The following is a 57,671-nucleotide window of genomic DNA, read 5'->3' as shown; positions in this document are numbered from 1 at the left end:
TACAACCGACGGCATACAGGCAAAATTTGAGTCCAGCAGGACGAGCTGTGAAGCCTGTGCGGCGGCATCACTTCCGGAGGCCATGGCAACACTGCAGTCTGCATCTTTCAGCGCGAGTACGTCATTGACGCCATCCCCCGTCATAGCGACGGTTTTCCCCTGGCTTTTCAAGGCCTTGACAAACTGCCGCTTCTGGTTTGGCGTGACTCTTCCGAACACCGTATACTTCTGCATAGCCTGACTGACATCGTCTTCCGTCAGCAGTGTCTGTGCATCTACGTATTGATCCGCGTTCTGTATGCCGGCCTGCATTGCCACTTTGGATACTGTGACCGGGTTGTCGCCGGAGATAACTTTGATATCGACGCCCTGTGCGGCAAAATATTCAAAGGTAGACTTGGCTTCCTTACGGATCGGATTGGACAGGAGCACCAGGCACAGAGGGGTCACAGGGGAAGTGAGTTCTTTCCCGTCGGCAGTTCCGTGATAGCGGGCGAAAATCAGTACCCGGTATCCTTCACTGCTGTGTGACTCGATCTCTTCCCGGTATTCATCGTACTGTGAACGCAGGATGAATTCCGGTGCGCCGATGACATAGGAATCACTTCCGAATACTGCGCTGCTGTATTTGTACGCGGAAGAAAAGGATGTTGTGGACGCCGCTATTTTTCCGGTGACATCGCGGAAACGCTCCTTCATTGCGGCCATGGTGATATTGTCTTTTGACATCGCATACACGAAGTCACCGAGCATCAGTTCGAGAGGGCCGTCTTCATGTTCCCTGTATCCATCCAGCGGGATCACGTCGTTGACTTCCATGGTGTTTTCGGTGATTGTCCCTGTCTTATCGACACAGAGCACATTGACACGGGCGAGCGTCTCGATACACTTCATGTCGTGGACAAGTACTTTTTTCCCGGCCAGCCGCATGACGCTCACGACCAGGGCAATGCTGGCAAGGAGATATAATCCCTCCGGTATCATACCGATGACGGCGGCTACCATGGAGGTGATGCTGGACTGCAGAGAGGCTTTCGCAAACAGCAGCTGCTGAACGACCAGCACGGCGCCGATCGGTATGATAATGATACCGACAGTAAGTACGAGGTTATTCAGGGAACGGATCATCTCAGACTGTTCTCCTTCCTTCGCCGCTTTCGCTTCGGTCGTCAGCTTGGATACGTATGAATCCGCACCGACTTTTTCAAGCCTGGCAAGGCATCTGCCGGATACGACGAAGCTTCCGGAGAGGAGGGAATCGTCTTTTTTCTTGGTGATCTCGTCCGATTCACCGGTTATCAGAGACTCATTAACCTGTACCTCACCGCTCATGACACGTGCATCCGCGGGTATCTGATTGCCGGCCGAGAACAGGACAATGTCATCTAATACGAGGCCGTCAGCCGGTATGGTCTGTTCTTCTCCGCCGCGGATGACGGCGGCCTTGGGTGCGTTCAGCACCGTCAGTTTATCCAGAACATTTTTCGAACGGATTTCCTGAATGATGCCGATTAAGGTGTTTGCGATGATCACAGGAAGAAACGTCAGGTCGCGGAAAGAGCCGACCAGAATTAAAAGTACTGCGATGACAGCGAACACGAGGTTGAAATACGTCAGCAGGTTGCCCAGTATGATTTCTTTTACACTTTTAGAAGGAGGATCAACCGGTGTGTTGACACACCCCTGACGGATGTGTTCTTCCACCTGTTCCAGGGTCAGGCCGGTATGAATATCCGGAGAAAACCGGGTGATCGTCCGACTGACTTCTTCGATCAGAGGTTCCTCCTTCGCTTTTTTCACTAATTTTTTCATAAAGCTCCTATCTGTCCATGAATCTGTCTTATCATTTGTTCCCCTCAGCGGACTTTATCCCGGAGATGTCCGGTTCGATCAGCAGTGAATAGTTCGTAGGATAGATGACGAATCCGGGTTTCGCGCCTTTCGGCTTTTTCAGATTTTTCCGCTGAGTATAATCGATTTCCACTTTCGGAGCGCTGCGGCCTTTCGAATAATAGGCTGCGAGGCGCCCCGCTTCCTCGAAGGTGGTATCCGGAAGTTCGCTGCCGTCCCCTTTTATGATCACGTGCGATCCCGGCTGGCCTTTTGCGTGGAACCACCAGTCATTTCCGTTTGCAAACTTAAAAGTCAATTCATCGTTTTGAAAATTATTCTTACCAACGTAAATATGATATCCGTCACTTGAAACATAGTGATACGGTTTCGTGGTTATCCTGACCTTTTTCCCGCCGTCATGTTTTCGTTTGATATATCCGAATTCCACCAGTTCCTCTTTGATCTGAACGAGATCTTCCTCTGCACGGGCGATGTCGAGCGCAACTGAAATAGATTCCAGATGTTCGATCTCCGATCTCGTCTCGGCGAGAAGCGAATCGAGCGCATCCGAAGTCCGCTTCAGCTTGTTATACCGCTCAAAGTATTTCTTTGCATTTTCAGATGGCTCCAGCTGCGGATCCAGTGGGACGGTAATCATTTCATTGGTATAGTAGTTCATTGCTTCAAATGACTTTGCCTTTGGTTCCAGATTGTATCCGTAAGCGTTGATCAGTTCACCGTACACACGGTATTTTTCCTTCTTTTCCGTGTCTTTCAGCTGTTTTTGCTGCAGCTGATATTTTTTTACGCTGCGCTCCAGTGAGGTTTGCACGATCCGCCTGAGTTCAGACGACTTCTGCCGGATACGGGTCACGATATTTCGCGCTGCATAGTAAGCTTCCAGCATTGCACTGACCGATTCATATGTAACGGACTGGAAATTCTGATACAGCGAAAGCGTAAGACTGGAGAATTCCACCGGTTCTTTATCTTTATAAATAATATTCGGTGTAAATGCAGCGCCGCTTACATCCTCCATCATTCGAAGAAATGTATGATACAGGTGTGTCTTTTCGAGTCCGTCCAGTGAATCTGTGGATGCGCCGCCGTCTATGGAAGCCCGGCTGCATAACTCCTCACCGATGAGCGGGCTGATCCCGGTAAGAGAACTGTACAGCGCCTTCCCGACCGGTAACGGTCTTGTCAGCACGTGATTCATAAATTCATCCTGAGTTACGCAAAAAGGATTATATTTTTCGCGTGTCTCCGGAATAAAATAATCCCGTCCGGGAAGAACTTCGCGGACAGAACTCATGTGTGCGGAAACGTGTTTAATACTGTCAATGATACAAAAGTCTTCATTGCAGAAAATGATGTTGCTGTGCTTTCCCATAATTTCTATGATCAGATATTTCCTGCAGAGGTCTCCCAGTTCATTCAGATGTTCAAGCTTAATCTGAATAATACGTTCCAGACCCGGCTGGGTAATGCCAAGGATCCTGGCACTGCCGATATGCTTGCGAAGGAGCATACAGAAGTTCGGAGCGGTCAGAGGGCTCGGCTTTTTATTTTTTGTGAGATAGATCAGCGGCAGGGAAGCGTTTGCAGAAATAAACAGATGATGCTGTTCTTTATTGTTTTTAACTGTGATCAGAAGCTCATCATTTTCAGGCTGTGCGATCTTATTGATTTTTCCTCCGGTGATGGTCTGATTCAGTTCCGATGTGATGTTTGCTATTGTAATACCGTCAAATGCCATATTCTTCTCCTTTTATGAATTTATTATAGCAGAAAAAAATGATTTGACTAGGGTTTTGTAATGAATTATAATAAATTTGTATGTTTAAGTGCGAGGCACTTTTCATGCAATCATTGAAAGAAATGAGAAGAGTATTAACATGATGAAAAGTATGACAGGGTTTGGGCGTTCTGAGGTGCAGGACGAACAATACAGGTTTACGGTTGAGATGAAATCGGTTAACCATCGGTATCTGGATTTTAATTTTAAGATACCGAAGAAGTTAAGCTTGTTTGAATCCGCCGTCCGCAGCGTATTAAAGGAATATATGCAGCGCGGAAAAGTGGATGTTTTTATCACGTATGAAAACTATACTCAGAGCCGGATCTCTTTGAAATACAACAGAGATATCGCCAGACAGTATCTGGATTACCTGCAGGAGATGGAACGTGATTTTTCAATCGAAAATGATATCACGGTTTCCGGTCTGTCGCGTTATCCGGAGGTTTTTACCATGGAAGAACAGCCGGCTGATGAGGAAGAACTCTGGGGAATTCTGGAACAGGCACTCAGAAATGCCGCAAAAGCATTCTCCTCTTCCAGGGAAAAAGAGGGAGCAGATCTTAAGAACGACCTGCTTGAGAAACTGGAAGGAATGCAGGAGAAGGTTGCCGCAATCGAGGTCCGTTCCCCGGAAATCATGAAGGAATACCGCGAAAAGCTGGAAAAGAAACTCGGTGAGCTGCTGGAAGACAATCAGATCGAGGAGTCCAGAATTGCCGCGGAAGTTATACTGTTTGCAGACAAGATCTGTACAGACGAGGAAACCGTCAGACTGAAGAGTCACATTGACAACATGAGACACGTATTGTCGGACGGAGACGGCATCGGAAGAAAGCTGGATTTTATCGCACAGGAGATGAACCGGGAAGCCAATACGATCCTGTCCAAAGCAAATGATCTGGAGACTTCCAATATCGCGATAGACCTTAAGACAGAGATTGAAAAGGTGCGGGAACAGATTCAGAACATTGAATAAGTGAGGAATCATTTTGACTAGACTGATTAATATCGGATTTGGCAACGTCATCAACGCAGAGAAAATAGTCGCTGTTGTGAGCCCGGATGCGGCTCCCGTCAAACGCATGGTACAGCACGCCAAAGAGAACGGCAATATTATCGATGCAACCCAGGGACGGCGTACGAAAGCTGTAGTGATCACGGAAGAAAATTTTGTGGTCCTCTCTGCCTTGCAGGCGGAGACGATCAGCAAGCGTGTGAATACGGGACGCACAGCGGACGAAAAAGGGGATAGCTATGAACCATAAGGGAATTTTAGTGGTGGTGTCCGGATTTTCCGGCTCAGGAAAAGGAACTTTGATGAACCGTCTGATGGAAAAATACGATAATTATGCACTCTCAGTGTCGGCGACAACAAGATCTCCGAGAGCGGGAGAATGTGACGGAAGGGAATATTTTTTTAAAACGCAGGAAGAGTTTAAAGAAATGATTCAGGAGGATGCATTTATTGAATATGCCCGTTACGTAGATAATTATTATGGTACTCCAAAGAAATATGTCCAGGAGCAGCTTGATTCCGGGAGAGACGTGATCCTGGAGATTGAGATGCAGGGGGCACTGAAAGTCAAGGAAAAGATGCCGGAGACACTGCTGATCTTTGTGACGCCGCCCAGCGTACAGGAGCTGAAAAGGAGACTGCAGGGACGGGGAACGGAGTCCGGCGAGATCATCGATGCGCGCATGGCACAGGCGAAAGAGGAAGTAAAGTTTATGGAATTTTACGACCACGTACTGGTCAATGAGACAAATCAGGAGGAATCCTGTGTCGATGAGATGCATCAGGTGATTCAATGCGCACATACGAAAACTTCTCAGAACAGAGAATTTATCGAACATATCAGGGAACAATTGAAAGAGGTATAGTGAAAGGAGACTGAAAATTATGATCCATCCATCATATTCGGAATTAATGCAGGTGATCAACAAGGATATCGACGCTGATGAGGCACCGCTGGTAAACAGCCGTTATTCGATCGTCCTGGCTACCAGTAAACGGGCAAGACAGATCATCAGCGGTGCAGAACCGTTTGTCAGAGCTGGAGGCAAGAAACCGCTGTCGATTGCAGTGGAAGAGATGTATGACGGGAAAGTGAAGATTCTTCCGGAGGATTTCGAAGCAGAAGAGGGCGACGGAACAGAAGAATTTTAAGAACCGTAAGAGCAAGCTGTTACGCAGTCGCTGACTGTTGTAGCAGCTTTCTTCAAAAGATACAAAATTCTAAAAGGAGCAAAATCATGCAAATTTTATTTATCTCGCTTGGCTGTGATAAAAACCTTGTAGATTCCGAGGAGATGCTGGGGTTATTGGAGAACAGGGGATATACCGTCACAGACGATGAGACGGCTGCAGACATCATTGTTGTAAATACCTGCTGTTTCATTCACGATGCCAGGGAAGAGAGCATCCAGACGATACTGGATATGGCGAAGTACCGTACGGAAGGAAGGGCAAAGGCGCTGGTTGTGACGGGATGCCTTGCACAGCGCTATCAGGAAGAAATTCGGCAGGAGATCCCGGAAGTGGATGCCGTACTCGGAACCGCCAGCTATGATGAGATAGCGGATGCTCTGGATGAAGTGCTACGGGGGAATGCCTATACATCGTTTCAGGATATCGACCGTCTTCCTGATGTGGATGCGGGGCGTCTCATCACAACAGGCGGCGCATATGAATATCTGAAAATAGCGGAGGGTTGTGAAAAACACTGTACTTACTGTATCATACCCAGGATACGCGGAGGCTACCGGAGCGTGCCGATGGAGAAACTTCTCACACAGGCGCGGTATCTGGCGGAGGCCGGGGTTAAGGAACTGATCGTGATTGCCCAGGAGACAACGCTCTACGGCAAAGATCTTTACGGAGAAAAGTCGCTGCACCGGCTGCTGCGGGAGCTCTGCCGCATTGACGGCCTGGTTTGGATCCGTCTCATGTACTGCTACCCGGAAGAGATCTATCCTGAGCTGATCCGGACGATCAGGGAGGAACCGAAGATCTGCCATTATATGGATATTCCGATTCAGCACTGCAGCGACCAGATACTGAAACGGATGGGACGCAGAACTTCAAAGCAGGATCTGGAAAAAATTATCACAGAAATCCGGGAACAGATACCCGACATGGTGCTTCGGACCACACTGATCACCGGCTTTCCGGGAGAGACAAAGGAAGATCATGAGGAATTGAAACAGTTTGTTGCCGATATGGCATTCGACCGCCTTGGTGTCTTTACTTACTCTCCGGAAGAAGATACACCAGCCGCCTCCATGGCAGATCAGATTGCGGAGGAGGTCAAGGAGGAACGTCAGGCGGAATTGATGGAACTGCAGCAGGATGTGTCACTGGAGCTCGGTGAAGAGCGGGTCGGACAGAAACTGTTCGTGTTTATCGAAGGGAAAGTGGCGGATGAGGATGCGTATGTGGGCAGGACATATGCCGACGCACCGGGGATCGACGGATACATATTCGTCAATACACAGACGCCGCTGATGACGGGGGATTTTGTACAGGTGACCGTGACCGGGTCGCTTGAATATGATTTGATTGGAGAAATAGCCGATGAATACACCGAATAAGCTGACATTGCTTCGTGTTATTATGATACCGTTTTTTGTTGTTTTTATGCTGGTGCCGATAGCGGGACCACATACCAAATGGATTTCCCTGGCGCTCTTTATTGTCGCCAGCCTGACTGATGCACTCGATGGCTATCTGGCAAGAAGAGACAACCTGGTTACAAATTTCGGGAAGTTTATGGATCCGCTCGCTGACAAGCTTTTAGTCTGCTCGGCATTAATTTGTTTGATCGAGCTGGATAAAATACCGTCCTGGGTGGTTATCATTATTATAGCAAGAGAATTTATCATCAGCGGTTTTCGTCTGATCGCATCGGACAACGGCATCGTCATTGCGGCCAGCTACTGGGGAAAAGCAAAGACGATCTCTCAGATGGTGATGATCATTCTTTTGATCGCTGATCTGGGAAGCGTATTCGGCACACTGGAACAGATTTTTATCTATCTGTCTCTGGCTCTGACCGTTGTTTCCCTGATCGATTATCTGTTGAAAAATAGAAGCGTATTAACCATGCAGAGCTGATTTAGGAGGGATACAAATGGTTGCAGAACTGGTTACAGTCGGAACAGAAATACTGCTCGGCAATATTGTAAATACCAACGCCGCATATTTATCGGAAATGTGCGCAAAACTTGGACTTACGGTTTACTATGAAACATCGGTCGGCGATAATCCCGAGCGCATGCTGCAGACAATACAAACAGCGGTTGAACGTTCAGACATCGTGATTCTGTCAGGGGGTCTCGGACCGACGAAGGATGATATCACAAAGGATATTGCGGCGCGCGTCATGGGAAAAGAACTCGTTGAGGATCCTCATACGAGAGATCGGATCCAGCAATATTTCGATAATCTGAGCATTAAACGGCCGGAAGTGAAGATCACAGAGAACAACTGGTGCCAGGCGATGATCCCAAAAGGCGCTGTTGTGCTGGACAACGAAAACGGAACGGCTCCTGGACTTATCATAGAAGAGGGAGAAAAGACCGTAATCCTGCTGCCGGGACCGCCGAATGAGCTGAAGCCGATGTTTGAGCGCCAGGTTTATCCTTATCTGCAGGAGAAGCAGCCGGAAGTCATCGTATCACAGATGGTGAAAATCTGCGGGATCGGCGAGAGTATGGTGGAGACCATGATCGAGGACCTGATCGACGGACAGAGCAATCCAACCATTGCTCCTTATGCTAAAACAGGTGAAGTCCACCTGAGGATCACAGCAAAAGCAAAGTCAAACGGAGAGGCAAAAAAACTGATCAAACCTGTGCTGCGTGAACTGAAACTGCGGTTCGGCAAGAATATCTATGCAACGGAAGAGAAGAAGTCGCTGGAGGAGGCCGTCGTAGATTTGCTGAGAGACAAGAACATGACCCTTACCTGCGCGGAGTCCTGTACCGGCGGTGCACTGTCTGCGCGCATTGTCAACGTATCCGGTGCTTCTGATGTGTTTAAGCAGGGATTTGTCACGTATTCCAATAAAGCGAAGCGCAAATACCTCATGGTTAAGAAGTCAACGCTGAAAATGTACGGGGCAGTCAGTGAGAAGACGGCAAAGGAAATGGCAAAAGGCGGATGCTTTACAACAGGTTCCGACGTATGCGTAGGGATTACCGGAATTGCAGGGCCTGGCGGCGGAACTTCAGATAAACCGGTGGGACTGGTCTATATCGGCTGCTGTGTAGACGGACATATAACTGTCAGAGAGTATCATTTTAATGGAAACCGATCGAAAATCAGGGAACAGGCAGTTGTCTATGCGCTGACTTTGCTCCGCGACTGTATCCTGCAAAGTTATTCATAAACAGCACCATAAGAAAAAAGGGACGAAAGTCCCTATTTTTTTATGGTTTTCAGCAGTGTCAGCATTTTTTCAATCTGTGCGGCTTCTTTTTTTGATTTACCGCTTTTCAGAACCTCCACGATCATATCCATCTCTTCCGGAGAAAATGTCATACCGCTCTTTTTGGACTGCTGCATGGCCATCATTAAAAAGGGCATCATATCCTGTTTGCTTTTTCCTTCACCCTGAGAGGCCAGGGACTGAAGCATCTGTAGTTTTGCCATATCCATTGATGCGAGATTCGGGTGTTTCATCCAATCCTGATCCATATCCTATTCCTCCTCCTCCATATTCTGAAGCATCATAAACATCTGGGCAGTCTGAAACGCATTAAGCATACCATCAATGGAATCGTGCAGAGATCCGCTGGTGTACTGCTGAATATCACGCAGCATCTCTTCCGGAGAAACTGTAGTCTCTTCGGATGACATGATCGACATATCCATGTGAGGCTGATTAAACATCGACATTGTTTTTCTCAATTCCATAAATTTTGTCAAAAGAGAGAGTGTTTTTCTGCCATTTGGGGACACATAGGGAATGGCGGCTTTCATCATCTGAAGACTGTCGTCGTTGACCATCTGGTCGAGTGTTGTCATTTGCGGGGTGCTTTTTTCTTTCATGGCACAACCTTTTATTTTTTTAAATCTTATGATTTTATTATCTACTATATGACAGGTTCAGGAATTTTGACATATGATATTAGAAAATGATATGGAGGTTCAGGATTTGTCATGGACGAAAAAAAGAAAAAACTGATTGTTGAAGGGAATGCTCTTTATGAAATAGATATGGAATGCGTGGAACATAAAAAAGACAGGATGCGCGATATGAAAAATGGCGGATTCAGAAAGAAACGAAGAGATACAGAAAGAAAGGCGCCGGGGAGATAATCCCCGGCGCCTTTTGGTATGATCATTATCCGCAGATGGAGCCGCATCCGCCGCAGCAGAAGAGCAGAAGGATAATCAGCAGACAGCAGTTGTCACCGCCGAATCCGCCGCCGCAGCCACCGCCGCAGCCACAGCTGTCGCCATTGCCACAGCAGCAGAGAAGCAGGATGATCCAGATAATGGAATTACATCCGCCGCCTCCGAAACAAGAATTACCGGAATCACATCCGGAATCACATCCACATCCACAGTTTGTAGCAGCTAAATCACTCATGTAAAGTTCCTCCAAATTTTGTTTACACTCCATCATATGTAAATCGGTTCCGTGTTGCTACAAAAAAAGTTCAGGTTTCGAAAAAAGATGTAAACGAACGATAAACATTCAGTTTTCCGTAGCCCCATTCGCGGTTGGGATATACGATTCCTGGGTCCCGTACAGTACCCCGGATCAGAAAATCTCTGATTTCAGCAGAGTTGAACAGCAGAAAAGGACTGCGTTTCAGTCCCCACTCCATGACAAGTGCGGCACTTCCGGCCGTCAGGCCCGCTGCAAGGCAGGAACCGGTGCGTGTTGTCAGATTGCCGCGTGCATTCATTCCGGTCAGACCGACTCCCGGTGCGCAGAAATCAGGTTTTTGTACATCCAAAGTCGTATTTCCGCGGCCCGAATTCAGGTACAGGCTGTTGCTGTATGCGTCATACGTTCCTGTTGCAATGATATTGGACGCATCGGATGGCGCCGTAAGAGTGGTATAGGCATCCGGCTTGAGGAACACGATATCCGGTTCTGTGAATCCATAAACCGGAAGCCACATGTGAAAGGAGCCGAAGAGAACACGGGGCCCGTAGACTCTGACCCGCCAGATTCCCGGGGATGGGCGGCGAAAACGCATGAAGATAAGCTGACTGCCTGTGACAGCCTGGATCGTTTCATAGTGCACTTCGATCGTGGTGGGATCTAAAATAAAACCTGCATTTACCGTATTGTTCAGCCCAAATGGTATCCGTGAGACAACTTCACCGGTGGGGGAGACGAAGCCTACAGAGAATGCATCGGGAGAGCGCACCCATGTTTCGAGGAAAAATCCAGGGGATCCTTCAGGGACCAGAATCTCTACGGTCTCATAGGAGACGCTTTCCGGAAGTTCTCCGTAGTAGTGGTGAGCGCGTCCCGCCTCATTACCACATGCCGCCACAACAGCATTCGTGATCAGCGTGCTCGTTCCGGACAATACAACAGACAGCGGCATCCCGCCGGCATGGTCGCCCTGATTGCTTCCGAGTCCGATACATACCACCAGCGGGATCTGAAGTTCCATGGCAAGATTTCTCAGATAGGAATAAGCCATGATAATATCCGTTTCCTGGAAAACCGGGTCCGTCCCGGAGTAATAAAAGAATTCTTTCAGATAATCTTTAGCTTCCTTCAGCTTTACCATTGCAATCATGGATTCGGGCGCTGCACCGATAAAGTTTTCCTCCGGAAGTGCAGAACCCGCCGTGACACTTGCCAGAAATGTGCCATGTCCATTTGTGTCAGTGGAGGGCACGACATCAAGAGGATTATCAGCCTGAAGGGCCTGATTGATCTCTTCCCGGCGATATTCCGTGCCGTATGGGAAATGCCGGGGGGTAGCCCCGCCCTGCAGGCTCTGATCCCAGATGGCCTCGATTCTTGTATTTCCGGCAGCATCACGGAATACCCGGTTGGTATAATCAATTCCGGTATCAATGAAACCGATCAGTACCCCCGATCCTGTAAGATTCAGGTTGGTAAGATTCTGTACCTGTGTGATTCCTGAGATCTCCAGGCTGGTGGTGTCCTGCAGCATAAAAAGATTCGGAATGGTATTGTACCTTGTATACTCAAAAAGTGCTGTGTTCCTGGGAGCGGGAACATTGAGAAGAGAATATGCACTATCCATTTCAAGCAGCCTGATCTCCGGAAGGATATCAGACAGAGTCGAGAGATCAAATATGGAAGGGATAATGTAATCATAATAATCGTTGGAGACAATTGCTTCCTGTAAAGAATTTGGCATTATGTGTAGTCCTGTTTTTTTACTATCCTATGCAGGAACATATACGGTCAATCAGAAAGTTTTATCCGCGCTGCAGGAAACGGGGCAGGATGTGCCCCTGTTGAATACGTTAATATTAGTAACAGTTCAGGACGGCGGGGAAATTGGTGCAGAAAGATGCGCCGTCCTGAACAGCTGCTAATATTAAATAAGCAAGAAGGTCTATGTATGAAAGTTAATAAGTATACGGGGAAAGGCATCGGTGTAGCTGTGTTGGACACCGGAATCTTTCCCCATACTGATTTCGATAACAGAATCTTGTATTTTCAGGATTTCGTACAGAAGAAGCCGGAGCCCTATGATGATAACGGTCACGGCACACATGTGTCCGGTATTATAGCAGGAAGCGGAAGAGCCTGCGGCGGAAAATGGCACGGCATGGCTCCGGGATGTCATCTGATAGGCTTAAAAGTGCTTGACAAGGCGGGAAATGGAATGCAGCAGAATACACTGCGCGCACTCGACTGGATCAGAAGATATCATGACAGATTCCATATCCGCATTGTCAATATATCCGTCGGATCAATCACACAGAATCAGCGGCAGCACGATGAACTGATACGTTCCGTTGAGGCAATCTGGGATCTGGGAATTGTTGTTGTGGCAGCGGCAGGAAACGGCGGACCAAGACCGGGAAGCATCACGGCACCCGGAAGCAGTAAAAAAGTAATCACCGTAGGATCAAGCGATATGCTCGATGCGCATCATCTGCTTTCCGGCATAGGGCCGACAGCAGAATGTGTCTGCAAACCGGATATCGTCTGCAGGGGTCATGAGATACTGTCGTGCTCCGCAGCGCCATCCGGTACGGAGTACGTGAGAAAAAGCGGCACTTCCATGTCCACACCGTATATTTCAGGGGCGATAGCACTCGCACTGGAAAGAGATCCGCTGCTCACAAATGTGGAAGTCAAGATGATGCTGCGGGACTGTGCCAGAGATCTTGGGTTCTCACACAATCAGCAGGGGTGGGGAGAATTTGATTTTGAGAAATTTATGAACTATTGACAATTATCCGACATTTGCATACAATAGAGAGCGTGTAAAGAATTGTACAATCAGGCATGGATACAGGAGGATACTATGGAAAAAATCAAGATGACGACCCCGCTGGTGGAGATGGACGGAGATGAGATGACGCGGATTCTCTGGCAGATGATCAAGGAAGAACTGCTGCTGCCGTTCATCGATCTGAAGACAGAATATTACGATCTGGGTCTGAAACATAGAAACGATACAGATGACCAGGTGACTGTGGACTCTGCAAATGCAACGAAGAAATACGGAGTTGCAGTCAAGTGCGCCACGATCACACCCAATGCAGCAAGAATGACAGAATATGATTTAAAGGAAATGTATAAAAGCCCGAACGGAACAATCCGTGCAATGCTGGACGGGACTGTATTCCGCGCACCGATCGTTGTCAAAGGTATTGAACCCTGCGTGAAAAACTGGAAAAAACCGATTACGCTCGCAAGGCATGCATATGGGGATGTCTACAAGAATACGGAAATGATCGTACCGGGACCCGGAAAAGTAGAACTGGTATATACTGCCGAGGACGGATCCGAGACCAGAGAACTTGTTCATAATTTTGCAGGGCCGGGCATCGCTCAGGGAATGCATAACTTAGACAATTCCATCGAAAGCTTTGCAAAGAGCTGTTTCAACTACGCCCTGGACATCAAACAGGATCTCTGGTTTGCGACGAAAGACACGATTTCCAAGAAATACGATCATACGTTCAAAGACATTTTCCAGGAGATCTACGATCGTGAATATAAGGAGAAATTCGAAGCAGCAGGCATTGAGTATTTCTACACACTGATCGACGATGCCGTTGCACGCGTGATGAAAGCAGAAGGCGGATTTATCTGGGCGTGCAAGAATTACGATGGTGATGTGATGAGTGATATGGTATCCTCCGCCTTCGGTTCGCTTGCCATGATGACATCTGTCCTCGTCTCACCTCACGGATATTTTGAATATGAGGCGGCGCACGGAACCGTTCAGCGCCATTACTACAAACATTTAAACGGAGAAGAAACCTCAACAAACTCTGTGGCAACGATCTTTGCATGGACCGGTGCTCTCAGAAAGAGAGGGGAGATGGATGGCATTTCTGAACTGTGCGGGTTTGCGGACAGACTGGAAAAGGCCACACTCACAACGATCGAAAATGGTAAGATGACAAAAGATCTTGCCCTTATCACATCCATACAGGATCCGACGGTGCTCAACAGCAGAGATTTTATACTGGAGATCCGCAAAGAGCTTGAAAAGTAAACAGCAATTGCAGGAGGCGGCTGATTTGATATCAACCGCCCCTTTTTTCACGATTTATTCCGCAAGCATTTCCCACTGTTCATACAGATCCTCCAGCCTGAGTGAAATGTCCGCCTGCTCTGATGACAGTTCGATGCACTTCGCAGGATCCGTTGCCACGTCCGGCAAAATAAGTTTCTCATCAATTTCACTGCTGCGTTTTTCCAGAGCAGTAATTTCCGATTCCACTCTCTTCAGTTCATTTTCACGTTTCCGCCTGCGGGCCTGTTCTTCTTTCTGCTGCTGCCAGGAGACCTTTGTCTCAGACGTTTCCGCCGGTGTTTCTTCCGTTGATTTGCCCGCTGTACAGCGAAGGGTGAGTTCGTCCTTTTTCTCAAGATAATAATCGTAATTTCCGATATAATTGACGAACGTTTCGTTTACGAGATCCAGAATGCGTGTCGCCGTCTGATTGATAAAATAACGGTCGTGTGACACATACAATACGGTTCCGGTATACTGGTTCAGCGCCTGCTCGAGAATTTCCTTTGATGTGATGTCCAGGTGGTTTGTAGGCTCATCCAGAATCAGGAAATTCGCATTGGACAGCATCAGTTTTGCGAGCGAGACACGGCCCCGCTCCCCGCCGCTTAAGGTCTTGATCTGCTGAAAGACGTCGTCTCCGGTAAATAAAAATGCAGCGAGCACGTTGCGTATCCGCGTCCCGGTCAGGTCAGGAAATGCATCGGAGATTTCCTGAAATATGGTCTTTTCCATGTCAAGCACATGATGTTCCTGGTCGTAGTAACCGATATGAACGTTGCTTCCCAGCGTGAAGCGCCCGGCATCCGGTTCCACCAGCTGATTTAATATTTTCAGGATCGTGGTTTTTCCGGTGCCGTTTGCACCGATGACCGCTATCCGTTCACCGCGTTTGACTTCGAAAGAAAGGTCATGGAACAGGCGCAGGCCGGGATACGATTTGGATAGCGATTCGACGGACAGCACGTCGTTTCCGCTTTGAATGCACGGTTCCAGGATCAGACGCATCTCATCGTTGACCTCCCGGGGTTTTTCCAGCACTTCTATTTTTTCCAGCATTTTCTCCCGGCTCTCCGCACGCTTGACGGATTTTTCGCGGTTGAAAGATTTCAGTTTGGCGATCACTTCCTCCTGGTGACGTATTTCCTGCTGCTGGTTCAGATACGCTTTGATTTTTGCCTCACGCACCTGTGTACGCTTTTTTGCGTAATCAGAATAATTGCCGGTATACGTTGTCAGGACGGATTGTTCCAGTTCGAAGACCTTTGTCACAATGCGGTCAATAAAATAGCGGTCATGTGAGACGATCAGGACCGCTCCGGGATAATGCTGCAAAAATGATTCCAGCCATGCAATGGAGTCAATGTCGAGATGATTCGTAGGTTCATCCAGCAGAAGCACGTCGGGTTTCTGCAACAGCAGTTTCCCGAGTGCGACACGCGTCTTCTGACCGCCGGACAGCGTACTTATGGTTTTGGAAAAGTCTTCATCCTCGAAACCGAGACCTTTCAGCACACCTGTAACCTCACTTCTGCAGGCATAACCATTTTCAAGTTCGAAGGCCTCGCAAACCCGGTGATAGCTCTCCATCAGGCGCTCAAGCTCCTGCCCCTCAAGGGTCTTCATGGCTGATTCCATCTGCCGCATGGTTTCCTCCATCTGAAGAACGGGGCGTTTGATTTCCAGTACTTCATCGTAAATGGAAGCGCTGCTGTTCATATCCTGATGCTGTGCGAGATATCCCAGCGTCTTGTTTTTTGCCAGGATCACCTCGCCGCCGTCTTTTGAAATTTCACCTGCAATGATCTTCAGCATGGTGGATTTTCCGGTACCGTTTGCACCGACGAGAGCAGTTTTCTCATGATCTTCAATGTGAAAGGAAGCGTCATGTAAAATAACGTTTGTTCCAAAAGATTTTTCTATATTATGGCATGATAATATCATTCGTAATTGTATCTCCTTATCTTAAAATCTGCTGACTCCAACATCATTATATGAAAAGTATGAAAAAAATACAAGAAAAACAGCGTTCTGTTTGACAAACTTATAACAAAAAGATATAATAAAATGAGGTTTAAGACAGGAGGATCTGGTTGTGGACGGAAAGGGAATTTCCAAAGCGGTCATCACGAGGTTACCAAGATATTACCGTTATCTGGGCGAACTGCTGGAGAATGGTGTGGAACGCATCTCGTCCAACGATTTGAGTAAACAGATGAAGGTAACAGCTTCGCAGATTCGTCAGGATCTGAACAACTTCGGCGGTTTTGGCCAACAGGGATATGGTTATAATGTGAGGTTTCTCTATAATGAGATTGGCAGAATTTTGGGACTCGACCACGTACATTCCATGATTATCATCGGTGCCGGTCATTTGGGCCAGGCTCTTGCCAATTACGTAAAATTTGAGAAGCGGGGTTTTAAGATTATCGGCATTTTTGATATCAATCCGAATCTGAAGGGAAGCATGGTACGCGGGATCGGCATACAGATGCTGGATGAACTTCCTAAGTTTCTGGAGGAATACACAGTAGAGATCGCAACACTCACGATTCCGAAAGACAGTGCACGGGAGGTCGCAGAACTTCTGGTTGCCAATGGCATCAAAGCGATCTGGAATTTTGCACATATCGATTTGAATCTGGTCCTCCCTTCAGATATTATCGTAGAAAATGTACATCTGTCAGAAAGCCTGATGAGGCTTTCCTATAACCTGACACATGCGGAAAATAAGCAGAAAAAAATGTAGAGGATGTTGTACCTGCGGATGCGAGAAGGCGGATCGGGTACAACATTATTTTGCTTTTTGGGAGGAGTATGATGAGACGTGTTGTAACCACACAGCAGATGAAAGAAGCAGATGAATACACGATCAGAAAGATGGGAATACCGTCACTGGTTCTTATGGAGCGGGCGGCGCTTGCCTGTGTCGATGTGCTGAAACGGGAATTTCCGCTGGAACGTGTTTTGGTACTGTGCGGAACCGGAAATAACGGCGGTGACGGGATCGCCATCGGACGCATCCTGCATCTGGCGGGGTATGACGTGACTATATGCCTGACAGGAAATGACGCGCATCGCAGCGAAGAAAATAAAACACAGAAAGAAATTGCAGAAAATTATGGTACAACCTTTGTAAACAACCCGGACCCGGCTGAATATACTACTATAGTAGATTCCGTTTTCGGAATCGGTTTGTCGCGGGAGCTTTCTTCCCAGTACTGCGAGCTGTTTCAAAAAGTCAACTCGTCGCGTGCAAAAGTGCTGGCTGTGGATATCCCGTCCGGCATACATGGAAATACTGCAGAAATACTGGGGGAAGCCGTGCGTGCGGATGTGACGGTGACCTTTGCATTTGCAAAACCGGGCCTTTTGATGTATCCAGGAGCGGATTTTATCGGCAGGCTGGAAGTCTGTGATATCGGAATCTATGAAGCAGATAATGTTGTCTGTCAGCCGGATATCCGCCAGCTGGATGAAAGGGAACGCGCATGGATAAAACGCCGCAATCCCGGCGGAAACAAAGGCACCTTTGGAAAGATCCTGCTGATCGCGGGATCGGTAAACATGTGCGGAGCATCTTATCTCAGCGGAATGGCCGGGTTTTTGACGGGAGCCGGAATGGTCAAGATCCATACGGTCCGGGAAAACCGTGTGATACTGCAGCAGCAGTTTCCCGAGGCTATGCTGTCCGTATATGATGATACCGACCCGAACCTGTCAGGGCTGGAAGAGGCGATTGGCTGGGCGGATGTGATTGGAATCGGTCCCGGTCTCGGAACCTCACGGACAGCGGAAGAACTTCTGGACCGTGTGCTTGCCGTCTGTCAGGTTCCGCTCGTTATCGATGCAGACGGGCTGAATCTGCTGTCAAGAGATACGGACAGGCTCAGGGAACTGAAATGTCCCTGCATCGTAACGCCTCATCTGGGGGAAATGGGCAGGCTGACCGGAATGGATGTTTCCAGTATCCAGAAGGACCGTCTGAAGACGGCAGCTGAGTTTGCCGGAAATTATCATGTGGTATGCGTACAGAAAGATGCGCGGACGGTCATCGCCGATCCCGAAGGCATGATATTCATCAATACAACGGGGAACAGCGGAATGGCAACAGCCGGAAGCGGAGATGTCCTGACGGGAGTGATCCTGGGACTTTTGGGGACCGGCATGCCGGCGAGGGAGGCGGCAGCCCTCGGGGTCTGGCTGCACGGCTGTGCGGGGGATGCAGCAGCCCGGAAGGTGGGAGAAGCTTCGGTCATGGCCGGTAAGCTTCTGGAAGAGATTCCGGGCTGTATAAGAAATGACAGTAACGATACGGAAGAAGGGAAAGTATGAAATCAGTCAGCAGAATCGCTGCCAGGATTGACCTGGATGCGATAGAAGAGAACTTCAGGCAGATGAGGGCAAATATCGAAGAAGGGACCAGGATGGTGGCTGTCATCAAGGCGGACGGTTACGGCCACGGTGCTGTGAGGATCGCCAGGCTTGTGGAACATTACGATTATCTCTGGGGATTTGCAGTTGCGACAACGGAAGAAGCTGTCCAGCTGCGTGAACACGGGATCAGGAAGCCGGTTATGATCCTGGGATTTGTGTTTGAAGAAGATTATGGGACGGTTGTGAGGTATGACCTGAGACCAACCGTCTTTACGCTCTCCATGGCAAAGGCGCTTTCAGATGCCGGTGGAGAAGAGAAGAAAAAGGTCCATGTACACATAGCACTGGATACGGGAATGAGCCGCATCGGCTTTTCTGATACGGAGGAGAGTGTCCGGCAGATACAAGACATCTACAGACTTCCCTGGATCAGTGTTGAAGGTATGTTTACACACTTTGCAAGGGCTGATGAAGTTTCGCTGGAACCTGCCCGCCTGCAGCTGGAGCGTTACCTGAAATTTCAGACCATGCTCGAAAACGCGGGAATTGATGTCGGACTGAGACACTGCAGCAACAGTGCGGGCATCATGCAGTTTCCGGAGGCAAATCTGGATCTGGTACGGGCCGGCATCAGTATTTATGGGCTCTATCCGTCGAACGAGGTCTGCAGGGAACCGGTACATCTGACGCCCGCCATGAGCCTGATCAGCCATATCTCTTATCTCAAGACACTGGACGCAGGAGTGGCAGTCAGTTACGGCGGTACATATATTACAGAAAAGAAAACAAAGGTTGCGACGATACCGGTTGGATATGCGGACGGTTATGCCAGAACACTCTCCAACAAGGGGTATGTACTGATTCGCGGCAGGCGTGCACCGATCATCGGCCGAGTCTGTATGGATCAGTTTATGGTCGACGTTACACAGATAGAGGGCGTGCGGGAACTTGATAAAGTAACACTGATCGGACAAGACGGTTCGGAACGGATCACGATGGAACTGCTGGGGGAACTCTCCGGCCGGTTCAATTATGAATTCGCATGCTGTATCAACAAACGGGTGCCGCGCGTCTATGTGAAAGATGGAAAAATTGAATAACACCAGATAAATATGGAAATACTATGGCTAGAACATAGGAATCGGAGTGTGAATGGTGTGGTTATTAAACGCGGTGATATCTTTTATGCGGACTTAAGACCGGTAGTGGGAAGTGAGCAGGGCGGTATTCGTCCTGTGCTGATTATACAGAATGATATAGGAAACAAGCACAGTCCAACAGTGATCTGTGCGGCGATCACGTCCAAGATGAACAAGGCAAAACTGCCTACGCACATTGAAATTGATGCGTCATCGTATGCGATTGTCAAAGATTCCGTTATTTTACTGGAACAGCTTCGTACGATCGATAAACAACGGTTAAAAGATAAAGTATGCCATCTGGATTCAGATCTGTTAAGACAAGTCAATAAGGCACTTTGTATTAGTCTTGAACTTTCTACATAAAGGGAGTCCATATTGACGAATTGGATGGATGATGGTATATTTTTAATGACAAAAGATGAGTGAATATAAAGGAGTAATACATGGACGATGGCAGCAGCCCTTTACCTGGGGTTCTAATTTTTCTTATTTTTACGGTCATTAGTGTTGTGATGAATACTTTTCGCGCTGCACTTTTGAATATCAGTGAAAGTAACGCTGAAAAAGAGGCGGAGAGCGGAAATGGGAAGTACGCATATATGCTGCGGCTGATAGAAGAGCCGTTTTTGCTGAACAGTACGGCACAGGTCGTTACAATGCTGTTCGGCATGGCTGCCGGGCTTTCTGTTGTCCGAAGGTTTTCCGGCTATTTTCATGGAATTGTTACGCCATACATAACAAGTACTCCGGGCTGGGTGATATCCGGGATTCTCATCGTACTGATACTGCTGATTCTTTCCATTTCTGTCGGATATCTTGCACCGCAGAAAATAGGATCTTATCATGCTGAGAGCTGTGCCGTTAAACTTGTCGGCGCCGTTCGCCTGATCATTATGGTTATGACACCGGTTACGTTCTTTTTAAACAGGGCTGCAAACGGACTCGTGCGCCTGTTCGGCATCGATCCTTACCATTACCAGGATGATGTCACGGAAGATGAGATCATCGATCTTGTCGATGAAGCGCATGAACAGGGTGTTATCCTGGAAAGCGAAGCCGAGATGATTCAGAATATCATGGCATTCGGTGATAAAACGGCACGAGATATCATGACACACAGGAAGAACGTCAATGCGATCGAAGCATCGACAACACTCGGTGAGGCGATGGCATTTATGCTGGAAAACAGCAATACGCGTTATCCTGTATATTATGAGACGATCGATAATATCATCGGCATCATTCACATGAAAGATGCGGCCATTCAGATGATCGAACATAATCAGCAGGATGCCCCTGTCTGTGAGATTAAAAATCTTGTCAGATACGTGGGGTTCATTCCGGAGACACGGAATATTGACTCAATTTTTAAAGCCATGCAGGCAAAAAAGGTACACATGACGATCGTCATCGATGAGTACGGACAGACCTCCGGTATCGTGACGATGGAAGATATCCTTGAGGAGATCGTCGGAAACATCCTGGACGAGTACGATGACAGCGATGATTTTATTCAGCCGCAGTTTGATGACAGTATGCTGATGGACGGGCTGACTCCGCTGGAACAGGTAGGGGAAGTTCTGGGACTGGATTTTGACGATCAGGATTTTGAAACACTGAACGGATATCTGACCTCACTGCTCGGTCATATTCCGACAGAGGAGGACAAGGAGGTGGAAGCGCTTGGTTATCGCTTTCAGATTCTGGTAGTAGAAGACAATATCATACAGAAATTACGAGTAACTAAAGGAAAGCAGGAAGAGGGAGAGGACACATGTCTGGACATTCAAAATTCGCAAACATAAAACACAAGAAAGAAAAAAACGATGCGAAAAAAGGAAAGATTTTTACCATTATCGGCCGTGAGATCGTGGTAGCTGTCAAAGAAGGCGGACCGGATCCGGCCAACAACAGCAAGCTGCGGGACGTGATCGCAAAGGCAAAGGCCAACAACATGCCGAATGACACCATTGACCGCGGAATCAAAAAGGCAGCGGGGGATGCGAATGCCTCCAACTACGAGTATATTACCTATGAGGGTTACGGACCGAACGGCATTGCCATTATCGTTGACGCGCTGACAGACAACAAAAACCGGACTGCGGCAAATGTGAGAAGCGCATTTACGAAGGGAAACGGAAATATCGGAACACCCGGATGCGTATCTTTTATGTTTGATAAAAAAGGCCAGATCATTATTTCCAAAGAGGAGTGTGAGATGGATGCGGATGATCTGATGATGATCGCGCTTGATGCAGGTGCGGAAGACTTTTCAGAGGAAGAGGACAGCTATGAGGTTTTAACGGATCCCGATGACTTTTCAGCAGTGCGCGAAGCACTGGAAAACGACGGTGTTTCGATGGCGTCTGCAGAAGTGACCATGATTCCACAGACCTGGGTTGCACTTGACGACGAAACTGCAGTCAAAAATCTTCAGAAAACCCTGGATCTTCTGGAGGATGACGATGATGTACAGTATGTATATCACAACTGGGACGAGTAAGGCATAAAATTCTTCCATGCGCACATACTAACTCAAAAAAAGGAGTACCTGCACATGGAAAATACAACAAAGACCGGTAATATGGCAGAACTGGAATCGAGTATACAGCTGCTCACTATTATCGGAGAGATCGAGGGGCACGAAGCACTTCCGGAGCGTTCTAAAACGACAAAATATGAACATATCCTTCCGCGTCTTGCGATGGTTGAGGACAACGACCGTATTGAGGGAATGCTGGTTCTCTTAAACACAGTGGGAGGCGATGTGGAAGCCGGCCTTGCCATCGCAGAGATGATCGCATCTCTTGGCAAACCGACCGTCTCTCTTGTACTGGGAGGGGGCCATTCGATCGGTGTGCCGCTGGCGGTTTCTTCGGATTATTCGTTTATTGTACCGAGCGCGACCATGGTGATTCATCCGGTACGCTCCAACGGCATGTTCATCGGGGTGGCACAGTCCTACCGCAATATTGAAAAGACTCAGGACCGGATCACCGAGTTTGTGTCCGGGCATTCCAATATCTCCCAGCAGCGCCTGGAAGAGCTGATGCTGGATACCGGAATGCTGGTGAAAGATGTCGGAACCATGCTCGATGGAAAAGAAGCCGTCCGCGAGGGTCTGATCGATGAGGTCGGAGGGATCAGCAAGGCTCTTGCCAAGCTCCGGGAACTGATCGAACAGGAAAAACAGAATGCTTGACAGCTGATTTCAGAAAGTGCCTGACTTAGGGCACTTTTTTCCATCTCTGCTGTATCATTGCAGTAATAAAGGAAGTCCGTTCTGTATATAGTAAGAGGAACAACGATGCTTTGAGGTCGAAATGGAAAAAGCTGCGGAAGTGTTGAGAAGGATTGATGATATCGTATGGGGACCTGCGATGATCATCTTTATTCTGGGGACGGGAATCTGGCTGATGGTAAAAATGAGATTTTTGCCTGTACGAAATCTGGGATACGCACTGAAGTGCGTACTTGGACGGGATTCCAGAATGAAGGAGGACGGTGACGGAGATATCTCGTCTTTCTCCTCATTGATGACGGAGCTTGCAGCAACGATCGGAACAGGCAACATCGTTGGCGTGGCGACTGCAATGGTGTTAGGCGGGCCGGGTGCGCTGCTATGGATGATGCTTTCTGCACTGACCGGTTTTTCCACGAAATTTGCTGAGAGCATGTTGTCGGTCAAGTACCGGGTCGTCAATGAGCAGGGGGAAATATCGGGCGGTCCGATGTATACGATGCGGCAGGCATTTCCAAACAGAAAGATGGGGCAGCTCTTTGGCACACTGTTTGCTGTGTTTGCCGTGTTTGCATCTTTCGGCATTGGAAATATGACGCAGTCCAACTCGATCGCAGCGGCGATGAAAGAAACCTTTGGCATATCGGAGGGGCTGACGGGGCTGGCGGCAACTCTGTTTGCCATTTTCGCTATTCTGGGAGGTATCAAGTCCATTTCCCGCGTGACGCAGATTCTTGTGCCGTGTATGGCGGTATTCTATATGGCGGGGGCGCTGGCCGTTATCATTATGAACCTGGAAAACCTTCCGGGCGGTATTGCAGCGATCGTCACGATGGCGTTTTCTCCGAGGGCTGCTGCCGGCGGAATGGGGGGCACGCTGGTCGTATCAGCACAGCAGGCACTGCGCTGGGGAGTATCCAGGGGCGTATTTTCCAACGAGGCCGGTCTTGGCGCAGCAGGGATAAGTGCGGCGGCCGCTAATACCGATGATCCGGTGAGGCAGGGATATATCAGTATGACGGGGGTGTTTTTTGATACGATCGTGATCTGCCTGGTGACAGGTCTTGCACTTGCAGCGTCCGGCGTGCTGGGGATGACCGACGGTTCCGGAGAACTGGTGACCGGCTCCGCACTGACCATAGCGGCTTTTTCTACAACTTTTGGAAACTGGGGCGGTTATCTGGTCAGTATCGGCATCGCACTGTTTGCATTTGCGACGATCATCGCCTGGGAATACCAGGGAGAAAAGGCCTTCGAGTTTCTTGTAAAAAAGCCGAAGTACTGTATTGTCTATCGGTTTTTGTATGCGCTGGCGGTGTTTCTGGGGGCTACCTGCGCGCTGGATGTGGTGTGGGACTTTTCAGACATTATGAATGCACTGATGGCAGTCCCGAACCTGATCTGTGTCTTACTGCTGTCAAAAACCGTGACTGATGAAATCATGAAACATCAGCAGCGGATAAAGTGACTGGGGTGGAAAATTGTGTTATACTATTACCTGGTGTAATAGTAAGAAGACAGGAGCGATAACAGTGGATAAAAAAAGTATATGGACGAAATATCATAAAGAACAGAAACAGGAACTGAATCAAATATGCGAAAAGTACAAGAATTATCTGACCATCGGGAAGACTGAGCGGGAGTGTGTCAGCCTTATGATAAAAGAAGCAGAATCATACGGCTATCGCGATCTGAGGGCTATCATCGATAACGGGGAAAAGCTAAAACCTCAGGATCGGGTGTACATTGAAAAAATGGGAAAAACCGTAATGTTCTTTCAGGTAGGTGAGGAGTGTCTGGAGCATGGAATGAATATCCTGGGTGCGCATATCGACTCTCCGCGCCTCGATGTAAAACAGATTCCTCTCTATGAAAAGTCAGAGTTTGCGTATCTGGACGCCCATTACTACGGCGGCATTAAAAAGTACCAGTGGCTGGCGCTCCCGCTGGCCATTCATGGTGTCGTTGTGAAGAAGGACGGCACCGTTGTAACTATATCAATCGGAGAAAAAGAGACAGATCCCGTGTTCGTCATGTCGGATCTCCTCGTACATCTCTCATCCAAGCAGATGAAACAAAACGCCGGCACGTTTATCGACGGGGAGCAGATGGACCTGCTGATCGGCAATATGCCGGCGGACATAGAAGAAAAGGAGAGTGTAAAGCTTGGCGTGCTCGCTATCCTGAAAGAGGCGTATGATATCGAAGAAGAAGATTTTATGTCCGCTGAACTGGAGATCGTGCCGGCCGGAGCCGCCAGAGACTGCGGACTTGACCGCAGTATGATCATGGGTTACGGTCAGGATGACCGGGTGTGTGCATTCACCTCTTTTATGGCGATGATGCAGCTGGAAAAGACGGACAGGACATGCTGCTGCATTCTGGCGGATAAAGAAGAAATCGGCAGTGTCGGCGCCACCGGTATGCAGTCACGCTTTTTTGAGAACGCCGTGGCTGAACTGATGGCATGTACGGAGGGATATTCTGATTTAAGGCTCAGACGCGCACTTGAGAATTCCAGCATGATGTCCTCAGATGTAAGCGCTGCGTACGATCCCATGTATGCAGATGTATTTGAGGATAAAAATTCCGCTTTCTTCTCACACGGCATTGTGCTCAACAAGTATACGGGAAGCCGCGGAAAGAGCGGCAGCAACGATGCAAACCCGGAGTTCATAGCCGCTCTGCGTGCGATCCTGGATAAAAACGGCGTCTGTTACCAGACCGCCGAACTCGGCAGGGTTGATGCCGGAGGCGGAGGGACGATTGCCTATATCATGGCGAACTATGGAATGAACGTGATCGACTGCGGGGTAGCGGTACTCTGTATGCATGCACCGTGGGAAGTTGCAAGCAAAGCGGACATCTATGAGGCAGTGAAGTGTTACCGCAGTTTTTTGAGGGAAGCTTAGTGTGGATAAAAACGGCAAAGACTCCGAAAACATCGTTTGTATATCGAAAAAACCTATGGTATAATACGGAAGTGTATGACAATAAGGGTGGTTAAAGAGGATGAGTTTATTACAGGCAATACTAATGGGGATCATACAGGGATGTACGGAGTTTCTGCCGGTCAGCAGTTCCGGACACCTGTCCCTCATGAAACACGTGCTGCATATGCAGACGGATACGGGAATATTATTTGATGTAATGCTGCATGTCGGAACTCTGACAGCAGTTTTTGTTGCGTTTTGGGCGGATATCAGGCGTCTGTTTATTGAACTGATCCGAATGATCCGGGATCTGGCAGGAAACGGAAAAATATATATTCAGAATCTCAGCGGCAGTGAGGAGCGCAGATATCAGAAGATCGTACATAATAATTACCGTAAATTTATCATTATGATTCTGGTATCCACGATTCCCACAATTATCATCGGTGTACTGATGAATCAGCTGGCGGTCCAGGCTGCCGAGTCTCTGCTTGCCGCCGGGATAGGGCTTTATATCACGAGCGTGCTGCTGCTCGTTGTCGATTATAATAAAGACGGGAAAAAGCTGCCGCGTGAGGTCGGTTATGGATGCGCGCTTCTCATCGGAGTCTGCCAGGGGATTGCAGTGTTTCCGGGCATCTCACGCTCCGGAGTTACGATTGTGGCCTGCCTGCTCTGCGGATTCCATAGGAAATTTTCGATAAAGTATTCATTTATCATGGCTGTTCCGGCCGTCATTGGTGCAGCCGTATGGGAGCTCAGGGAACTTTCCGGGATTTCATTTCATGCGGCATCCTTTTTTTATGGACTGGCCGGCGTTGTGACCGCAGCAGTTGTCGGTTTTTTCTGTATTAAGATAATGCTGCATTTAATCAGGAAAAGTCAGTTCCGCTTTTTTGCACTTTACTGTTTTTTGATCGGAACGACTGCAATTATATGTAATTATGTTTTATGATACCAGATTATTTTATAAAAGGGGAGCAAGAGGTTATGGCAGCAACACAGAAAAAAAAATCTGTCCGAAAAAACACCCGGCAGACGAACAAAAGAACGACGGCCAAACGTGCCGGAGCAAAAAACAGCAGCCCTGTTTATCAGGATGTCATCGTTTTAGTTGTTCTGGCAGTTTCTATTGTACTGTTCATCAGTAATTTTGGAATCGGGGGAGTCGTCGGCAATGCGGTCAGCTCTTTCTTTTTCGGGATATTCGGCCTGATGGCGTATGTATTTCCTGCATTGCTGTTTGCAGGAACGGCATTCTATATTTCGAATCAAAAGAATTCTCTGATATTCCGAAAGATGTCGGGACTGATCGGATGCATTGTTTTTCTGTGCGGGTTTCTTCATCTCCTGACGGTAGGAGACGGCGGGCATACTCTGATTGAGAGTTTTAAGCTGTGTGCGAAAGAAAAGATTGGCGGGGGCATCACCGGGGCTTTTGAGGCATGGCTGTTTGGTCTCGCTTTCGGTGAGATCGGTGCGTATGTGATCATTGTTGCGGGACTTGTGATATCGGCGATCATCATGACTCAGAAGCCGGTGGTCTCTTCCCTTCGCAAGTACAGTTCCAGAGCATATCAGAATGTTTCAAAGGCGCATCAGGAGTATAAGGATAACAAACCGCAGCGGGAAGCGAAACGTGTGAAACGGAAGGAAGTGGAAGTGGATTTCAATTTAAAGGAAGACTCTGGTGCCCAACAGGAATCAACAGATACGCCGAAAGAGATTAAAACCTTCAGTTTCCTTGATGAGCTGACACTGCAAAAAGAGACTCCTGCTGAGGAGGTTCAGCCTTTAGCTCCGGTATTCCATCCGGAGGAGGCAAAGATCCCGGATTTTGAGGAAAAACAGGAGCCGCAGAAGAAAAAACGCGCGTCCAGACAAGAAGTGCAGGAAAGCGTGATGGAGATCAAAGGCGAGCTTTCAGAAGAAAATGCTGAGAAACGTGTAACGGAAGAGTATCAGTTTCCTCCGATTTCCCTGCTCTCCAAGGGCAGCGGAGGTAAAAACGGCAATACGCCGCAGTCTTTAAAGGCAACTGCGCTGAAGCTTCAGCAGACCCTTAAAAATTTCGGCGTCAACGTCACGATCAGCGATATCAGCTGCGGACCGACGGTAACGCGCTATGAGCTTCAGCCGGATCAGGGAGTCAAGGTAAGCCGGATTGTGAATCTGGCAGACGATATCAAGCTGAATCTGGCTGCTGCCGATATCCGGATTGAGGCTCCGATTCCGGGCAAGGCTGCCGTGGGAATCGAAGTACCCAACAAGACAAACAGCGCCGTGCTGCTGCGGGAGCTGCTGGAATCTGATGCATTTCAGGAACATCCTTCTTCTATCGCATTTGCGGTGGGAAAAGACATCGCAGGCCAGCCTGTGATCTCGGATATTGCCAAGATGCCGCATCTTCTGATCGCGGGAGCGACAGGATCCGGTAAATCGGTGTGTATCAATACGCTGATCATGAGCATTCTGTATAAGGCGGATCCGGACGATGTCAAACTGATCATGATTGATCCGAAAGTTGTGGAACTGAGTGTCTATAACGGCATTCCGCATCTGTATATTCCGGTTGTGACGGAACCGAAAAAGGCGGCGGGTGCTCTGAACTGGGCTGTTGCAGAAATGACGGAACGATATAATAAATTTGCAGAATACAATGTACGGGATCTGAAAGGATATAATGCGAAGGTCAGCAGGATATCCGGGATCGATGATGAAACCAAGCCAAAGAAGATGCCGCAGGTAGTGATTATCGTGGACGAACTTGCCGATCTCATGATGGTTGCACCGGGAGAAGTGGAGGATGCCATCTGCCGTCTGGCACAGCTGGCAAGAGCTGCGGGCATCCACCTGATCATTGCGACGCAGCGTCCGTCCGTGAATGTCATTACCGGTCTGATCAAAGCAAATATGCCGTCCCGCATTGCATTTTCGGTTTCGTCGGGAGTCGATTCGAGAACAATACTGGATATGAACGGAGCAGAAAAACTGCTCGGTAAGGGAGATATGCTGTTTTACCCGCAGGGATATCAGAAGCCTGCCCGCGTACAGGGATCCTTCGTTTCGGACAAAGAAGTCGCAGATGTGGTGGAATTCCTTGCGAAGACGCATGGTGTGTCGGAATATGATTCAGAAGTAGAGGATAAGATCAATCATCACAGCACTTCTGAGGCGTCCCCGATGGATACTGCGAGTGACCGCGATGAGTACTTTGTGCAGGCAGGACGTTTTATCATCGATAAGGACAAGGCATCGATCGGAATGCTCCAGCGGATGTTTAAAATCGGATTCAACCGTGCTGCCAGAGTCATGGACCAGCTGAGCGACGCGGGGGTCGTAGGGCCTGAGGAAGGCACGAAACCCAGAAAAATACTGATGAGTATGGAAGAATTCGAAAATTATATTGAAGAATCCCTGTAATTGCCTTATGATTAAAGAGTAAAGCCGCAGCGAGTGCGGCAAGGGAGGAAAAAATGAGATGTTCATATTGCGGTGCCCCGGTAGAAAAGGGAAGGGTTTTCTGCCTCAACTGCGGAGAAGAAATACAATGGGTGCCTGAATATCATGCGATTGGTTCATACCGTTCCAATGAACAGGTGAGTCAGCAGCGTGCATCTAAAGAGATGACTTATCCGCGGATGCAGCCGGTACAGAAGGAACCGGAGAAGAAACCGGAAAAGCGTAAAAAGAAAAAATGGCCGTTTGTTCTTGTGTTTTTTCTGGCTGTTATAGCGGCAGCTGTCGGAATCTTATTATATCAGGAATATACAAGGCAGCAGCAGTACCAGTCATTTGATTATCAATATAAAATGGCGGAGGAGATGTGGCGGGATCAGGATTATGGAGAGGCCATGGTCTATATTAACCGTGCAGTCACGCTGGATACTGATCGCACAGATGCAAAGCTTCTGAAAGCCCGGATCCTGTATGATTCCGGTCAAAAAGAAAAGTGTGCAGAGTTTTTGCAGGCTGTGATCGGGGAAAATCCTGACAGTGAGGATGCATATTCTTTACTGATTCAGATTTATGAAGAAGACGGTGATACGGATTCGATCAGACACCTTGTGGAAAACATCAGCGACGCAGGCATCAGGGATATGTTCTCTGAGTATCTGCCGGTGGAAGTCTTGTTTACTCCTGTCGCAGGAGATTATGAGGAGCTGCTGACCGTTGAACTGTACACAGAGGGTACTCAGAAATGCATTATTTATTATACGACGGACGGGACGATACCGACGGAAGACAGTGATCCTTATAAGGTCGGCATTCCGCTGACTGAGGGGACGACAACGATCAGAGCAGTTGCCGTCAATGAACGGGATATCCCGGGAGATATAAAGAGCAGTACTTATGAAATCGCGATACCTATGCCGGAAGTACCCGTGATCTCACCGGCGTCGGGGGAATACCAGAGCTCGGCAGGTTTACAGATTGAGATTGCTGTTCCCGATGGGTGTACAGCGTATTATTCCTTTGACGAAAAGCCGACGACCGGAAGCACAAAATATACCGGACCTGTAGCGATGCCTCAGGGAGAATATACATTTTATGCGATCATCGTGAATCAGAACGGAAAGGAAAGCTACCCCGGCAGTGCCACATACATTGTAAAATAGAAAATTCCATACACATACAAATGACATTCTGCATGGGGGACATAGTGGAAGTCGTATGAAAATATCAAAAAGATTAAGAGGAGGAAGTTATGTACAAGATTCGAGAAGCAAAACAACTTACGGACAACATTTTTCTTATGAATGTTGAAGCACCGCGTGTTGCAAAACACTGTCATCCGGGTCAGTTCATCATCGTAAAGATTGATGAGGAAGGAGAACGTATTCCACTCACGATCTGCGATTATGACATCGAAGAAGGAACCGTCACCATCGTATTCCAGATCGTTGGAGCGTCCACTCTTCAGATGTCAAAATTGAAGACCGGTGATGCATTCGCAGATTTTGTGGGCCCTCTTGGCAGACCTTCAGAATTTATAGAAGAGGATATCGAGTCACTGAAGAATAAAAAAATCCTGTTTGTGGCTGGCGGTGTCGGAACAGCTCCGGTTTATCCTCAGGTGAAATGGCTGCACGAGCGTGGAATAACAGCAGATGCGATTGTCGGAGCCAAGACAAAGGACCTTGTTATCCTTGAAAAAGAGATGGAAGAAGTCAGCAATCTGTACATAACAACGGATGACGGTTCTTATAAGAGAAAAGGTATGGTTACGGAAGTGATCAAAGATCTCGTGCAGAACGAAGGCAAAACGTATGATGTGGTCGTTGCGATCGGACCGATGATCATGATGAAGTTTGTCTGTCTGTTGACAAGGGAACTTGGGCTTCATACGATCGTCAGCATGAATCCTATCATGGTAGACGGAACCGGCATGTGCGGAGCCTGCCGGCTTACCGTGGGAGATGAAGTGAAATTTGCCTGTGTTGACGGCCCGGAATTCGACGGTCATCTGGTGAATTTTGATGAAGCGATGAAAAGACAGCAGCTGTATAAGACAGAAGAAGGCCGTGCTTATCTGAAAGAGAAAGAGGGAGATACCCATCACGGCGGATGCGGACATTGCGGAGGTGAAGAATAATGGCAGATGTATTAAAGAAAGTTCCGGTAAGAGAACAGGATCCAAAAGTCAGAGCAACCAACTTTGAAGAAGTATGCTATGGATATAATCAGGATGAAGCGATGGAGGAAGCGGTGCGCTGCATCAACTGTAAAAATGCAAAATGTATCACAGGATGTCCTGTCTCCATTGATATTCCGGCTTTCATCTCTCAGGTGAAAGAGGGAAATATTGCAGAAGCATATCAGATTATCAGCAAGTCCAGCGCGCTTCCGGCGGTCTGCGGACGTGTATGCCCTCAGGAAAGCCAGTGTGAAGGAAAGTGTATCCGAGGCGTCAAAGGCGAGCCTGTTTCCATCGGTAAACTGGAACGTTTTGTAGCGGACTGGGCGAAGGAAAACGGAATCAAACCGAACGCCCCGGCCGAGAAAAATGGACATAAAGTGGCTGTGATCGGTTCCGGACCAGCCGGACTTACGTGCGCCGGCGATCTGGCAAAACTGGGTTATGACGTGACAATCTTCGAAGCACTCCACAAAGCGGGAGGCGTACTGGTGTACGGAATTCCGGAATTCCGTCTTCCGAAAGACAAGGTTGTCGCTGAGGAAGTTGCAAATGTTATGTCTCTGGGTGTTAAGCTTGAGACGAATGTGATCATCGGAAAATCAACGACCATCGATGAACTCCTCCACGAAGAGGGCTTCGAGGCGGTATTTATCGGTTCGGGAGCAGGACTCCCTATGTTCATGGGAATCCCCGGCGAAAATGCAAACGGTGTATTTTCAGCGAATGAATATCTGACAAGAAATAATCTGATGAAAGCCTTCCGTGACGATTATAAGACACCGATCATGGCAGGAAAGAAGGTGGCCGTAGTAGGCGGCGGCAACGTGGCGATGGATGCTGCCAGAACCGCGCTTCGTCTTGGTGCTGAAGTACATATTATTTACAGAAGAAGTGAGGCGGAACTCCCGGCGCGTGTGGAAGAAGTACACCATGCAAAGGAAGAGGGGGTTCAGTTCGATCTACTGACGAATCCGACAGAGATCCTTGTCGATGATAACGACTGGGTTCGCGGGATCAGATGTATCCGCATGGAACTCGGAGAGCCTGATGAATCAGGGAGAAGACGTCCGGTCGAAATTCCGGGATCCGAGTTTGAAATCGAAGTGGATACTGTCATCATGTCCCTCGGAACATCACCGAATCCGCTGATCTCCTCCACGACCTACGGTCTGGATGTCAACAGAAGAAAATGTATTATTGCTGATGAGGAATTCGGAAAAACTTCAAAAGATGGTGTGTATGCCGGCGGCGATGCCGTGACGGGAGCTGCGACAGTCATCCTGGCGATGGGTGCAGGACGTGCGGGAGCCAGAGGAATCCACGAATACCTTTCAGCGAAATAAAAAGGAGGTATCATTATGGCAAATGATGAAAAATGCAGTAACGACAGACCTTGCAGCTGCCCGAATGAAAGCTGTGTAAACCATGGAAAGTGCTGTGCCTGTGTTGCACATCACAGAGATGTTTACGGCGGCATTCCAAACTGTTTTAAGAAAGAAGATTCGGAGGACTGAGGATGAAAATCGACGGAAATGATTTAATGAAACAGGAAATCCAGGCATCCAGGGCGGGAAATGAGGATGAATCCTGGCGTCTGAAACAGGAATTTCTGAAACAGGTACGTGATAACGGAGATCACTGTTCATGTCCTGAGGCCTGTCCGCATCATGGAAACTGCTTTGAGTGTGTGACATTACACCGCGGTCATCAGGATCACCTGCCCTACTGTATGTGGGAGATGGTAAATCAGAAAATGGAAGCGATTTCTCAGCTGACGGAAGGGTCTTTCTGCAGCAGATGCAAAGAAGAACAGTAGTGTGAATAATGGAATGTTGCACCGTTTTGATGTGACATTCCATTATCTTTTATTGGAGTTTTATTATGAAGATTACATGTCTCACCGTAGGAAAAGTGAAAGAAAAATTCTATATCCAGGCGATTGCCGAATTTGTAAAAAGACTTGGAAAATATGTAAAACTGGAGATAAAGGAAGTGCCTGATGAGAAGACCCCGGATAAGGCGGGTGAAAAACTGGAAGAACAGATCAAGAACATGGAGGGAATGAGACTCTTAAAACATATCCGGGATACCGATTATGTGATTGCACTGGCAATCGAGGGCGAGATGCCGGACTCTGTACAGTTGGCGGGCAGGATCGAACAGCTGGGTGTCGGAGGAATCAGCCATATCGTTTTTGTCATCGGCGGCTCACTGGGGTTAGGCAGTGAAGTCCTGCGCCGCGCCGATTATAAACTCAGCTTTTCCCGTATGACGTTTCCGCATCAGCTGATGCGCGTGATACTGCTGGAACAGATATACAGGAGCTACCGGATCATCAATGGGGAACCGTACCATAAGTAACGGATGAATTACTAAATTTGTTTAATTAAGAGGATGAACAGATGAAAAGAAGTATCATGATCATCGAGGATGAACAGGAAATCCGCGAGGAACTGGAGATGGTCTTGCTGGCAGCCGGATATGAAGTGACTTTACCTGAGGATCTGGAGCATGTGCCGGCACAGGTGCACACCGGCAAGCCTGACCTGATCCTCCTGGATATCCAGCTGCCTTTCATGGATGGATATGAAATCTGCCGCGAAATACGAAAGTTTTCTAAAGTACCAATCATCTTTGTAACTGCCAGAAATACGGCAATGGATGAGCTGAAGAGTCTGATGACCGGTGGAGATGATTATATCGTCAAGCCGTATCACGTTCCCATTCTTATGACAAGAATTAAAAATCTGCTGGCAAGAGTATATCATAACGAGGAACCTGAGCAGTCCAGGATCGTATACAGGGATGTCACACTGGAATTGCTTTCCGGTAAAATCAGTTATGCTGGAAAGGAAACAACGCTGACCAGGAATGAACTGAAAATTCTGTATTATTTGTTTTCGCACCCGGGTGACATTGTACCGCGGGTTGATCTGATCGAATATCTGTGGGAGAATGAGCTCTATATTGATGACAATACACTGAGCGTCCATGTTACAAGGGTGCGCAATAAGCTGAAAGATATCGGAGCCGGACAGATGATCGAGACCAGGAGAGGGATGGGTTATCAGATATGAATATCTTCCGCTATCTAAGAGACCATACTCCCATGATACTGTTAAATATGGCAGGTATGTTTTTTTTAACACTGTATCTGATGGTAATATCCGTTCCTTTTGGCTCCATATTGCTGATCCTTATCGTATGGGGGAGTATCTCCGTGTTCTGCCTTGTCACCCGGTGTCTCACCAGAAAGAGGCGTTACAGCGAGTTGTGGGAAGTTTTAAATGGGATTCAGGAAAAGTATCTCTTTCCCGAGATTCTAAAATGCCCCTATACGGAAGAAGAACGCCAGTATTATGATATCATGCAGGTGGTATCAAAATCCATGCTGGAGAAGGTAGAACAGGTACAAAGAGAAAAGAGGGAATACAGAGAGTACATTGAGCAGTGGGTGCATGAACTGAAGGTTCCGCTCACGGCAGTACGCCTCACCTGTGAAAACCACAAAGAAGAGATGTCCAGAAAGATACTTACAGAATTTGAAAAGATGAACAATGGTGTCGAGATGGTACTCTATTACGCGCGCATGGACGGAGTGGAGAAGGATTACCTGATCCGTGAGACACATCTTGCAGCAATCGTTAAAAATTGTCTGGCACAGTGCCGGACAGCATGGATCAGAGCGGGAATTATGGTTTCCGTCGATATTTCAGATCAGACGGTATATACGGATGAAAAATGGGTTGGGTTTATCCTGAGTCAGATTCTGTGGAACTGCTATCAGTACTGCAGAGCCGGGCACCCGCAGGTGAAAATATACACGGAAAGAGGTCTGGATGGCAGTGATGCGGTACTTTCGATGGTGGTGGAAGACAATGGAGCCGGTATCCCGCAGGAGGAGATTGAACGGGTATTTGATAAAGGTTTTACCGGAACGAACGGACGGAATTATAAAAAGTCGACGGGCATGGGACTGTATATCTGTAAAAAACTCTGCGGGCATCTCGGCATAGGAATACGCATCACCTCCTCACCCGGAAATTGGACCAGGGTGTTTCTTGATTTCATATGTGAAAACTGCCAATCTTAAGAAATCTTAAGGTTCCTATAAGTTACCTGCATACCTTCCGGTTAAGGCCCATGATAGAATATAGCCAGCGATAAGGAGGACAGTTATTATGGGCAGTTTGTTAAAAGTAGAAGATATTGTAAAGATCTACGGCAATAAGAATAACGTTACAAGAGCACTGGAAGATGTAAGCTTCGAGGTACAGAAAGGTGATTTTATCGGCGTTATGGGACCAAGCGGTTCAGGAAAGACGACACTTCTGAACTGTATTGCCACAATAGACAAGGTGAGTGCCGGACACGTATATCTGGAAGAAAAAGAGGTCTCGGATATCAGCAGGAAAGAAATTGCGCGGTTCCGCAGGGAAAACCTGGGGTTTGTGTTCCAGGACTTCAATCTTCTGGACACCCTGACGATCGAGGAAAACATAGCACTGGGACCGGTAATGCAGGGCAGGAGTCCGCAGGAGGTGGACTGTACGGTGCAGGATATCGCATCAAAGCTTGGAATTACTGATATTCTGGGGAAGTTTCCGAATCAGGTGTCAGGGGGGCAGAAGCAGCGGGCGGCATGCGCGCGTGCGATGGCTGCAAATCCCAAACTGATTCTGGCCGACGAACCGACCGGCGCACTGGATTCACACTCTTCCAGACAGCTGCTGAACTTAATGGAGCGCCTGAATCATGATATGGGTGCGACCATTTTAATGGTCACACACGATCCCATGTCTGCCAGCTACTGCAGCCGGATTCTTTTCATGAAGGACGGCAGGATCTACAATGAGATCCGGAGAGGAAAAAAAGAGCGCAGAGAATTCTATCAGTTGATTCTGGATGTACTGGCTGTTCTGGGAGGTGATGGATTTGATGACAGATAAAATGATCCGAACCTTATCTCTCAGGAACGCAAAGAGGCAGGCCAGAGATTATATGATCTACATCATTACCATGATCATTTCCGTGGCGATTCTCTACACTATCAATGCGACCGTGACGTCTGAAAATCTGGATATCTTTGGTGGGATGAGCAGCACTTTCATGGTGCTTTTGTACCTTCTGGATGCGGTTGTGATACTGATTGTGGGCTGGCTTGTCAATTATATGATGCGGTTTATGCTGGAAAAGAGGAGCAGAGAATTCGGCATGTACTTCCTGATGGGCATGGAGACCGGACAGGTGTCAGGGATGTTTCTGAAAGAGAATTTCTTCATTGGTGCAATGTCTCTGGCAGCAGGCGTTTTTGCCGGAGGGATCCTGTATCAGCTGATACAGTCACTGATCATGCATATTTTTGAACTGGACTTCAGCTTCAGACTTACGTTTTCTGTCAGAGCACTGCTGCTTACGGTTATATGCTACCTGATCATATTGTTATTTGCAGCGTTTCGAAGCCGGAGAAAGCTGAAAAAAGTAGAGATTCGCAGCCTGCTTTATGCGGATCAGACGAATGAAGAAACGATCTTAAAAGCACCGTGGAAAAACCGTATTCTGTTTCTCTGTTCCATGCTGTGTCTGCTGACAGGTGCAGTTGTCATTTATTTCGGGTTTGGACTTGAAAGGATGGATGCCATGACAGCAGTGCTCATTGCGCTGATTTCGTTTGGACTCGGAATCTTCAGCTTTTATCACTGCGCAGGCGCTTTTTTTGCATGGCTGCTTACTCACAGCAAAGAGTGGAAATATCAGGGACAGCGGATGTTTCTTGCAAGGATGCTGACATCCAAGATCAACACCACCAGCACGACGCTTTCTGTGATAGCCATATTATTTACCCTTGCCATCATCTGTATGTCTGAGGGAGTGCTCCTGAAGGATATGAGTGAGAGGAATGTACTGGATACGATTTCCTTTGACATTCAGGCGGAGTCGGAGAAAAAAGAAGTGATCGATCAGGTGGAAGCGGCGATCCGGGACACACAGAAAGTAGCTGGTATCTGGTCATATCAGCTCTATGAGACAACAGAGACGAAGTTATACCGTGTGATCACAAATCGTCAGCTGAACTCGGACCGGCTGTATAAGAAAGATTATGTGATGAAGCTTAGTGATTACAATGAGCTGCGGAAAATGAAGGGTCTGGAAACGGAAGACCTGGAAGATGACGAGCTTATGATCCAATGCCGGAATATCGTCTCTGATGATTTTAAAACACACTTTATCAGACAGCAGGAACCGGTTGAACTGGAGGCGCGAACATACAGCTGCAAGGCTGTATATGATGAGGATTTCTCACAGTACTGGTTTAACGGCATGACGTATCTGATCGTCCTGCCTGACGAGGCAGCCTGTCTGCTGGAGCCTGAGGACTGTTTCAAATGTGTCAGCGAAATCGACGACCGGTTTAGTGATGATCTCAAAAAAATTCTTTCGGATGAAATGGGCGTGGTATTTTCAGAAGATCTCTCCTTTTCCTCGGTCTCATCCACAGAACTGTCGGTTGATATCCAGGAATACGCAGTGCTTGATCAGAGAAAAGGAAATGTTATGCTTTCTTTTCCAATATTTTATATTGCCTTTGTATTGGTTATTGCGGCTGCTACTGTTCTGTCTGTTCAACAGCTCAGTGACATTGCCAAATACAGAAGAAGGTACTGTACCATGGAACAGCTGGGTTTGGATACGGATAAGAAAGAAAAAATGGTATTTATTCAGGCTCTGCTGTTTTTTATGATGCCGGCAATCCTTCCCGCGCTTATTTCTTTCTATGCGATTGTGGGAACAGGGGCGGTCTATGCAACTGGAATATCGGTTGTCTGGATTGTAAAAGTTTATCTTATAGTGCTTGCAGCATTTCTGATGATCCATACCATATATTTTCTGGCATCTTACCTGCAGTTCCGGAAGATGATCGATGAGTAGGATATTCATTGCCAATAATTACTTGTAGTTATTTTGTTTTATCTATGATATCATCCTGTTTGTAACATAAATGTAATTATTAAATCATTTATTTGTAACATTTTAACGATAGGAGGTATCATGAAGAAATATTCATTATTGGCGGCGGCCATGACGGTCGGAGCTGTGGGTAGTATGGCGGTCCCGGTGCACGCGGCAGATTTGGGCAGTGTAGAGGAACAGCTGAGGGCAAATGGTTATGCCGTAATCGTGGAACAGGCGGGCAGCCAGGAAGAACTGAATAAGATTCTGGAGGATCTGAAAGGCAGATTCTGTGATATTCATTTGAACTGGCAGGATTGTCCTGAAATTACGCCGCCTGAAAATAATGCGCCGGATACGGACACACCTGAAGAGACCCCTGATACAGATAAGCCGGAGACAGATGAACCGGATACCGATGTACCGGGAACAGATACGCCGGACGCGGAGGCACCGGATACCGATGTGCCGGGAACAGACGGCGATACACCGGGAAATGATACGGATACACCGGAGACGGGAGAACGAACCTTCGCAGAACAGGTTGTCGATCTCGTGAACGCAGAGAGAGCAAAAGCAGGACTGAATGCTCTTGCGATCGATGAAAATATCGCATCGGCAGCACTGGTGAGAGCAAAAGAAACAGAAACTTCTTTCTCTCATACCCGGCCGGATGGAAGAACATTCAGCTCGGTCCTGACAGACATGGGGATTTCTTTCCGCGGCGCGGGCGAAAACATAGCCTGGGGACAGCGCACCCCCGAGGAGGTAATGAACGGCTGGATGAACAGCGATGGCCACAGAGCCAATATCCTGAACGCAAAATTCACAAAAATAGGAGTGGGATACTACCAGAATTCTGCGGGAACAAATTACTGGACGCAGCTTTTTACATACTGATATTCAAAGACACAGACGGAGTTTTTAATCCGTCTGTGTCTTTACTTTAGAACGGTATAACAATCTCAAATTCCTCTTGTATGTCGCAGGAATTCCATGTAAAATAATATTTACTGTGACAAAAGGAAAAAGGAGCTTATCTTATGAGTATATTGAACGTAGAGCATCTCACCCACGGCTTTGGAGACCGTGCGATTTTTCAGGATGTCTCATTTCGGCTGTTAAAAGGAGAGCATATTGGCCTGATCGGCGCCAACGGAGAAGGCAAATCCACGTTTTTGAATATTGTGACCGGTAAGCTGATGCCGGATGAAGGGAAGGTTGAATGGGCGAAAAATGTCCGTGTGGGTTATCTCGACCAGCATGCGGTGCTGGCGCAGGGGATGACGATAAGGGATGTCCTGAAAACAGCTTTTACATATCTTTTCGAGATGGAAGAGAAGATGAATGAGATCTGTGATCAGCTGGGGACTGCCGATGAAGAGACAATGACCGTACTGATGGATGAGCTTGGAACGATTCAGGATATGCTGACAATGCATGATTTTTACGTGATCGATGCGAAAGTAGAAGAGATAGCCAGGGCTTTTGGACTGCAGGAAATTGGACTGGACAAGGACGTCACCGATCTGAGCGGCGGTCAGAGAACGCGTGTGCTGCTTGGAAAGCTGCTGCTGGAGAAACCGGATATTTTGCTCCTGGATGAGCCGACCAATTATCTGGACGAGGAACATATCGCCTGGCTGAAGCGTTATCTGACGGAATATGAGAACGCTTTTGTTCTGATATCACATGACCTGCCGTTCTTAAGTGAAGTGATCAACATCATATATCACGTGGAGAATCAGGAACTAACCCGCTACGTCGGAAGTTATGAAGAATTTCAGAAGGTATATGAGGTGAAGAAAGCCCAGCTGGAGGCAGCTTATAAAAGACAGCAGCAGGAGATCAGCCAGCTGAAAGATTTCGTGGCGAGGAATAAAGCGCGCGTTTCCACAAGAAATATGGCGATGTCACGGCAGAAAAAACTGGATAAAATGGAGGTAATCGAGCTGGCGGCGGAACGTCCGAAACCGGAATTTCATTTCCGTATGGGGCGTACACCCGGGAAATATATATTTGAGACCAAGGATTTCATCATCGGTTACGGGGAACCTTTATCAAAACCGCTGAACATTGCGCTGGAACGCGGAAGTAAGATCGCACTGACAGGTGCAAACGGAATCGGTAAAACCACGCTGATCAGGAGTATACTGGGACTGGTAAAGCCTGTCGCCGGCTCCTGCACACTGGGAGAAAATCTCGCCGTCGGTTACTTTGAGCAGGAGAGTGCACCGGACAACAAGTCCACCTGCATCGAGGAACTGTGGGAAGAATTTCCATCCTATACCCAGTATGAAGTGCGGGCTGCTCTGGCGAAATGCGGTCTGACCACAAAACATATCGAAAGTCAGGTGCGTGTCTTAAGCGGAGGCGAACAGGCAAAAGTCCGTCTCTGCAAAATCCTGAACAGGGAGACTAATGTGCTGATGCTGGATGAGCCGACGAACCATCTCGACGCTGACGCAAAAGAAGAACTGAAGCGCGCCCTGAATGAATACAGGGGAACATTGCTTTTAATCTGTCATGAACCGGAGTTTTACCAGGATATCGTGCAGGAAGTATGGGACTGCTCCAAATGGACGACTAAAATCGTGTAACAAACCTTATCATGCGCATGAGAGAAACAGTCAGAAATGAATTGACAATTCTGGCTGTTTCTTTTTGTTTGAAAACATATGTATTGACACTGTATATTATATGGCGTATAATATGAATATAAAAAATATATGAAAGGAGATAGCATATGATTTTTCCTCTGAACGCGCCCATGTTTGATCTGCTTGTCCTTGCCGTAGTGGACAAAGAAGACGCTTACGGATACCAGATCACTCAGATCGTAAAACGAGTCTCAAATACGAAGGATTCAACGCTATACCCCATACTGCGGAGACTTCAGGAAGATAATTGCCTGACCGCCTACGATGAACAATTTCAGGGACGTAACCGCAAGTATTACCGTATCACAGAAAATGGGAAAGAAAAATATCAAAATCTTTTACATGAATGGACGCTTTATAAGAATGAAGTAGATAAAATTATAGAAGGAGGGTCAGAAAGTGAACAGGGATGAATATATGAAACAAATGCGTCATCTTCTCCGCAGGCTTCCCAAGGAAGATTATGACAGGGCAATTGAATATTTTGAAGAATATTTCGAGGAGGCCGGCCCGGAACATGAACAGCAGGCGATCGAAGATCTGGGATCACCGGAGATAGCGGCAGACCAGATCATCCGGGATCTGGCGATGGAAAACGCCGCGAAGCCAAATGTCAGTGTCAAACGCGGTATGTCTGCAGTCTGGGTTGGGATCCTGGCTGTATTCGCCGCACCGATCGGGCTTCCTCTGGCATTGGCAGCGGGAGCCGTGTTACTGGCCATTGTACTGGTCGTTCTCAGTGTCATTTTTGCCATTTTTATCACGGCAGTGGCGCTTGCCGCGTCCGCTGTCCCTCTCTTGATCGGGAGCATCTGGCTGCTGTTCACATCACCAGTCAACGGCCTGGCGAATATCGGCCTGAGCCTGATTGCCGTCGGTATTGGAATCTGGATCATTAAAGGCTGCTTCTGGCTGTGCAGATGGTTCTTGAATCTGATGACGAGATTATTTGGAAGAATCGCAAGGAGGGGATCTGACCATGAAGAGTAAAAACAGAATCTGGCTGATATCATTTGGCTGTATCGGAATCGGCATCGTGCTGCTGGCCGCAGGTATGATGCTGGGGGGACGCCCGGGATTTTATATTGACAGAACCGGTATACATTCTCAGTACAGTAATCTTTCTGATGCTCCGCATATACAGAAAAAGATGAAACTGGATGAATTCTCCAGCATTGACATCGATCTAAACTATGCGGATATAAAGATCGAGCCTTCTGACGGCTACTATATAGAGTATCAGCTCGACGGGGCGGACCCGGAACCGGCACTCGAAGTGAAAAATGGAAAGCTGCGGTTCAAAGAAAGTTCAGCAGGCGGTTTTTTTATAGGCGGATTAAACTTTTTCACATTCAGCGGCTTCAGCAGAAACGACTACAATTATTACGTGAAATTGTACGTACCCGCGGACAAACATTTTTCAACGGTAAAACTCGTGAGTGACGACGGCATGATCAGTACCGGTGATATCAGTGCCGAATCCATGGATATCACCGACGACTATGGTCAGGTTTCCATTGGGAGCTTTAAAGGCAAAGAGCTCAGTATCAACATGGATGACGGGAGACTAAGAATTCAAAATCTGAATACAGATACCGCACTGATCAGCAACGACTACGGCGAATGCGAGATTGAGAACATGACAGTCAGGTCTCTGGAAGCGCGGCTGGATGACGGTGATTTCAAGGTGTCGAAGGGCCATGCCGCAAATCTGGATATTAATAATGAATACGGAGATGTGATACTCGGCATGTCTGAGAAGCTGGATGCTTACGACCTTGACCTGGAGACAGAATATGGACGCATTGAAGTTCAGGGCTATCCGGAAATGTCCAACAGCGATGACGAAGCACGATTCAAGTCCAATAACGGCGCAGAACATAAAGTGAAGATCAGGTGTGACGATGGCAATATCGTCATTGCACAGGCAAAATAAACAAAACATGAGGGAATCAGTATGGATGTAAAGAATACTGCTTCCCTCAATTCTGTAAAGAAACTAACCATCTTATGCACGTTTTCAACATCTTGGGAGACTTACATTGACTTTGTATCATAAAACAAGTAAAATTTTATGATGCAGATATTAATGACAGGAACAGGAGAGACATATGAAAACACTCAGAAACTATCTTACATTAGCAGCGACAGCGTTCATGCTGATGTCTGTATCCATGACGCCGGTTTGGGCCGAACCGGCAGACTCAGGCACTGACACTTCTTTTCGGATAGAAGTGGTTCAAACCAGTGATATCCATGCGTACTTAACGGAATCAACGGACAAGTCCGGACAGACAACCGCTCTCGGAATGCCGAAACTGAAATCACTCATCGACCAGACAACAGCAGGAGCGGACGGGGCGCTCGTACTGGATTCCGGTGACGCCTTCCACGGCCAGTCGATTGCAACGATGGCAGACGGGACGACTGCCGCCGAACTTCTGGGCGCCTGCGGATACGATGCAATGACTTCCGGTAATCATGACTGGAATTATGGGAAAGAACAGCTGAAAACGCTGGAAGACATCGCAGATGCAAACAACGGAGCCAAGTCATTTTCCATCCTCGCCGGGAATGTCGTGAATGAGGACGGCAGTCAGTTTTTTGACAGTGAATATCTGATCAAGGAAGTGACAAAGGATGGAAAAACACTGAAAATCGGTGTGTTCGGCGTGATCGATCCGCGTTTGTATCATGCCACGGCACCGGCGAATGTGGAAGGACTTACATTTACGGATATGACGGCGTATTCGAGTCAGGCGGCAGCAGACCTGAGAAGCCAGGGATGCCAGATCGTGATAGGGATCGCACACTGCATCCAGCCTGCGGCAGATGACGGGATTTCCAATACCGTATCCGGAGTGGACCTGTGGCTTGACGGGCATGAGCATATGACATTTGATTCCTGGTCTCAGAACGGAAGCGTTCTGACCACGGAAGCCGGATGCCACCTGAATACGGTATATAATATTTCCATCGCCTGTACCCTGGATGATAACGGAACGATGACAGATCTTGCGATGACGCCGAATGCCGTCTCCGCAGCCGATGCAGGCAGTACATACAGCGCTGACGCCGCGGTACAGGGGGTGCTGGACAGAATCCTGGCAGATCAGGAAGCGACGAAAAACAAACGTGTCGGAAGTGCACCGGAAGCGCTTGACGGTGTCTGGGAGCATGTGCGGATCGGTGAGACCACGATGGGACGCGCCGTCACCAGCGCGTATCTGCTGGAGACGGGAGCAGACATCGCCATCGAGAATGCAGGAGGCATACGGGCCGGTATTGACGAGGGTGAGGTGACTTACGGTGAGGTTCTGGACGTTTTCCCGTATGGGAATTATATCGTCACAAGAGAGCTGACCGGCGCAGAAGTCCGCGGACTTCTGGAAACTTCACTGAAGATTCAGTTTGCCAACATGAACGCAGACATCGCAGGTGACTATGACGGATGGCCCGACAACAGCGGTCAGGCGCTTCAGGTCGGCGGCATGACGGTAAACTATACCTTCGAGAATGACGAGCCGAAGATCACGGATATCAAAGTGGGGGATGCCGCTCTTTCCGATTCAAATGTCTACACCGTTGCCGCTAACAGCTATCTGGTAACAGACGCGGTCAATTACCCGTCACTGGCAGAAAAGGAGAATCTGCATGAATACAGCGCGTGTGAGGATGCGCTTGCAAACTATCTCAGCCAGGACGGCTCTGTCACAGGCACCGATATATCAGCGGCCCGCATGAATTACGAGAAGATGGAACAGGCCCCGCTGACTTTGAGCGGCATGAAGGAATCTGCCGTATTGGGTGACAGTGGATTCAGGATCAGTGTATCAGGGGGGACAACCGGGGGCGAGGTCGCGTACGCAAGCTCCAATGCGGATGCAGCCGTGATTGATGAAGAGGGAAATGTGACCATTCAGGGGATCGGAAACACGGAGATCTCAGCAGTTATGGCAGGGAATCTGCTTTATAAAGATGTCAGCGTATCACAGACATTTACAGTAACAAAGGCAGCAGAGGAAGTGACACCAACCCCGGATCCGAGCCCAACCCCTAGGCCGACGGTAACCCCGAGACCGAAGAGGACAGTGACTCCGGCAGTCAGAAAAACGACTAAAAGCAAAAGCAAACCGGTAAAAACCGCAGACGAATCATCTCCGGAGCTTTCTCTTGCATTGGCGCTTGCGGGTGCGGGAGGAATCATAATATTACTCCGCAAAAAAAGAAAACAGTCCTCATAAATTCTGATGGAAACACATGGCCGTAAGGGCGCAGCAAAATTGAATTTTGCCGCGTCCTTCATTTATGTTATACTAATAAAGATGACAGAATTACTCGTTTAAGGAGAATCAATGTGACAAAGATATTACTCATTGAAGACGACAAGGCCCTTCGCCGGGAACTGACTTATGATCTGCAGCATCATGGTTATGAAGTGACACTGGTCGATGATTTCGACCAGACGGAACAGATTTTGAAGGCAGGTGATTTCCGCCTTGTTTTGCTGGACGTCACACTTCCCGGAAGAGATGGCTATGAGATCTGCAGGAACATACGGAGTTTTTCCGGGATACCGATTATCTTTCTGACCAGCAGAGATACGGATATGGATGAACTGTACGGCATGACGATGGGCGGAGATGATTTCGTTAGAAAACCTTACAATATGCCGATTCTGCTCGCCAGGATCGCAGCACTCCTTCGGCGCAGCGGCCCCAATACCGTACCGGAGACCAAGATCGTCTGGGAGGAGTACTGCCTGATGCCCTCCAGAGGAAAGCTGTGCCGTGGGAATCAGGAAGTGATTCTGACGCGTCAGGAGACGCTGCTGCTGGCCTGTCTTTTCTCACGTCCGCAGGAAATCATTCCACGTGTGGACCTGATCGAAGAGCTCTGGGATAATCAGGTTTTTATCGATGATAATACCCTGAGTGTCCATATGACGAGACTCCGGGGAAAACTAAAGGAGATCGGCGGAAATGACCTGATCAAAACCCGTTACGGACAGGGGTATCAGCTATGAACGGATGGCTGTATATACGGGAACACTCCATCACGGCGCTCATACAGCTTCTGGGACTGGGAGCAGCCTGCTTTTATCTTCGGGCGCTGAAGCTTTCATGGCCGCAGATTTCCCCATTATTTTTCACCTGTCTGGCGTTTTTTCTACTCTATCACGCTGTCCACTACCTGCGCCGTAAAACATATTTTCGCAGGCTGGCACTCCTGATACAGAATCTGGATGAGAAATACCTGTTTACGCAGGTGTGGAAAGCATCCGACGGTTATGAGGACGCCGCGTATTACTGTCTGCTGAAAGAATGTACCAGGTCCATGCTGGAGCAGGTTGAGACAAGCCGTAGGAACAGCCGGGAATACAGGGAATGGCTGGAAACGTATGTGCATGATATGAAGCAGCCGATCTCATCCATCAGGCTGATCTCAGAACGGTCGAAAACACCGGACGGCAGGGCCGTCCTGCTGGAGCTTGAAAATATGAATCATTTGCTGGAACAGGTGCTGTACTACGGGAGAAATGAGAGCCGGAGTTCGGATTTGCTCATACGCAGGGTCAATATTTCTGCAATACTGAATCAGTGCCTGTCCATGAACAAACAGCTGCTGATACAAAATCACGTGCGTCTTCATCTGCCGGATGCGGCACCGGACGTATACGGGGATGAAAAAGCACTGTTGTTTCTGCTGAATCAGATCGTATACAATGCGGTCACGTACCTTGACAAGCCGGAACCCGAACTGTGTTTCCATTATCTGGTTCATGGAGACTTCCTTCATTTTTATATCAGGGACAACGGCTGCGGAATCGCAGACGAGGACCTGCCGCGTCTCTTTGAAAAAGGTTTTACGGGTAAAAACGGACGAAAAAACAGACATTCGACGGGAATGGGATTGTATCTGTGCAAAAAAACTGCGGACCGGATGGGAATCAGGATTCGGGTTGACACTGCTGAAAACATTTATACGGAGGTCTGCCTGATCTTACCGCTTCAGATTCCGGCGGATCAGCATCAATTCTTTCGTAAATGAAAGAATTTCGAAAGAATATTTGATATGTTGTGAAAAGCAGTGCTGGTATACTGTACCTGAGGTGATGAAAATGAATCAATTATTGAAAATCGAGCATATCTCCAAATATTATGGTGAAGCATCCAACGTGACAAAGGCACTGGACGATGTGAGCTTTACCGTTGAGTCGGGAGAGTTCGTGGGAATCATGGGGGCAAGCGGTTCCGGAAAGACGACACTTCTTCAGTGCATCTCGACATTGGATGAACCCTCCGCCGGAAAAATCCATCTCAGGGACAGGGAGATCACAGAACTGACGGATCAGGAAATCTCTCGTTTCCGCAGTGAAAGCCTGGGATTTGTCTTCCAGGAATACAACCTGCTGGACACTCTGACTCTGGGTGAAAATATCGAACTGGCGCTCACAATCCGCCGGGTGCCGGGTGCCGAGATCCCTCCGCGTGTAACCGCGATTGCCGAAAAGCTCGGCATTCAGCATGAACTGCACAAATTTCCGTATGAAGTCTCCGGCGGACAGAAGCAGCGGTGTGCCTGCGCGAGGGCGCTTGTGAATGAACCGGACCTTCTGCTGGCAGACGAACCCACCGGTGCGCTCGACTCGGCGTCGAGTGCCCAGCTGCTGGATGCGATGGAAACTCTGAATGGCAGGCTCGGCATCACGATCCTGATGGTCACACACGATGCTTTTACAGCCAGCCACTGCGGGCGCATTTTATTTCTGCGCGACGGGCAGATCTATACCGAGATGCGAAGGGGCGGCAGAAGCAGAAAAATATTCTTTCAGGAAATCCTTGACGTAATGTCTATGTTAGGCGGTGATGTTTCTCATGTACGTTAAATTAGCACTGCGGAATGTAAAACGCAGCATTGGGGACTACGCGATCTACGTATTGACACTGACACTGAGCATCACGCTGATCTTTGCCTATAACGCACTGCTGTTTTCGGATGCTATTGTCTCCTTCAGCCAGCTGATGCGTCCGATGATGAGTATTCTGGTGTGTGTGACGTTAATCGTCGTTCTGATCTTAGGATGGCTGATCGCCTATATCACTCAGTTCATCTTTGAACAGCGCAGCAGGGAATTTGCCTGTTATATGACCATGGGTATGGAACGCAGGACCATGAGCCGGCTCTTTCTTGCGGAGCAGCTGGTGATCGGAGGGGCAGCGCTCCTCATTGGGATTCTCATCGGAAACTTCTTTTATTTTACCCTGAGTCAGGTGATTTTCAGAATGTTTGACCGGGAGTATTATATGGATCTCTCATTTCAGCTTCCAGCCATCGCCCTGACCATCGTGTGCTTCCTGCTGATGTTTTTCTGTTCACTGCTCAGGCAGAGAAATATACTGAAAAAAATACAGGTCAAAGAGCTGATGTCTTATGAGCGAAAGAATGAAGTCCCTCAGAAAAAACGGAACATAAGCAGGAGCGGACGGCTGTTGCTTGACATTGCAGTCGGTATACTGGGACTTTTCAGCCTTTACCTTGCCTTTACGCTCCGTGTTGAAGCCCTGGGTGGATTCGGGAATCTTGCCCTGATGGCGGTGGGAGTCCTTCTGCAGGGAATCGGCCTGATGCTCTTCTACAGGGACCTGTCAGAGGGAATTCTGGAACAGTACAGGAAAAACCCAAAACGCAGGCTGCACCGTCTGAATATCTTCTTTTACCGGCAGCTGACAGGCAGGCTGAAAACGAACGGCAGGCAGATGGGCGTGATCTCCATTTTGCTTCTGTTTACCCTGCTGGGGCTCGGAGGGGCGTCGTTTATGGCGAATTCCTATCAGCGAAACCTCGCCAGACATTCCCCGTTTGACGTGGAGGTGGCGGAGATTTACGGTGAGCTGGATACAGAAACCTGCCGGGAATTTGTCCGCCGTCGCAGCGACGTGACTTCAGAGCACAGCTACCATATCTATATGCTGCGCGACAGTGAATTGATCGCAGAAACTCTGGACAAAAAGCAGCCCGTCATGGAGGGATATGAAAGCTTTGGTGAAGAACAGAACAAAGACCGCTGTATCCTCCTGTCGGACTACAATAAGCTGAGAGAGATGCTTGGCAGAAATCCCCTTAAACTGAATTCCGATGAATATTTCGTTCAGACGGACGAAGAGTACTATGCGGATAAGTTCCGCGAAAACCCTGGAGAACTGCGGACTGGCGGAAAGGTATACCGCCTGAGGGAGATTTATCAGGAAGATTTCGCACAGGATATGATCAACCGGAGTGGATTTGGCACCAATACACTGCTCGTCCTTCCGGACGAGGCTGTCAGTAAGATCGAACCGTATTCCCAGTGCTATATGGCGATGGTGCGGGACAGAGACAATACGGATTACCAGCAGGAACTCACGGACCTTCTGGAATCAGGGAATGACCATGATGGCGCCAGCTTTATCGTCACTTACACGTATGCCGGACAGAAAAATGAGCTTCAGGCTATTTACATGATGACCGCGTTTATCTGTTGTTACGCCGCATTTATCTGCATCTTCATCTGCGCCGCGATTCTGTCCGTACAGCTTTTGAGCAGCAGCAGAAAATATCGCTACCAGTATGATCAGCTGAGAAGGATGGGGACCTCAGAACGTGAGATACGGGGACTGATTCGGAGACAGACCGCCGTATACTTCTTGCTGCCGATGGGACTGCCGTTCTTCTTTCTGATACTCTATATGGCGGGAATCGGTTTTGCCTTTCCGGTCTACCGGGATATGATGTTCGGTTCCTTTATCGGGGCCAATGGGATCTTTCTGCTCGTATACGGATGCTATCTCGTGATTACCTGTCTGCAATATCAGAAAAATGTATTGAAAGATACAAGGAAATATCATCTGCGTGAACTGACAGAGCGGTAATGATAAGAGAAACAGAAGTCTGCCATTGAGGATGTGGCAAACTTCTGTTTTGCAGTCCGCTCGCGCGTGGAGATTGCGCGAGAGCGCAATCTTTTTTATTTTTCTTGACAGGCTAGCAAATACTAGCTATACTGTCTTTAAGGAATGCTAGTGCTTACTAGCCGAGTTGTCCGTTTGAACAGGAGGTCAGTCTATATGGAAGGTTTTGAATTAACATCTTATCTGAGCAATGGGGTAGACAGAATGATCAGAGACATGTTGAAAGTGTCTCTGAAGTATCCGCAGCAAAGTCTGTTTATCATGCATTATGCTGCCGCGCAGAAAAAAGCCAGGGCATTAAGGGAACAGTCCGAGAATGACGGAGTGCACATCCCTCCGTTTCTTATCGCCAGTATTACGAGACAGTGTAATCTGCACTGCAAGGGCTGCTATGCCGCCACATGCAGTACGCACTCCGGGATGAAAGAACTCTCGGGACAGGAGTGGGGTGATATTTTTTCTCAGGCAGAAGCCCTTGGTGTTGGATTTATCCTGCTGGCAGGAGGAGAACCTCTGACCAGAATGGATGTGCTTCGGGAGGCGGGAAGACATCGGGACCTTCTGTTTCCTGTTTTTACGAATGGAACCATGCTGACTCATGATTATCTGAAGCTGTTTTCCTCCAGCCGGAATCTGCTGCCTGTGCTGAGCATCGAGGGCGGCCGCATGATCACAGACGCCCGGAGAGGAGCAGGCGTGCATGCGAAACTGATGGAGGCGATGGAGGCTTTAAACCATGCCGGAGTTCTGTTCGGTGCATCCGTCACTGTGACAAGAGAAAATATAAACGAAGTGACTTCCGGGAAGTTTGTGAGAGAGCTCTATGCCAACGGCTGTAAAGCGGTGATCTACGTGGAATACGTGCCGGTCGACAGAGAAACAGCCGCTCTGGCATTTGATGATGCGGACCGCAGAATCTTTGAGAGCAGAGTGATGAAACTTAGAAGGTGTCAGGCACAACTGATGTTTCTGATGTTTCCGGGGGATGAAAAGAGTTCGGGCGGATGCCTGGCAGCCGGCAGGGGATTTTTCCATATCAATGCTGGCGGCGGTGCAGAACCCTGTCCGTTTTCCGCCTATTCAGACACCAGCGTGCTACATACCGGCCTGAGGGCAGCCCTCTCGTCGCCGCTCTTTATGCATCTGCAGACCAGCGGGATGCTGGATGCCGAACACAACGGCGGCTGTGTTCTATTTGAGCAGGAGCAGCTGATCAAGACTTACATGGGAGGTCAGTGACGATATGACGACAAAAGAACGCATCATCGAGGAAGCCCTGACGTTGTTTTCCACTCAGGGATATCAGGGGACCAGTGTAAAGAATATTGCTGATCTTGTGGGGATCAAAGACAGTTCACTGTATAAGCATTTCAGGAGTAAAAAAGAGATTTTTGATACGATTGTACAGGAAATGTCCGTGAGAATGGGAAACATGTCCAGGGAATACGGACTGCCGGATGACCAGAACCCGGCAGAAGCCGCCAAAATCTATGAGACGATCACACCGGAGGAACTGGTTGAACTGAGCAAAAAAATATTTCTGTTTTATCTGCGTGATCCATTTGCCTCCAGATTCCGCAGGATGCTGACGATGGAGCAGTACCGGGACCGTGAGATTTATGCCGTATACCGGGGAATATTCATGGATGCGGCAATCCGCTATCAGACGGACCTGTTTGCAGAGATGGTGCGGCGCGGCGCATTTATAGCCGCCGATCCGGGGACTATGGCTGTCAACTTCTATGCGCCCATCTTTCTGCTCCTGACACAGTATGATCAGGAACCGGAAAAGGAGGAGGAAGCACTTCTGGCAATTGAACGGCAGGTTGTTGAATTTGTCAGGATCTATAAAAATGACAGGTAAACAGACATTTCATACTGCAAAATGCACATACTAAACATAAAATACGATTGGTATCTGGTCTTATGATCAGCGCAGAAAGGACATTATGAAATTTGACGCAGTATATTATGAAAAAGACAGCTTATCCTATACGCTGGGAAAGCAGCTGCAGGAACAGTTTGCTGATTTACCGTGGGTACCGGTGGAAAGCCACAATTCCATAAAGGAAATGCAGGAAAAAGAAAATGCCGAATTCGGCAAAATGAAACGGAATCTGATCATCGGCATCAGAAAGACACACAGATATACAGAGAATCATAAAGTATCGGATTATCTGGTTCCATACACATCTTCAGGCTGCACAGCCATGTGCCTGTACTGCTACCTGGTGTGCAATTACAACAAATGCGCCTATCTGCGCCTGTTTGTCAACCGGGAGCAGATGCTGGACCGGCTGATCAAGAAGGGAAAGAACAGTGAAAACAGTCTGACTTTTGAGATTGGCAGCAACAGTGATCTGGTACTGGAAAACATCATAACCGGTAATCTCTTATATACCATTCCCCGTTTTGCGGAAGAAGGAACCGGCTGTCTTACGTTTCCGACTAAATTTCATATGGTGGATAGTCTGCTTGACCTTGACCACCGGGGAAAAGTGATTTTTCGCATGAGCGTGAATCCGCAGCCGCTGATCAGCCGCATCGAACTGGGAACGTCCAGTCTGCAGAAGAGGATGGAGGCCGTAAACAGCATGTGCGAAGCCGGCTATCCCTGCGGACTTTTGATCGCACCGGTGATGCTGGTGGAAGGGTGGCAGGCAATGTATACAAAACTCTTGGAACAGCTCCGTGAAGGTTTGACAGCGAAGACGCAAAAGCAGATGTTTCTGGAAATAATCATGATGACCTACTCCTATGTACACCGCGCCATCAACAGCGAGGCGTTTCCCAATGCTCCGGATCTGTATGACAGTCAGCTGATGACCGGACGGGGCAGAGGCAGGTATTGTTACCGCCCGGAGGCGAGGGCGGAGGCTGAAAAATTTTTGCGTTCTGAAATTAAAAGAATACTCGGAGATGTAAAAATACTGTATATCAGTTAAGTATTCAATTTAAGGCATTGCAGAAAATGAGATGTGATATTATAATAGAAAAGACATTAAATGTACTGAGGAGAAAAATGCTATGAGTATAAGAATCGGAATTTTAGGTTATGGAAATCTGGGACGCGGTGTGGAGTGCGCAGTCAAGCAGAACCCTGATATGGAACTGACAGCAGTTTTTACGCGCAGAAACCCTGCCGAGGTATCAATTCTTACGAAAACTGCCGCAGTCTGCAGCGTATCGGATGCCGCAGAATGGAAGGATAAAATCGATGTTATGATCCTGTGTGGCGGAAGCGCGACGGACCTTCCCGTACAGACACCGGAATATGCAAAACTCTTCAATGTGATCGACAGCTTTGACACACACGCAAGAATCCCGGAGCATTTGCTTATGTGTGATAAAGAAGCAATAGAAGTGCAAAAAATTTTGCCGTTCCTATCCGACACTTGGCCATTGTGTCGGATAGGTCGGGCGGTTATTCGGGCAAGTCAATCTTGCCGACAAAGCTGTAATAAATCTCAATGTCCTGCCTGCGGGTGCCGTTCTCATCATAGCTGCACTCATGCACCACAATTTTCTCGATCATTTCCCGCAAGAGAGTGGGGGTCAGTTCTTCAAAGGCAAGGTGCTTGCGGACAATGCCCATAAATTTCTCGGCGTTGACGGTAGCTGCCTGTGACTTGTCCAGTTCGGCTTGCAGGGCGGCGGCTCTCTTTTTCAGCTCCGCTTGCTCGGCTTCGTAGTCAGCCGACAGTTCCATGAAACGCTCATCGCTGATTTTGCCGTTTACATTGTCCTCATACAGCCGCTTGATAATGCGGCTGATTTCAGAAATGCGTTCCTGCGCCTGTTCAAGCTGCTTGATGGCTGCGGCGGTCTTTCGCTTGCCGCCGATCTCGTTCTGCTGGACAAGTAGTTTCACAAACCGGCTCTCATGCTTGGCTGCGTATTCGGTCACTTGCCGGAGATTTGCCAGGACACCAGCGGTCAACAGATCGGTGCGGATAAAGTGCGCCGTACAGTTGCGGGTGCGCTTCTTGTAGCTGCCGCAGATGTAGCAGTCCTGTTTGCGGTCTTTGTTCTGATACCGCTGCTGATACAGCACATGGCCGCAGTCGGCGCAGAACAAAATCCCGGAGAACAGCCCCACTTCATCGTAGCGGTTCGGGCGTTTGCGCTGTTTGCGTAACTCCTGCACCCGTTCCCATGTTTCCTTGTCGATGATCGGCTCATGGTGGTTCTCGAAAATGGCCTGCTTCTCGACGGGGTTCTCTATGCTGTGCTTGACCTTATAAGAAGGCTTTTCCGTTTTGAAGTTCACCAGACATCCGGTGTACTCTCGGTTTTCGAGGATATGAACGACGGTGTTGGTCGCCCATTTGCACTCATAGCCTGGGTGATAACGGCGGGTGCTGCCTGTCCGCTGATATTCCAGCGTCCCCGGCGTGGGGATTTGCTGCTCCGTCAGCATACGGGCAATCTTGGTCGGGCCGTTCCCGGCAAGGCAAAGCTGGTAAATCTGCTGCACCACCGGGGCGGCTTCCTCGTCTATAATAAAATTCTCGTCCTCGTCCATCACATAGCCGTAAACCGGCTTGCTGGTAACAGGCTTGCCGCTCATGCCTTTTGACTTTTTCACTGCCTTGATTTTCTTGCTCGTATCTCTCACCAGCCATTCATTGAACAGATTTCGCAGCGGGGTAAAATCGTTGTCCATGCCCTCGCTGGCACTGTCCACATTATCGTTGACAGCGATAAAACGCACACCCTTTTGAGGGAACAGCATTTCCGTGTAAAACCCTACCTGCAAGTAGTTTCGCCCTAACCGGCTCATGTCCTTGACGATGACCGTACCCACTTTCCCGGCTTCAATGTCCGCAAGCATGGCTTGAAATCCGGGCCGCTGGAAGTTCGCGCCGGAAAAACCGTCGTCGGTGTACCAGCGCAGATTGGTAAAGCCGTTCTGTTTTGCGTAGGTTTCGAGTATCCTTTTTTGGTTCGATATGGAATTACTCTCGCCTTGCAATTCATCCTCGTGGGACAATCTCGGATAAAGGGCGGTAATGAGGTTTTGGGTGGCTTGTCTTAACATAAAATCCTCCGTTTCCGACAGCCAGCCCCACTATTCCGTGGTTTCATTGTACCACGGAACGGCGGGGGCTGTACAGCGGCAAAAGCGTTAAATTTGCTTCTTTACAGCTTTTCAATTTTCCGATTTTTATGGTATGGGTTGTCGTCCCATATTTGCAGTAGAAAAGTTCATAACTCCGTGGTATACTCTGATTTAACAAAAAAATCAGAAGTTAAAGGAGAAAACATGAAGTATACAATAGATGAATTAACCGCGGCCAAAAGGCAAATTGATTCAACTCTGCACAAGCTAAGAGAAACAGTAAAAACATTTGAATCAAAGGATAATTCCGAGCGTTATAAATCACAAATCACATTGGCAAAGAGAAGAATAAAAGCCTTTGAAATTGCAAATTATTTTATAGAGAATGAGATTAAGAATTGCTAAAGCACTTCCGATTTTCGTTCCAGCGGTCATGCTCCCTGGCATGGCCGCTTTTCCATGCCCCGGTTCACGCCGGATAAGTCGGCTCCTGTGTAGCAGCGGCTTCCGCTTCCAGTACCCGCGCCATTTTGTCGGCGGCTGTGGTTGTGGTGTCTTTCTTGAAATAGCCGGACACGACAAGGACGGAATTGCCCATGCGGATTTCCGTCACACAGTCAGGGCGGCGGGTGGTGCGGGTGTCGTGCTGCTTGTTATCTGCCATAGGCAATACTCCTTTCAGTCGGTAATCAGTTTCTTCATGCTCTCCATTTTCCGCTTGGCGGTTTCCTGCCGGAAGTTGTCGCCGGTAAAGCGTACCGGGACGCACATGGAAAGCAGGCGGTCATAAATCCGGGAATGGGCGGTGTCCTCCGGGTTGTGCAGGTCGTCCAGCGTAAGGTTGGTCGTGACGATCAGCGGCTTGCCGCTGCGGTAACGGCTGTCAATCACATTGAACACCTGTTCCAGCCCGTATTCCGTCCCGCGTTCCATGCCGAAGTCGTCAAGGATCAGCAGCGGATAACGACAAAGGCGGGAAATGTACTCGTTGCGCCCCTCAAAGCTGGCGGCAAGGTCATTGAGGATAAGAGCAAAGTTCGTCATGCGGACGGGGATTTCTTTCTCCATGAGGGCGTTTGCGATACAGCCTGCAAGGTAGCTTTTGCCGGTGCCTACGCCGCCCCAGAACAGGCAGCCGATATTGTCTGTCCGCATATCTTCCCAATGCTCCACATACCGGCGGGCAAGCCCGGTCTGCGGGTTCCTGCCGTTGTCGTTCTCGAAAGTCCAGTCCCGCATGGTGGGGTCGGTAAAGCCCCGGCGTTTCAGTTCTTCCACGGTGTCAAGGTGTCTGCGCCGCTTTTCGGCGGCTTCCCGTTCCTCGCGGGCGGTTCTCTGGCAGTCGCACTCTGCCGGGTGGCGGTCGCGCCCGAAGATAGCGGCCTTATCCGGCGCAAAATAGGCTTCTTTCGGCTTGCGGCACTTGCCGCAGTACAGTAAACCGTCCTCGCCGGTGTAGTCCTCCGGCTCCGGGATGGTGGTCGTCATATTCTCCAAAACCGCGTTGATTTCATTCTTCATAAACTCTCGCCCTCCTTGCATGAGTAGTCTGGTATGCCCTTTTTAGGGGCTTCCTTTTTGTCGTTCCCCGCCCATATCCGCAGGGCGGCGGCATAGTTCTGGTAGCTTTTCCCGTTGGCGGCAAGGTAGCGGCTCATTTCCTCGATGAACCGTTCCAGCCTGTCAGGGTACTCTGCCTGCAACTCGTCGTATTCGGTCTGTGACAGAAAAATATTTCCATATCGGCCATAGGGCGCGGACGGCCCCCCACTCACTCCCTTTGTTTGGCTCTCTGTAAGGTTGTTTATAGTAGTTTGGTTAGGGGACGGTTTTCCGACCATCATAAGGTCGGTTTTCTGACCATCAGTAGGACGGTTTTCCGGCTCTATGAGGGGCGGACTTCCGGCCATCAGTTGGTCTGAAAACTGTACCTGTGGCACTGGCGGTACTTTGACATAAAGCCGGTTCGGTGCGGAGAAGCCGCCCCGTTCCCGTTCCAACAGCCCCGCCGTGTCCAGTTCATTAAGCGCCCCCTTGATGGTGGTGCTGCCTTTATCCAGTATTTCTGCTATCTCCGCGATGGGATAGATAATATAAATCCTGCCCTCGTCGTCCAGCCACTTGTTTTTCTGGGAGAGGGTGGAACGGTCTAACAGCAGCGAATACAGCAGCTTGGCGGTCTGTGAAATCTCCATTTTCAGCAGGAAACGGGGATACGGCAGATAGGCGGGCAGCCGCGTGTCTGCCCTGATATAATCAGCGATAGGATCACCTCCCTGTGTTCGGGTTGATTTTGGCGTATTGTCACGCATTAAAACGCCGTTTCCGGGGGAAAAGGATAAATGTATCGCGTACCCTTTGACACCCAC

The 57,671-nt window shown here is 48.4% G+C and carries 56 protein-coding genes and 1 pseudogene (1 of these 57 running past the window's edge); 46 read left to right on the top strand and 11 right to left on the bottom strand.

From position 1 onward, the window contains the following. Together NQ502_RS00285 and NQ502_RS00280 are read right to left on the bottom strand one after the other, a co-directional pair. On the bottom strand, positions 1-1,812 hold the 5' portion of the coding sequence (locus NQ502_RS00285; RefSeq protein WP_028527873.1) for a cation-translocating P-type ATPase. 651 nt of this gene lie to the left of the window's left edge; only the first 1,812 of its 2,463 coding nucleotides appear in the window; the start codon lies at positions 1,810-1,812; its stop codon lies beyond the left edge, outside the window. A 31-nt stretch (positions 1,813-1,843) separates the two neighbouring features. Then, positions 1,844-3,592, bottom strand: coding sequence for an Rqc2 family fibronectin-binding protein (locus tag NQ502_RS00280; protein WP_028527874.1), 1,749 nt, complete (start codon positions 3,590-3,592; stop codon positions 1,844-1,846). A gap of 139 nt (positions 3,593-3,731) precedes the next feature. On the opposite strand from NQ502_RS00280, the gene NQ502_RS00275 reads away from it, so the two are divergent. From NQ502_RS00275 to NQ502_RS00245, 7 genes are all read left to right on the top strand, one after another. Beyond that, the gene (locus NQ502_RS00275; protein ID WP_028527875.1) at positions 3,732-4,610 is read left to right on the top strand and encodes a YicC/YloC family endoribonuclease; all 879 of its coding nucleotides are present in this window, start codon (positions 3,732-3,734) and stop codon (positions 4,608-4,610) included. 13 nt (positions 4,611-4,623) lie between these two features. Then, positions 4,624-4,899 carry a DUF370 domain-containing protein gene (locus tag NQ502_RS00270; RefSeq protein WP_028527876.1) on the top strand — a complete coding sequence of 92 codons (276 nt, stop codon included), beginning with the start codon at positions 4,624-4,626 and terminating at the stop codon, positions 4,897-4,899. Continuing rightward, the gene (gmk, locus tag NQ502_RS00265; RefSeq protein WP_028527877.1) at positions 4,889-5,515 is read left to right on the top strand and encodes a guanylate kinase; all 627 of its coding nucleotides are present in this window, start codon (positions 4,889-4,891) and stop codon (positions 5,513-5,515) included. Before NQ502_RS00270 ends, gmk begins: the two co-directional genes overlap by 11 nt. Before the next feature lie 19 nt (positions 5,516-5,534). Further along, positions 5,535-5,801: a DNA-directed RNA polymerase subunit omega gene (rpoZ, locus tag NQ502_RS00260; protein WP_028527878.1), complete on the top strand. Its 267-nt coding sequence runs from the start codon at positions 5,535-5,537 to the stop codon at positions 5,799-5,801. Positions 5,802-5,887: 86 nt separating this feature from the next. Beyond that, the gene (gene rimO, locus NQ502_RS00255) at positions 5,888-7,225 is read left to right on the top strand and encodes a 30S ribosomal protein S12 methylthiotransferase RimO (RefSeq protein WP_028527879.1); all 1,338 of its coding nucleotides are present in this window, start codon (positions 5,888-5,890) and stop codon (positions 7,223-7,225) included. Next, positions 7,209-7,748, top strand: coding sequence for a CDP-diacylglycerol--glycerol-3-phosphate 3-phosphatidyltransferase (pgsA, locus tag NQ502_RS00250; protein ID WP_028527880.1), 540 nt, complete (start codon positions 7,209-7,211; stop codon positions 7,746-7,748). Before rimO ends, pgsA begins: the two co-directional genes overlap by 17 nt. Positions 7,749-7,764: 16 nt before the next feature. After that, positions 7,765-9,024, top strand: coding sequence for a competence/damage-inducible protein A (locus tag NQ502_RS00245; RefSeq protein ID WP_028527881.1), 1,260 nt, complete (start codon positions 7,765-7,767; stop codon positions 9,022-9,024). A gap of 32 nt (positions 9,025-9,056) precedes the next feature. Here NQ502_RS00245 and NQ502_RS00240 read toward each other — a convergent pair whose 3' ends face one another. Then, entirely contained in the window at positions 9,057-9,332 is a 276-nt protein-coding gene (locus NQ502_RS00240) for a hypothetical protein (RefSeq protein ID WP_028527882.1), read from the bottom strand. A 3-nt stretch (positions 9,333-9,335) separates the two neighbouring features. Continuing rightward, positions 9,336-9,686 carry a hypothetical protein gene (locus tag NQ502_RS00235; protein ID WP_044983049.1) on the bottom strand — a complete coding sequence of 117 codons (351 nt, stop codon included), beginning with the start codon at positions 9,684-9,686 and terminating at the stop codon, positions 9,336-9,338. A gap of 111 nt (positions 9,687-9,797) precedes the next feature. Here NQ502_RS00235 and NQ502_RS00230 point away from each other — a divergent pair, with 111 nt between their 5' ends. Continuing rightward, positions 9,798-9,956 carry a hypothetical protein gene (locus tag NQ502_RS00230; protein ID WP_156887901.1) on the top strand — a complete coding sequence of 53 codons (159 nt, stop codon included), beginning with the start codon at positions 9,798-9,800 and terminating at the stop codon, positions 9,954-9,956. Positions 9,957-9,981: 25 nt separating this feature from the next. Here NQ502_RS00230 and NQ502_RS00225 read toward each other — a convergent pair whose 3' ends face one another. Beyond that, entirely contained in the window at positions 9,982-10,230 is a 249-nt protein-coding gene (locus NQ502_RS00225; RefSeq protein WP_028527883.1) for a hypothetical protein, read from the bottom strand. A gap of 70 nt (positions 10,231-10,300) precedes the next feature. Beyond that, a complete protein-coding gene (locus NQ502_RS00220; RefSeq protein WP_028527884.1) occupies positions 10,301-11,998 on the bottom strand; it encodes a S8 family peptidase in 1,698 nt (565 codons plus the stop codon). A gap of 207 nt (positions 11,999-12,205) precedes the next feature. Here NQ502_RS00220 and NQ502_RS00215 point away from each other — a divergent pair, with 207 nt between their 5' ends. Together NQ502_RS00215 and NQ502_RS00210 are read left to right on the top strand one after the other, a co-directional pair. Next, the gene (locus NQ502_RS00215) at positions 12,206-13,045 is read left to right on the top strand and encodes a S8 family peptidase (protein WP_028527886.1); all 840 of its coding nucleotides are present in this window, start codon (positions 12,206-12,208) and stop codon (positions 13,043-13,045) included. 75 nt (positions 13,046-13,120) lie between these two features. Continuing rightward, positions 13,121-14,323 carry an NADP-dependent isocitrate dehydrogenase gene (locus NQ502_RS00210; RefSeq protein ID WP_028527887.1) on the top strand — a complete coding sequence of 401 codons (1,203 nt, stop codon included), beginning with the start codon at positions 13,121-13,123 and terminating at the stop codon, positions 14,321-14,323. A 54-nt stretch (positions 14,324-14,377) separates the two neighbouring features. Here the strand turns inward: NQ502_RS00210 and abc-f are convergent, their stop codons facing one another. Then, entirely contained in the window at positions 14,378-16,288 is a 1,911-nt protein-coding gene (gene abc-f / locus NQ502_RS00205) for a ribosomal protection-like ABC-F family protein (protein WP_028527888.1), read from the bottom strand. Positions 16,289-16,439: 151 nt separating this feature from the next. On the opposite strand from abc-f, the gene NQ502_RS00200 reads away from it, so the two are divergent. From NQ502_RS00200 to NQ502_RS00030, 35 genes and pseudogenes are all read left to right on the top strand, one after another. Next, entirely contained in the window at positions 16,440-17,093 is a 654-nt protein-coding gene (locus NQ502_RS00200) for a redox-sensing transcriptional repressor Rex (protein WP_028527889.1), read from the top strand. A gap of 71 nt (positions 17,094-17,164) precedes the next feature. After that, positions 17,165-18,679 (top strand): bifunctional ADP-dependent NAD(P)H-hydrate dehydratase/NAD(P)H-hydrate epimerase, encoded by a 1,515-nt coding sequence (locus NQ502_RS00195; protein WP_044983050.1) that lies wholly within the window; start codon positions 17,165-17,167, stop codon positions 18,677-18,679. Then, entirely contained in the window at positions 18,676-19,821 is a 1,146-nt protein-coding gene (gene alr, locus NQ502_RS00190) for an alanine racemase (protein WP_028527890.1), read from the top strand. Before NQ502_RS00195 ends, alr begins: the two co-directional genes overlap by 4 nt. 57 nt (positions 19,822-19,878) lie before the next feature. Beyond that, on the top strand, positions 19,879-20,226 hold the full coding sequence (locus NQ502_RS00185; RefSeq protein WP_028527891.1) for a type II toxin-antitoxin system PemK/MazF family toxin: 348 nt from the start codon (positions 19,879-19,881) through the stop codon (positions 20,224-20,226). 80 nt (positions 20,227-20,306) lie between these two features. After that, positions 20,307-21,668, top strand: coding sequence for a hemolysin family protein (locus tag NQ502_RS00180; protein WP_028527892.1), 1,362 nt, complete (start codon positions 20,307-20,309; stop codon positions 21,666-21,668). Further along, positions 21,638-22,366, top strand: coding sequence for a YebC/PmpR family DNA-binding transcriptional regulator (locus tag NQ502_RS00175; RefSeq protein WP_028527893.1), 729 nt, complete (start codon positions 21,638-21,640; stop codon positions 22,364-22,366). Before NQ502_RS00180 ends, NQ502_RS00175 begins: the two co-directional genes overlap by 31 nt. Before the next feature lie 54 nt (positions 22,367-22,420). Continuing rightward, positions 22,421-23,065, top strand: a complete 645-nt coding sequence (locus NQ502_RS00170) for a ClpP family protease (protein ID WP_044983052.1) — start codon at positions 22,421-22,423, stop codon at positions 23,063-23,065. A 121-nt stretch (positions 23,066-23,186) separates the two neighbouring features. Beyond that, positions 23,187-24,572: an alanine/glycine:cation symporter family protein gene (locus tag NQ502_RS00165; protein WP_028527895.1), complete on the top strand. Its 1,386-nt coding sequence runs from the start codon at positions 23,187-23,189 to the stop codon at positions 24,570-24,572. Positions 24,573-24,636: 64 nt separating this feature from the next. After that, positions 24,637-26,016 carry an aminopeptidase gene (locus NQ502_RS00160; RefSeq protein WP_028527896.1) on the top strand — a complete coding sequence of 460 codons (1,380 nt, stop codon included), beginning with the start codon at positions 24,637-24,639 and terminating at the stop codon, positions 26,014-26,016. Positions 26,017-26,116: 100 nt separating this feature from the next. Continuing rightward, the gene (locus NQ502_RS00155; protein WP_028527897.1) at positions 26,117-26,992 is read left to right on the top strand and encodes an undecaprenyl-diphosphate phosphatase; all 876 of its coding nucleotides are present in this window, start codon (positions 26,117-26,119) and stop codon (positions 26,990-26,992) included. A gap of 35 nt (positions 26,993-27,027) precedes the next feature. Then, on the top strand, positions 27,028-29,460 hold the full coding sequence (locus tag NQ502_RS00150; protein ID WP_028527898.1) for an FtsK/SpoIIIE family DNA translocase: 2,433 nt from the start codon (positions 27,028-27,030) through the stop codon (positions 29,458-29,460). Between the two features lie 53 nt (positions 29,461-29,513). After that, positions 29,514-30,656, top strand: coding sequence for a chitobiase/beta-hexosaminidase C-terminal domain-containing protein (locus tag NQ502_RS00145; protein ID WP_049898052.1), 1,143 nt, complete (start codon positions 29,514-29,516; stop codon positions 30,654-30,656). 89 nt (positions 30,657-30,745) lie between these two features. Further along, positions 30,746-31,633 carry a sulfide/dihydroorotate dehydrogenase-like FAD/NAD-binding protein gene (locus tag NQ502_RS00140; protein ID WP_028527899.1) on the top strand — a complete coding sequence of 296 codons (888 nt, stop codon included), beginning with the start codon at positions 30,746-30,748 and terminating at the stop codon, positions 31,631-31,633. After that, a complete protein-coding gene (gene gltA, locus NQ502_RS00135; protein ID WP_028527900.1) occupies positions 31,633-33,021 on the top strand; it encodes an NADPH-dependent glutamate synthase in 1,389 nt (462 codons plus the stop codon). The genes NQ502_RS00140 and gltA overlap by 1 nt, the downstream gene beginning before the upstream one ends. Positions 33,022-33,036: 15 nt before the next feature. Beyond that, positions 33,037-33,192, top strand: coding sequence for a hypothetical protein (locus NQ502_RS00130; protein ID WP_169579910.1), 156 nt, complete (start codon positions 33,037-33,039; stop codon positions 33,190-33,192). 2 nt (positions 33,193-33,194) lie between these two features. Further along, positions 33,195-33,494 (top strand): hypothetical protein, encoded by a 300-nt coding sequence (locus NQ502_RS00125; RefSeq protein WP_028527901.1) that lies wholly within the window; start codon positions 33,195-33,197, stop codon positions 33,492-33,494. 65 nt (positions 33,495-33,559) lie between these two features. Further along, on the top strand, positions 33,560-34,039 hold the full coding sequence (gene rlmH, locus NQ502_RS00120; protein WP_028527902.1) for a 23S rRNA (pseudouridine(1915)-N(3))-methyltransferase RlmH: 480 nt from the start codon (positions 33,560-33,562) through the stop codon (positions 34,037-34,039). Positions 34,040-34,080: 41 nt separating this feature from the next. After that, positions 34,081-34,755: a response regulator transcription factor gene (locus NQ502_RS00115; protein WP_028527903.1), complete on the top strand. Its 675-nt coding sequence runs from the start codon at positions 34,081-34,083 to the stop codon at positions 34,753-34,755. A gap of 32 nt (positions 34,756-34,787) precedes the next feature. After that, a complete protein-coding gene (locus NQ502_RS00110; RefSeq protein ID WP_169579911.1) occupies positions 34,788-35,771 on the top strand; it encodes a sensor histidine kinase in 984 nt (327 codons plus the stop codon). Between the two features lie 88 nt (positions 35,772-35,859). Next, positions 35,860-36,627, top strand: a complete 768-nt coding sequence (locus NQ502_RS00105) for an ABC transporter ATP-binding protein (protein WP_028527905.1) — start codon at positions 35,860-35,862, stop codon at positions 36,625-36,627. Next, the gene (locus NQ502_RS00100; protein ID WP_028527906.1) at positions 36,617-38,608 is read left to right on the top strand and encodes an ABC transporter permease; all 1,992 of its coding nucleotides are present in this window, start codon (positions 36,617-36,619) and stop codon (positions 38,606-38,608) included. Before NQ502_RS00105 ends, NQ502_RS00100 begins: the two co-directional genes overlap by 11 nt. 120 nt (positions 38,609-38,728) lie before the next feature. Further along, a complete protein-coding gene (locus NQ502_RS00095) occupies positions 38,729-39,529 on the top strand; it encodes a CAP domain-containing protein (protein WP_028527907.1) in 801 nt (266 codons plus the stop codon). A 143-nt stretch (positions 39,530-39,672) separates the two neighbouring features. Further along, positions 39,673-41,229: an ABC-F family ATP-binding cassette domain-containing protein gene (locus NQ502_RS00090; RefSeq protein WP_028527908.1), complete on the top strand. Its 1,557-nt coding sequence runs from the start codon at positions 39,673-39,675 to the stop codon at positions 41,227-41,229. Positions 41,230-41,375: 146 nt separating this feature from the next. Continuing rightward, entirely contained in the window at positions 41,376-41,702 is a 327-nt protein-coding gene (locus tag NQ502_RS00085; protein ID WP_028527910.1) for a PadR family transcriptional regulator, read from the top strand. After that, positions 41,689-42,279, top strand: a complete 591-nt coding sequence (locus NQ502_RS00080) for a DUF1700 domain-containing protein (RefSeq protein ID WP_028527911.1) — start codon at positions 41,689-41,691, stop codon at positions 42,277-42,279. Before NQ502_RS00085 ends, NQ502_RS00080 begins: the two co-directional genes overlap by 14 nt. Beyond that, positions 42,269-43,225, top strand: coding sequence for a DUF4097 family beta strand repeat-containing protein (locus NQ502_RS00075; RefSeq protein WP_028527912.1), 957 nt, complete (start codon positions 42,269-42,271; stop codon positions 43,223-43,225). Before NQ502_RS00080 ends, NQ502_RS00075 begins: the two co-directional genes overlap by 11 nt. Before the next feature lie 175 nt (positions 43,226-43,400). Next, complete coding sequence (locus tag NQ502_RS00070) at positions 43,401-45,533, top strand: bifunctional metallophosphatase/5'-nucleotidase (RefSeq protein WP_028527913.1); 2,133 nt, start codon at positions 43,401-43,403, stop codon at positions 45,531-45,533. A gap of 113 nt (positions 45,534-45,646) precedes the next feature. Next, positions 45,647-46,315 carry a response regulator transcription factor gene (locus tag NQ502_RS00065; protein WP_028527914.1) on the top strand — a complete coding sequence of 223 codons (669 nt, stop codon included), beginning with the start codon at positions 45,647-45,649 and terminating at the stop codon, positions 46,313-46,315. Further along, positions 46,312-47,340: a sensor histidine kinase gene (locus NQ502_RS00060; protein WP_049898053.1), complete on the top strand. Its 1,029-nt coding sequence runs from the start codon at positions 46,312-46,314 to the stop codon at positions 47,338-47,340. The genes NQ502_RS00065 and NQ502_RS00060 overlap by 4 nt, the downstream gene beginning before the upstream one ends. 70 nt (positions 47,341-47,410) lie before the next feature. Further along, entirely contained in the window at positions 47,411-48,178 is a 768-nt protein-coding gene (locus NQ502_RS00055; RefSeq protein WP_028527915.1) for an ABC transporter ATP-binding protein, read from the top strand. Next, positions 48,168-50,201 (top strand): ABC transporter permease, encoded by a 2,034-nt coding sequence (locus tag NQ502_RS00050; RefSeq protein ID WP_028527916.1) that lies wholly within the window; start codon positions 48,168-48,170, stop codon positions 50,199-50,201. Before NQ502_RS00055 ends, NQ502_RS00050 begins: the two co-directional genes overlap by 11 nt. Positions 50,202-50,396: 195 nt before the next feature. Continuing rightward, complete coding sequence (locus NQ502_RS00045) at positions 50,397-51,479, top strand: radical SAM/SPASM domain-containing protein (RefSeq protein ID WP_028527917.1); 1,083 nt, start codon at positions 50,397-50,399, stop codon at positions 51,477-51,479. Positions 51,480-51,483: 4 nt separating this feature from the next. Further along, on the top strand, positions 51,484-52,104 hold the full coding sequence (locus NQ502_RS00040) for a TetR/AcrR family transcriptional regulator (protein WP_028527918.1): 621 nt from the start codon (positions 51,484-51,486) through the stop codon (positions 52,102-52,104). Between the two features lie 85 nt (positions 52,105-52,189). Further along, entirely contained in the window at positions 52,190-53,185 is a 996-nt protein-coding gene (locus tag NQ502_RS00035) for an SPL family radical SAM protein (protein ID WP_028527919.1), read from the top strand. An 82-nt stretch (positions 53,186-53,267) separates the two neighbouring features. After that, positions 53,268-53,603, top strand: a pseudogene (locus NQ502_RS00030) (diaminopimelate dehydrogenase); the annotation flags it as partial. Positions 53,604-53,664: 61 nt separating this feature from the next. On the opposite strand, the gene NQ502_RS00025 reads toward NQ502_RS00030, so the two are convergent. Beyond that, positions 53,665-55,281, bottom strand: coding sequence for a recombinase family protein (locus tag NQ502_RS00025; protein ID WP_002596236.1), 1,617 nt, complete (start codon positions 55,279-55,281; stop codon positions 53,665-53,667). 225 nt (positions 55,282-55,506) lie between these two features. Between NQ502_RS00025 and NQ502_RS00020 the strand changes: the two genes are divergently transcribed. Next, positions 55,507-55,707: a hypothetical protein gene (locus NQ502_RS00020; protein ID WP_002596235.1), complete on the top strand. Its 201-nt coding sequence runs from the start codon at positions 55,507-55,509 to the stop codon at positions 55,705-55,707. A gap of 64 nt (positions 55,708-55,771) precedes the next feature. Here NQ502_RS00020 and NQ502_RS00015 read toward each other — a convergent pair whose 3' ends face one another. Genes NQ502_RS00015 through NQ502_RS00005 form a run of 3 tightly spaced genes read right to left on the bottom strand, consistent with a single transcriptional unit; the run spans position 55,772 to position 57,671 of the window. After that, a complete protein-coding gene (locus NQ502_RS00015; protein WP_002596234.1) occupies positions 55,772-55,966 on the bottom strand; it encodes a transposon-encoded TnpW family protein in 195 nt (64 codons plus the stop codon). Positions 55,967-55,980: 14 nt separating this feature from the next. Beyond that, on the bottom strand, positions 55,981-56,823 hold the full coding sequence (locus NQ502_RS00010; protein WP_002596233.1) for an ATP-binding protein: 843 nt from the start codon (positions 56,821-56,823) through the stop codon (positions 55,981-55,983). Further along, the gene (locus NQ502_RS00005; RefSeq protein ID WP_002596232.1) at positions 56,820-57,671 is read right to left on the bottom strand and encodes a replication initiator protein A; all 852 of its coding nucleotides are present in this window, start codon (positions 57,669-57,671) and stop codon (positions 56,820-56,822) included. Before NQ502_RS00005 ends, NQ502_RS00010 begins: the two co-directional genes overlap by 4 nt.

This window comes from Ruminococcus gauvreauii (genome assembly GCF_025151995.1).
In the GTDB taxonomy this organism is placed as follows: Bacteria; Bacillota; Clostridia; order Lachnospirales; family Lachnospiraceae; genus Ruminococcus_G; species Ruminococcus_G gauvreauii.
Note: the sequence above shows the minus strand (reverse complement) of the source record. Positions and strands in the feature narration are given on the sequence as shown.

What these genes read in the sequence shown, in the direction of transcription:
- NQ502_RS00070 (WP_028527913.1), top strand. Translation starts at nt 43,401, where the DNA reads ATGAAAACACTCAGAAACTATCTTACATTAGCAGCGACAGCGTTCATG.
- gmk (WP_028527877.1), top strand. Translation starts at nt 4,889, where the DNA reads ATGAACCATAAGGGAATTTTAGTGGTGGTGTCCGGATTTTCCGGCTCA.
- NQ502_RS00175 (WP_028527893.1), top strand. Translation starts at nt 21,638, where the DNA reads ATGTCTGGACATTCAAAATTCGCAAACATAAAACACAAGAAAGAAAAA.
- NQ502_RS00155 (WP_028527897.1), top strand. Translation starts at nt 26,117, where the DNA reads ATGAGTTTATTACAGGCAATACTAATGGGGATCATACAGGGATGTACG.
- NQ502_RS00210 (WP_028527887.1), top strand. Translation starts at nt 13,121, where the DNA reads ATGGAAAAAATCAAGATGACGACCCCGCTGGTGGAGATGGACGGAGAT.
- NQ502_RS00115 (WP_028527903.1), top strand. Translation starts at nt 34,081, where the DNA reads ATGAAAAGAAGTATCATGATCATCGAGGATGAACAGGAAATCCGCGAG.
- NQ502_RS00085 (WP_028527910.1), top strand. Translation starts at nt 41,376, where the DNA reads ATGATTTTTCCTCTGAACGCGCCCATGTTTGATCTGCTTGTCCTTGCC.
- rpoZ (WP_028527878.1), top strand. Translation starts at nt 5,535, where the DNA reads ATGATCCATCCATCATATTCGGAATTAATGCAGGTGATCAACAAGGAT.
- NQ502_RS00025 (WP_002596236.1), bottom strand. Translation starts at nt 55,281, where the DNA reads ATGTTAAGACAAGCCACCCAAAACCTCATTACCGCCCTTTATCCGAGA.
- gltA (WP_028527900.1), top strand. Translation starts at nt 31,633, where the DNA reads ATGGCAGATGTATTAAAGAAAGTTCCGGTAAGAGAACAGGATCCAAAA.
- NQ502_RS00275 (WP_028527875.1), top strand. Translation starts at nt 3,732, where the DNA reads ATGATGAAAAGTATGACAGGGTTTGGGCGTTCTGAGGTGCAGGACGAA.
- NQ502_RS00095 (WP_028527907.1), top strand. Translation starts at nt 38,729, where the DNA reads ATGAAGAAATATTCATTATTGGCGGCGGCCATGACGGTCGGAGCTGTG.
- NQ502_RS00230 (WP_156887901.1), top strand. Translation starts at nt 9,798, where the DNA reads ATGGACGAAAAAAAGAAAAAACTGATTGTTGAAGGGAATGCTCTTTAT.
- NQ502_RS00170 (WP_044983052.1), top strand. Translation starts at nt 22,421, where the DNA reads ATGGAAAATACAACAAAGACCGGTAATATGGCAGAACTGGAATCGAGT.
- NQ502_RS00130 (WP_169579910.1), top strand. Translation starts at nt 33,037, where the DNA reads ATGGCAAATGATGAAAAATGCAGTAACGACAGACCTTGCAGCTGCCCG.
- NQ502_RS00075 (WP_028527912.1), top strand. Translation starts at nt 42,269, where the DNA reads ATGAAGAGTAAAAACAGAATCTGGCTGATATCATTTGGCTGTATCGGA.
- NQ502_RS00125 (WP_028527901.1), top strand. Translation starts at nt 33,195, where the DNA reads ATGAAAATCGACGGAAATGATTTAATGAAACAGGAAATCCAGGCATCC.
- NQ502_RS00140 (WP_028527899.1), top strand. Translation starts at nt 30,746, where the DNA reads ATGTACAAGATTCGAGAAGCAAAACAACTTACGGACAACATTTTTCTT.
- NQ502_RS00150 (WP_028527898.1), top strand. Translation starts at nt 27,028, where the DNA reads ATGGCAGCAACACAGAAAAAAAAATCTGTCCGAAAAAACACCCGGCAG.
- NQ502_RS00225 (WP_028527883.1), bottom strand. Translation starts at nt 10,230, where the DNA reads ATGAGTGATTTAGCTGCTACAAACTGTGGATGTGGATGTGATTCCGGA.
- NQ502_RS00040 (WP_028527918.1), top strand. Translation starts at nt 51,484, where the DNA reads ATGACGACAAAAGAACGCATCATCGAGGAAGCCCTGACGTTGTTTTCC.
- NQ502_RS00050 (WP_028527916.1), top strand. Translation starts at nt 48,168, where the DNA reads ATGTACGTTAAATTAGCACTGCGGAATGTAAAACGCAGCATTGGGGAC.
- NQ502_RS00100 (WP_028527906.1), top strand. Translation starts at nt 36,617, where the DNA reads ATGACAGATAAAATGATCCGAACCTTATCTCTCAGGAACGCAAAGAGG.
- NQ502_RS00145 (WP_049898052.1), top strand. Translation starts at nt 29,514, where the DNA reads ATGAGATGTTCATATTGCGGTGCCCCGGTAGAAAAGGGAAGGGTTTTC.
- rimO (WP_028527879.1), top strand. Translation starts at nt 5,888, where the DNA reads ATGCAAATTTTATTTATCTCGCTTGGCTGTGATAAAAACCTTGTAGAT.
- NQ502_RS00165 (WP_028527895.1), top strand. Translation starts at nt 23,187, where the DNA reads ATGGAAAAAGCTGCGGAAGTGTTGAGAAGGATTGATGATATCGTATGG.
- NQ502_RS00015 (WP_002596234.1), bottom strand. Translation starts at nt 55,966, where the DNA reads ATGGCAGATAACAAGCAGCACGACACCCGCACCACCCGCCGCCCTGAC.
- NQ502_RS00105 (WP_028527905.1), top strand. Translation starts at nt 35,860, where the DNA reads ATGGGCAGTTTGTTAAAAGTAGAAGATATTGTAAAGATCTACGGCAAT.
- NQ502_RS00110 (WP_169579911.1), top strand. Translation starts at nt 34,788, where the DNA reads ATGATACTGTTAAATATGGCAGGTATGTTTTTTTTAACACTGTATCTG.
- NQ502_RS00055 (WP_028527915.1), top strand. Translation starts at nt 47,411, where the DNA reads ATGAATCAATTATTGAAAATCGAGCATATCTCCAAATATTATGGTGAA.
- NQ502_RS00020 (WP_002596235.1), top strand. Translation starts at nt 55,507, where the DNA reads ATGAAGTATACAATAGATGAATTAACCGCGGCCAAAAGGCAAATTGAT.
- rlmH (WP_028527902.1), top strand. Translation starts at nt 33,560, where the DNA reads ATGAAGATTACATGTCTCACCGTAGGAAAAGTGAAAGAAAAATTCTAT.
- NQ502_RS00060 (WP_049898053.1), top strand. Translation starts at nt 46,312, where the DNA reads ATGAACGGATGGCTGTATATACGGGAACACTCCATCACGGCGCTCATA.
- NQ502_RS00280 (WP_028527874.1), bottom strand. Translation starts at nt 3,592, where the DNA reads ATGGCATTTGACGGTATTACAATAGCAAACATCACATCGGAACTGAAT.
- pgsA (WP_028527880.1), top strand. Translation starts at nt 7,209, where the DNA reads ATGAATACACCGAATAAGCTGACATTGCTTCGTGTTATTATGATACCG.
- NQ502_RS00010 (WP_002596233.1), bottom strand. Translation starts at nt 56,823, where the DNA reads ATGAAGAATGAAATCAACGCGGTTTTGGAGAATATGACGACCACCATC.
- NQ502_RS00245 (WP_028527881.1), top strand. Translation starts at nt 7,765, where the DNA reads ATGGTTGCAGAACTGGTTACAGTCGGAACAGAAATACTGCTCGGCAAT.
- NQ502_RS00195 (WP_044983050.1), top strand. Translation starts at nt 17,165, where the DNA reads ATGAGACGTGTTGTAACCACACAGCAGATGAAAGAAGCAGATGAATAC.
- alr (WP_028527890.1), top strand. Translation starts at nt 18,676, where the DNA reads ATGAAATCAGTCAGCAGAATCGCTGCCAGGATTGACCTGGATGCGATA.
- NQ502_RS00240 (WP_028527882.1), bottom strand. Translation starts at nt 9,332, where the DNA reads ATGGATCAGGATTGGATGAAACACCCGAATCTCGCATCAATGGATATG.
- NQ502_RS00035 (WP_028527919.1), top strand. Translation starts at nt 52,190, where the DNA reads ATGAAATTTGACGCAGTATATTATGAAAAAGACAGCTTATCCTATACG.
- NQ502_RS00090 (WP_028527908.1), top strand. Translation starts at nt 39,673, where the DNA reads ATGAGTATATTGAACGTAGAGCATCTCACCCACGGCTTTGGAGACCGT.
- NQ502_RS00235 (WP_044983049.1), bottom strand. Translation starts at nt 9,686, where the DNA reads ATGAAAGAAAAAAGCACCCCGCAAATGACAACACTCGACCAGATGGTC.
- NQ502_RS00180 (WP_028527892.1), top strand. Translation starts at nt 20,307, where the DNA reads ATGGACGATGGCAGCAGCCCTTTACCTGGGGTTCTAATTTTTCTTATT.
- NQ502_RS00220 (WP_028527884.1), bottom strand. Translation starts at nt 11,998, where the DNA reads ATGCCAAATTCTTTACAGGAAGCAATTGTCTCCAACGATTATTATGAT.
- NQ502_RS00215 (WP_028527886.1), top strand. Translation starts at nt 12,206, where the DNA reads ATGAAAGTTAATAAGTATACGGGGAAAGGCATCGGTGTAGCTGTGTTG.
- NQ502_RS00045 (WP_028527917.1), top strand. Translation starts at nt 50,397, where the DNA reads ATGGAAGGTTTTGAATTAACATCTTATCTGAGCAATGGGGTAGACAGA.
- abc-f (WP_028527888.1), bottom strand. Translation starts at nt 16,288, where the DNA reads ATGATATTATCATGCCATAATATAGAAAAATCTTTTGGAACAAACGTT.